This is a genomic window from Micromonospora sp. WMMD729 (assembly GCF_049315225.1).
In the GTDB taxonomy this organism is placed as follows: domain Bacteria; phylum Actinomycetota; class Actinomycetes; order Mycobacteriales; family Micromonosporaceae; genus Micromonospora.
On the sequence record NZ_CP186059.1, the window covers coordinates 3371900 to 3427928 of the forward strand.

Sequence of the window (56029 nt, forward strand, 5' to 3'; positions counted from 1 at the left end):
GGCCGGGCGTCGGCCACCGGCCAGCAGGTCCGGTCCGGTGACGATGAAACCGCGCCCGTCCCGTACGAGCACCCCGTCCAGCCAGTCGGTGCGCGGCTCGGCGCCGATGAAGATGAACAGCCAGGAGGTGTCCACCGTGCGGCTCTGCCCGGTGCGGGTGTCGCAGAGGGTGAGCCGTTCCAGGTGGTCGTCACCGGCCGCACCGACCACGGCGGTGTGCGGGTGCACGGTGATCCGGTCGATGCGCGCCAACTGGTCGATCAGGTACCGCGACATCGACGCCGTCAGGTCCGCGCCCCGGATGAGCAGGTGGACCCGGGCGGCGTACCGGGAGAAGTGCACGGCCGCCTGCCCGGCCGAGTTGGCCCCGCCCACGATGTAGACGTCCTGGTCGACGCAGCTCGGGGCCTCGGTGGCGGCCGCGCCGTAGAACACCCCCCGGCCGGTGAAGTCGGCCAGTCCCGGGGCGTCGAGCACCCGGTAGGACACGCCCGTCGCCAGCACCACCGTGTGCGCGGCGATCTCACTGCCGTCGCCGAAACGCAGCAGCCGTGCGCCACCGGCCTCGCTCAGGCCGACCACCTCGCGGGCGCTGAGCAACTCCGCGCCGAACTTGACCGCCTGCCGGCGGGCCCGGTCGGTCAACTGCGCGCCGGAGACGCCGTCCGGGAAGCCCAGGTAGTTCTCGATCCGGCTGCTCTGCCCGGCCTGCCCACCGGTCGCCCGCCGCTCGACGAGCACCGTCCGCAGCCCCTCGGACGCGCCGTAGACGGCCGAGCCAAGTCCGGCCGGACCGCCGCCGATCACCACGAGGTCGTAGAAGTCGGACGCCGGCACCACGGTCAGCCCGGCCAGCGCGGCCAACTCGGCCTCGCTGGGGGCCACCAGCGCCTTGCCCTCGGCGGTCACCACCAGCGGTACGTCCGCCTCGGTGGCACCGGCCGCGTCGAGCAGCCGCGCCCCCTCCGGGTCGTCGGACAACAACCAGCGGTACGGCACGAGATTGCGGGCCAGGAAGTCACGGACCTTGAACGACGGCGCCGACCAGCGGTGCCCGACCACGCGGATCTCCGTGCTCGCGGCGTCCGGGGTGACCGACCACGCCTCCAGCAGCCCGTCGACGACCGGGTACAGCTTCTCCTCCGGCGGGTGCCACGGCTTGAGCAGGTAGTGGTCCAGGTCGACCACGTTGATCGCCTCGATCGCCGCGTCGGTGTCCGCGTACGCGGTGAGCAGCACCCGGCGGGCCGCCGGGAAGATGTCCATGGCGGCCTCGAGGAACTCGACGCCGGTCATCTCCGGCATCCGGTGGTCGGCCAGCAGCAGTGCCACCTGCTCACCGCGCAGCTTGACCTCCCGTAGCGCGTCCAGCGCCTCCGGCCCGGAGGCGGCGCGCAGCACCCGGTAGCGGTCGCCGTAGCGGCGCCGGATGTCCCGGGCGACCGCCCGGGAGACCGCGGGGTCGTCGTCGACGGTCAGGATCACCGGGTTTGCCATGGCGCCAATAGAACCACCTCGCGGGGCCGGGCCGCACCATCGGTGGCAGCGCTGCGAGGCGTGACCCGGTTCGGGACGGGTAAGCGGCAGCGCCGCGGGCGGCCGGCGCCGTCGACCGCTGGCTGTCACACACCTGCGGGGGGCCCATGGCGGACGCGTCGCCGACCGAACCGACGAGGGGTCGGATCGTGGAGCTGCGGGTGCACGGCGTCTCGGGGGCGGGCGCCGACCGGGTGCTCAACCGGCCGTTCGTGTACCAGGTGGCCGGCGACCGCAGCGGTGGCTTCTACCGTCCCCGCCCGGGTTACCCGGACTCGACCGGCACGGACGGGGTGACGCTGGAGGCGTACCGCTGGAACGACCTGCCCTCCGGCACCGCCGTACGGACGCTGTCGCTGGTGTTCCTGTTGCCGTTCATGCTCTGCAACGTGGCGCTCTGGATGCGGCCGGGGAACAAGCCGGCGAAACACGGCATCGTCGCGCTGTGCCGGCTGCTCGCGCTGACCCTCACGATGCTCTACGTGCTCTCCATCGTGGGGATGGCGGTGGACCTCATCGCCTGGCGCTGCATGGGCGACCCCGGTTGCGTGGCCGGACGGAGTTGGCTGTCCTGGCTCGGCGGACGGCCGCCCGGCGTACGCCTGGGTGTGCTGGCGCTGGTGCCGGTGGCCGCCATCGGGATCGTGTGGTGGCTGGGCGCGCGGCCGAGCCACTCGTTCGACGCCTTTCGCACCGGCGCCGTGCAGGAGACCTCGGTGCACCAGTTGAGCGCCGTCGGCCAGTGGGACGGCACCCCGGTGGTGGGGCGCCTGCGCTCGCTGCACGTCGCGGCCGCGTTCGCCACGCTGGACGGCAGCCTGCTGGCCGCCTGGGACAGCGACAACTCCTCCTGGGTCCGGGCGGCGCTGGCGGTGGCGACGCTCGCCGTGCTGCTCGCCTGCCTGTTCCTGCTGACCCAGGTGAGCGGCATGGATCGGACCAGCACCGTACCCCCACTCGAGCATGTCACCCGGGGACTCCGCACGATCGCCTTCGGTCTCACGATCCTGGTCATCGCGTACACCATGGCCAGCGGTGAGCCGTGGCCGCAGAGCAGGATGCTGCCTGGGTACAGCGCGACCGTGGCGTGGTTGTTCGTCAGCCAGACCGTCCTGCTGGTGCTCCTCGCGGCTCTGGTGGTCGGGGCCCGCGGTCGCGGGCGACGCGCGCACGGCCGACGGCTGCCGCGGCTGCGGGCGCTGGGCGCGCCGGTCTTCGTCACCATCGCCGCCGGGCTCGCGGTGGCGTTCTCCGCCGAGTTGGTCTACCGGGTGGCGGACGTGTTGGACCGCGACGGTGGGCACGCGCAGAAACTGGCGTTCGAACCGCCGCTGGCGTACAAGTGGGCGATCTGCGGGTTCTTCCTGGCGGTGCTGGCGGCGGTGCTGGTGGGCGTGCTGGTCACGGTCGTGACCCGCCCCAGCCGGTGGCGGGCCGCGCGGGCCATCGTGGCCGCCGACTTCCCGGACGCCCCGCCGGAGGCGGCGGGGCGTCTGCGCCAGGTCCAGCAGGCGGTGGCCCGGGCCCGGTTCACCGAACGACTCGAACCGCTGACCGTGGCCTACGCCGGGTTCGCCGCGCTCGGCCTGGCCACCAGCATGCTCGGCCTGTTGCAGATCTATCCCGGCGACGTGTTCGAGCAGTACCTCGGCGTGCCCGACAGCTTCGTCAACTTCCTCATCGGGGCCGGCAGCTACGCGATCGGCGTGATCCTGGTCGGGCTCGTGATCGGCGGCATCTTCGCCTATCGCACGGCCGGCTTCCGCCGGTACGTGGGCGTCCTGTGGGATCTGGGCACCTACTGGCCCCGGGGAGCGCATCCCTTCGCGCCGCCCTGCTACGCCGAGCGGGCGGTGCCCGAGCTGGCCAAGCGGATCACCTACCTGGCGGACCAGGGCGAGGGGGTGCTGCTGGCCGGGCACAGTCACGGTTCGGTGCTGCTCGCGGCCACGCTGCTGCAACTGCCGCGGCGGGTCACCGACCGGGTCGCCCTGCTCACCTACGGGTCGCCGCTGAGTCGGCTGTACTCACGGCTGTTCCCGGCCTACGTCGACAGGTCGGCGCTGCGGGAGATCGGCGACCGGGTCGGTTGGCGCTGGGTGAACCTGTGGCGCGACACCGACCCGATCGGCGGGTGGATCTTCGCCCCGCATCGGCCCGAGGACGCCGCGCCGCCGGCCGGGCCGGAGGCGGCGGTGGACCGCCGGTTGACCGACCCGCAGGGGCTCGTGCCACCGCCCAGCGACAGCGTGCCGCCACCGATCCTCGGTCACTGGCCGTGCGAGTCGCAGGAGGAGTTCGCGCAGGCGGTGCGGGACCTGGCCGCGCGGCTGCGCACCGAGCGCCGGACGGGAGGCTGAGGCGGCGGCCCGATATCGTCGCCGGGTGAGCCCGTCCCGCAAGCCCGAGCGCCGGCTGATCGCGTCGAACAAGAAGGCGCGGCACGAGTACACCGTGCTGCGCACGTACGAGGCGGGCATCGTGCTGATGGGCACCGAGGTGAAGTCGCTGCGCGAGGGGCGGGCGTCGCTGGTCGACGCGTTCGCGCACGAGCGCGACGGCGAGATCATGTTGTACGGGCTGCACATCGCCGAGTACCGCTACGGTACGTGGACCAACCACGCGCCGCGCCGGAACCGCAAGCTGCTGCTGCACCGCGCCGAGATCGGCAAGATCCTGGAGAAGGTCCGCGAGGGTGGGGTGACCCTGGTGCCGCTGTCGATGTACTTCGACAACGGGTGGGCCAAGGTCGAACTGGCCGTGGCCAAGGGCAAGCGCACGTACGACAAGCGGCAGACCCTCGCCGAGCGCGACGCCAACCGCGAGATCGCCCGGGAGCTGGGCCGACACCTCAAGGGCCATCCCCGCCGCGCCTGACCCGGGGTTTTTCGGCGCGGCACGCCGCGCCGACCGTTGACGACATCCGCACGGAGTGATGTGCTCACGTCGACACCGTTAATGAAAACGGTAGTCGTTTCTAGATGCGGAGGAGAATCATGTCGCTCACCGTCCCGCCCGCCCTGCTCGATGCCGCCGAACGCGGACCCGTCGACGACGAGGCGTTCGTCGCCTGCGTCCGCGACTCCCTGCCGTACGCCTGGGCCACCGTCAGCCGGGTCGTCGCCGATCTCGAGGCCGGCGACGCCGACCTCGCGGACAACGTCGTCCCGCCGCCCACCGACGCCGACCGGGGGCAACTGCTCCGGGCGCTGGCGAGCGACGCGATCCGCGCCGGCCTGGAACGCCACTTCGGCGTACGACTGGCCTTCCAGAACTGCCACCGGGTGGCCGCGTTCCACCCGTCGGCGGTCGACGGGGAGCACTACCGCCGCTTCGTCTCGCCCCGGGGGCAACTCCTGAACCAGTCCCCTGAGCTGCGCAACTGCTGACGGACCGGCTGGTGGGGGTGCCGCCGCCGCGCGACACCCCCACCGCACCGGGCCCGCGATCGTGCGGGTCGAGGCGCGCTCAGCGCCCGATCGTGTCCAACTCGACGAGGTCGTCGTCGGCGAGGGCGAGTCCCGCGCCGGCGATGTTCTCGCGCAGGTGCGCCACGGACGACGTGCCAGGGATCAGCAGGATGTTCGGCGACCGCCGCAGCAGCCAGGCGAGGGCGACGGACATCGGTGTCGACCGCAGCCGCGTGGCGACGGCCGAGAGGACCGCGGACTGCAACGGGCTGAAGCCGCCCAACGGGAAGAACGGCACGTAGGCGACGCCCTGGTCGGCCAGCGCGTCGATCATCTCGTCGTCCTGCCGGTGCGCGAGGTTGTACCTGTTCTGCACGCACACGATCGACGTGATCGACTGCGCCTCGGCGACCTGCTCCGGCGTCGCGTTGCTCACCCCGAGGTGCCGGATCAGGCCCTGCCGCTGGAGGTCGACGAGCGCCTCCAGCGCCTCCGCCACCGGCCCGGGTTCGGGTCCCTCGGCGTTGCCGAGCCGCAGGTTGACCACGTCGAGCGCGTCGAGGCCGAGGGTCTGAAGGTTCTCGTGGACGGCCCGACGCAGCCTCTGCGGGTCGCGGGCCGGCGGCCACCCGCCCTGCTGGTCGCGGACCGCGCCGACCTTGGTCACCAGGTGCAGTGACTCGGGGTACGGGTGCAGCGCCTCCCGGATCAGCTCGTTGGTGATGTGCGGCCCGTACGCCTCGGCGGTGTCGATGTGGGTGACACCGAGTTCGACGGCCTCGCGGAGGACGGCGAGTGCGCCGTCCCGGTCGGCCGGCGGCCCCATGACCCAGGGGCCGGCGAGCTGCATGGCACCGTAGCCGAACCGGGTGACGTCCAGGTCACCCAGCGTCCAGGTGCCGCCGGGAAGGGAGGGGGAAGCCATGTTCGTACCTCTGACTCTCGCATCGCACCGGGCGGTTCCGGTGCCCCGCTGTTACCGGAACCAACTGTCAGGGGGTAGCTTCCTTTCGGGAAGTAGGCACCTGAAAGTGCGTAACTCACCCCCGTGGAGGAGCAGGGCGATGGCGACGACGACGGCGGCCCAGAGGAGGGCGCAGGCCAAGTCGGACTACGACGCGTTCCTGGCGCAGTGTCCGAGCCGCAAGCTGCTCGACCGGATCGCGGACAAGTGGGTCACACTGGTGCTGGCCGCGCTCCGTGGCGCAGGCTCGCCGCAGTCCGGTGCCGACTGTTCCGGCGAGCCCCGGCCGATGCGCTACTCGGAGCTGTCCCGCCTGCTCGCCGGTGTCAGTCAGAAGATGCTCACGCAGACGTTGCGGTCGCTGGAGCGGGACGGTCTGATCACGCGCACCGTGGAGCCGACCGTGCCCGTCACGGTCACCTACGCGCTCACCGACCTGGGCCTCTCCCTGCACGAGGTGGTGCGTGGCCTGAAGAGCTGGGCCGAGACGCACATGGACGACGTGTTCGCCAACCGCGCGACGTACGACGGTCGCGCGAGCTGAGCATCCCTCGCACCTACCTACCGAAAACACCGCAAGGACACGCAGGAACCATCTCATCCGGTAGTTCCTCCTCGCAGATGCGGCCGCTAGGGTGGTCCCGTGACGACCTTCCGGATCGGCGCGGCGGCCGACCTGCTCGGCGTCAGCGCCGACACCATCCGCCGCTGGGTGGACGCCGGGCGACTGCCCGCCGGGCGCGACGAGCACGGCCACCGGATCATCGACGGGGTCGACCTCGCGGCGTTCGCCCGGGCGCAGGCCGCCGACCCGGACGCGGGCGCCGAGTTCTCCTCGGCGCGCAACCGGTTGCGCGGCATCGTCGTCGACGTCCGCAAGGACACGGTGATGGCCCAGGTCGACATCCAGGCCGGCCCGTTCCGGGTGGTGTCGCTGATGAGCCGGGAGGCGGTCGACGACCTCGACCTGCGGGTCGGCTCGGTCGCCGTCGCCGTGATCAAGTCGACCACCGTGGTGGTGGAGCGCGCTGCTCCCGCCGCCTCGGCCGGAGCGCGGGGGAACGGATGAGGCGTCGGGCCCGACTCATCGCGGCGGCACTGGCGGTGGCCGTGCTGGCGACGGCCGGCTGCGACCGTACGGGCGACCCGGCGACCGGGGGCGACACCCGGGACGGTCGGGTCAGCGGCACGATCACCGTGTTCGCCGCCGCCTCGCTGACCGAGTCGTTCACCCGCATCGCCCGGGACTTCGAGGCCGCCAACCCCGGCGTCACCGTCACCCTCAACCTGGCCGGCAGCTCGGCCCTGGCCAACCAGATCACCCAGGGCGCACCGGCGGACGTCTTCGCCTCGGCCGCGCCGAAGAACATGGCGACCGTGACCGAGGCCGGCGACGCCGACGGCACGCCGTTCGTCTTCGCCCGCAACCAACTGGTGATCGCGGTGCCCGCCGGCAATCCGAGGGGCGTGACCGGCCTCGCCGACCTGGCCCGTCCGGGAGTGAAGGTGGCGCTCTGCGCCGACCAGGTGCCGTGCGGCGCGGCGGCGCGTACCGCCCTGACCGCGGCCGGCGTCGCGCTGACGCCGGTCACCCTCGAACAGGACGTCAAGGGCGCGCTGGCGAAGGTCAAGCTCGGCGAGGTCGACGCGGCCCTGGTCTACCGCACCGACGCCCGCGTCGCGCGCACCGACGTGACAGGTGTCGAGTTCCCCGAGTCGGCGCGGGCGATCAACGACTATCCGATCGTCGCGCTGACGAACGCGCCGAATCGGGCCGGGGCGCGGGCTTTCGTCGCGTACGTCCGCTCGACGCCGGCGCAGGCGGTCCTCGCCGAGGCGGGCTTCCAGGCGGCCCGGTGAGCCTGCTCCACGCGCCCAGCACGTTCCGGCGGCGGCGGGGTCGGGTGCCGGCGGCGCTGCTGATCCCGGCCGGGCTGGGCCTGCTCTTCCTGGTCCTGCCGCTGGCCGGGCTGGTGGTCCGGGCACCGTGGACGACGCTGCCACAGCGGCTCACCGCGCCGGGGGCGCTGACCGCGCTGCGGCTGTCGGTGCAGACCGCGACCCTGGCCACGCTGCTCTGCCTGCTGCTCGGGGTGCCCCTGGCGTGGCTGCTGGCCCGGGTCGAGTTTCCCGGCCGTCGGCTGGTCCGCGCCCTGGTCACCGTGCCGCTGGTGCTGCCGCCGGTGGTCGGCGGCGTGGCGCTGCTGTTGGTCTTCGGCCGGCGCGGGCTGCTCGGCGGCTGGCTCGACGCCACGTTCGGCGTCACCCTGCCGTTCACCACCGCGGGCGTGGTGCTGGCCGAAGCGTTCGTCGCCATGCCGTTCCTGGTCATCGCCGTGGAAGGTGCGCTCCGCGCCGCCGACCACCGCTACGAGGAGGCCGCCGCGACACTGGGCGCCAGCCGGTGGACCACCTTCACCCACGTCACGGTGCCGCTGGTGGCGCCCGGGCTGGCCGCCGGCGCGGTGCTGTGCTGGGCGCGGGCGCTCGGCGAGTTCGGCGCCACCATCACCTTCGCCGGCAACTATCCCGGGCGTACGCAGACCATGCCGTTGGCCGTCTACCTGGCGTTGGAGACCGACCTGGAGTCCGCGATCGTGCTCAGCCTGGTGCTGCTGATCGTCTCGGTGGGCATCCTGGCCGCGCTGCGCGACCGCTGGCTGGCCGGCCCGTGACCGCGCCGACACCGGACGACCGGCTCGGGACCGCGCCGCCGCCGGCGGATCCGCCGGCGATCGCGCCGCTGCTGGATGCCCGACTGGTCGTCGACCGGGGGGCCTTCCGGCTGGACGTGCCGCTGCGGGTCGCGCCCGGCGAGGTCGTCGCGCTGCTCGGACCGAACGGGGCCGGCAAGACCACCGCGCTGCGCGCCCTGGCCGGACTGCACCCGCTCACCGCCGGGCACATCACCCTCGACGGTGTCGACCTGGACCGGCCGGCCAGCCGGGGCTGGGTGCCCACCGAGCGCCGACCGATCGGCGTGGTCTTCCAGGACTACCTGCTGTTCCCGCACCTCGACGCGTTGGACAACGTGGCGTTCGGGCCGCGCCGGCACGGTGTCGACCGGCGGGCGGCACGGGTCACCGCGCGGAACTGGCTCGACCGGGTGGGCCTCGCCGACCAGGCGCACCGCAAACCCCGCCAGCTCTCCGGCGGGCAGGCGCAGCGGGTGGCGCTGGCCCGCGCGCTGGCCGTCGGGCCGTCGCTGCTGCTGCTCGACGAGCCGTTGGCCGCGCTGGACGCGCGTACCCGTCTGGAGACCCGCGCCCAACTGCACGGCCACCTGGCCGCGCACCCGGGCGCGACGGTGCTGGTCACCCACGATCCGCTGGACGCGTTGGCGCTCGCCGACCGCCTGGTCATCGTCGAGGGTGGGCGCGTCGTCCAGGAGGGCGACGGCCCGAGCGTGACGGCCCGGCCGCGCACCGACTACGTGGCGCGGCTGGTCGGGCTGAACCTCTACCGGGGTCGGGCCGACGGCCACGGGGTACGCGTCGCGCCGGATTTGACGCTCAGCGTGGCCGACCGGCTTGACGGCGACGCGTTCGTGGCGTTCCGCCCGGCGGCGGTGGCCCTGCATCCGGCGCAGCCCGACGGCAGCCCTCGCAACACCTGGGCGGGCACGGTGACCGGCGTGCAGCGCCACGGCGACAACGTGCGGGTGCAGGTGGACGGGCCGATCGGCGTGGCCGCCGACGTCACGCCGGCCGCGGCGGCGCAGCTCCGGCTGATACCCGGACAACGGATCTGGGTGGCGGTCAAGGCGACCGAGACCCACGCGTACCCGACGACGACCTGACGCCGCCGTCGCGCGAGGAGCGGGCGCGCGGCCGTCGCTGTCGGGCTCGGTGCGCAGGCCGATGCCGGACGGGACGCGGCCCCTGCTGCACGATGCGCAGCCGGCCGCCCGTCCGGTGAGCGGAGGTCAGTCGGCGAGCAGGTCGGCGTGCGCGGCGCGCAGCCGGGCCAGGGTCGGGTCGCTGCCCGGGACGACCCGGCGGTCCAGCTCGGCCCACACCTCGGCCAGCGCCGCGCGGACCGCGCCCAGCTCGGCGGCGTGCCGCTGGCTGCTGCGGCGGTGCTGCTCGTCGAGGCGGCGGGCCCACCCGGCGGTGACCGCGGCGAGCCGGTCGGCGTCGGCGCGGGCCTGGGCGGCGCTGCGGGCCGCGACGGCGGGAACGATCGCGGCGACCGGGCGGGAGTCGCCGTCGCGGGTGACGACGGTGACCGCGTCGGTCAGCTCGGCCAACGCGACGAGCTGGCTGAACCGGGTGCGCGCCTCACGCAGCGGCACGGAACGCGGCGGGTCGGAATGTGGGGTGAGCGCGGGGATGGCCATGAATGCATGCTGCCGCCCGGGTACGACAGAAATCCGTCGTCGTCAGTGGACGGTGGGTGGCGGTACGGCGGCCGCCCGCCACTCGTCGGCCAGCACCGACCAGATCTCCAGGTCGATGCGGCCGTGCGGGCCCGGGTAGACCTGGCGCAGGGTGCCGTCGTGACGCAGGCCGAGCCGGCGGGCCAGGGCGATGCTGCGGACGTTGGCGGCGTTGGTGCGCCACTCGACGCGCTGGATGCCACGCTCGTGCACCGCCCAGTCGACGATCCGCCGCACCGCGGGGGCGACGATGCCCCGACCCTGCGCCGCCGGCTCCAGCCAGCAGCCGACCTCGCACAGGCCGAGCGTGACGTCGAACGACACGAACATCACCCCGCCGACCAGCGTGCCGCGCCACCACAGCCCCCAGATGCCGCCGGTGTCGGCCGCCCAGCGGTCGGCGTAGCGCTGCAACACGGCGCGGGCCGACGGCAGGTCGGTGGCGACGAAGGACGGCGACACCCAGGGCCGGATGTGCTCCCGCGCCCGGTCCAGGTGGGCGAGGAACTCCTCGGCCTGCCAGGGGTGCAACGCGCGCAGCTCGACGTCCTGGGTCAGCGGCAGGGCGAACACCGGGCCTCCATTCGGGCGCGCTCGGGTATCGCACCATCCTGCCTGGCCGACGCCCGGCCCATCAAATGATCATGTGGGTCCAGTAGCTGAGCCAGAGCATGAACAGCGCGCCCTGCACGAGGGCGAGCGCCGCCGTGAGCCACACGTCGACACCCGCCCGGCGGGCCCAGCGAGCCAGCACCAGGGCCACCGGGAACGCGGCCAGCAGGTAGCGCAGCAGGCTCTTGTAGACGGCGGGGCCCAGCGACAGCGGCACCAGCACCATGAGCACGCCGTAGACCAGGTAGGGCACCTCCCGGCGGCGGAATCCGGCGACCAGGACGGCCAGCACGACCAGGGCGAACAGCACCCGGGCGGCGTCGCGCGGCTCGCCGGTGAGCGCATCCAGCACCACCGGAACGGGGTTCTGCGCCTCGATCCCCCAGCCGGCCTTCTGCGCGTGCTGGTAGGCGAACCAGTCGCCGCCCCGCCACCGGCAGAACGCCATGAAGGTGAACCATCCGGCGGGCAGCAGCAGCAACGGCCAGCCGGTCCGCAGGTAGCCCAGCAGGGCACGCGGACCGAGCCGCCAGTCGTGCTGGCGCAGCAGCACCAGCGCCAACGGCAGGGCGACGAGCAGTCCGAGCGACCGGCTCATCGCCAGGAAGTAGCCGACCACGCCGACCAGCAGCCACCGGCGGCGCTCGGCGTAGTAGAAGGCGGCCAGCGCGAGGCAGACGAACAGCGACTCGGTCAGCGCGGCCTGGAACAGGAAGGCCGTCGGCAGGAGCACGAGGTAGCGGGTGAACCGCCGGGCCGCGTCGGCCTCACCGAGCAGCACCTCGGCCAGCCGGTAGCCGTACCCGAGGGCGCCCAGGAACGCGACGTTGCTGATCACCAGCAGGGCGAGGGCGTTGTCGCCGCCGAGCAGCGCGCCGACCGGTCGGGCGAGAAAGGGGTAGAGCAGCGGGAAGCCGAAGTCCCCCCACGGTCGCCCGGTCAGCGGCAGTTCGCTCAGCCGCAGGTAGAGCAGCGCGTCCCAGGCGAACCAGAAGGAGATCCACCGGTGCTCGGAAATCTCCCGCTGCTGCGCCCACATCAGCGCCTCGTCCGGCGGCGGCGCGCCGGGTATGCCGTCCCAGGCGTGCAGGACCAGCAGGCCGAGCAGGGTCAGCAGCAGCTTCGCGCCGAGAAAGAGCCCGATCAGGTACGGCCAGGGCGCCGGCACCCGGTGGACCAGTCGCGCGCCCGCCCCGGCCAGCGCCGCCGCACGCCGCCGGCCGTCTCGCCACCGGTGCATCCGCCCCGCTCCCCCGGTCCGCCGAACCGCCCGCCGCCCTCCCCGTTGTACGCCCCGGCGGCGCTCGCCGGAGGAGAAACCCACCAGGACCGGGAGGTGACATCCCGGGCATAAGGGGTACGCGGGCCGCCTCGACCGGCAACAGGGAGTACGGCGGCATGAGCGAGCAACACGGCACGGTGGTCATCGGCGCGGGGCCGGCGGGGCTCACTGCGGCGTACGAACTGCTCCGCCACGGCCGGCCGGTCCGGGTCTTCGAGGCCGACGAGGTGGTCGGCGGGATCAGCCGAACCGTGGAGCGCGACGGCTGGCGCTTCGACATCGGCGGGCACCGGTTCTTCACCAAGGTCCCCCGGGTGGAGGCGTTCTGGCACGAGATCCTGCCCGACGAGGACTTCCTGACCCGACCCCGGATGAGCCGGATCTTCTACCGGGGCGCCCTGTTCAACTATCCGCTGAGCGCGACGAACGCGCTGCGCAACCTGGGTCTGCCGGAGGCGGTACGCTGCCTCGGCTCGTACGCCCGGGCGCGGCTGCGCCCACCGCGCGACCAGTCGCACTTCGAGGGCTGGGTGTCGGCCCGGTTCGGTTGGCGGCTGTACTCGATCTTCTTCAAGACGTACACCGAGAAGGTCTGGGGTATGCCGGCGGACCGGCTGCGGGCCGACTGGGCCGCGCAGCGGATCAAGAACCTGTCGCTGGCCACGGCGATCCGCAACGCGCTGCTGCCCCACCGCCGCCGCACCGACGTGACCAGCCTGATCGAGGAGTTCCAGTACCCGAAGTACGGTCCCGGGATGATGTGGGAGCGCTGCGCCGAGCAGGTACGCCAGCGCGGCGGCGAGGTGTCGACCGGTACCTGGGTGACCGCCGTGCACCGCGACCCGAAACGACGTCGGGCGATCAGCGTGACGCTCAACGGCGCGGGCGGGCAGCGTACCGAGCCGGCCGACGATGTGATCTCGTCGATGCCGATCTCGGAGCTGGTCGCCGCGCTGCGCCCGCCCGCGCCCCCGGAGGTGCTGGCCTGCGCCGCCGACCTGCGCTACCGGGACTTCCTGACCGTCGCCCTGGTGGTGCCGGCGGAGTTCTCGTTCCCCGACAACTGGATCTACGTGCACGATCCGGCGGTGCGGGTGGGCCGGATCCAGAACTTCGGCTCCTGGTCGCCGTACCTGGTCAAGGACGGGCGCACCTGCCTGGGCCTGGAGTACTTCGTGTTCGAGGACGACGAGATGTGGCGTACTCCGGATGCCGACCTGGTGGCCCTGGCCACCGCGGAGCTGGAGCGGCTCGGCCTGGTCCGCCCTGGGGTGGTCGAGGCCGGGCACGTCGTGCGGATGCCGAAGGCCTATCCGGTGTACGACGAGCGCTACCAGCACAACGTGGACGTGATCCGGGCGTGGCTGGCCGAGGCCGTGCCGAACGTGCACCCGGTGGGACGCAACGGCATGCACCGCTACAACAACCAGGACCACTCCATGCTCACCGCGATGCTGACCGTCGACAACATCGTCACCGGCAGCGCCCACGACATCTGGTCGGTCAACGTCGAGCAGGACTACCACGAACAGTCGACCGACGGCGACGTGCGGCGGGGCACCGGCCGTGACGCGCCGCTGCTGCCCAGCCGGATCATCACCGCTCCGGAGGGCGTCCGCGCGGCCGGCGACGGCGACCGGGCCGCGCAGGCGCCGCTGGTGTGACCGGACCGTGAACTCCGACGCTGCGGTTCGTCCCGCTGCCAGGGCCAGAGGCGCCGAGGTCGATCTGCCGGTCAGCGGTTCACGTCTGCGCCGTCCGACCGTACGCCATCCTGTGCGAGCCATCGGCGGATGGCTGAGAAATCCGCGTCGGTCAGGCCCCGGTACGGGTCAACGCGGTGCAGCAGCGCCGGCGCCGGATGATGAGTCTCGACCCATCGCCGGTCGGCATCGGTCGTCTCGTCGTCGATCCAGACGAACGGACGACCGGCCGCCCACTGTGTCAGGAACACCGTTTTCCAGTGCAGGCGGGGCGTCGGAGCCTCGTCGTCGTCCGGCCAGTCGACGACCGGCAGGTCCGGCAGTCCGAGCCGTGGCGAGACCACCTCGTTCGCCTCGGCCATCCACGTCGTCGCCCAGACCAGCTGGCACCTCAAGGCCAGCAGTCGACGACCGTCATCCGGGTCCAGCCGATCGACCAGCGGATTGCCGGTGCCCTCCTTCGGCTGCGCGGCAGCACTGTCCAGGGAGCGTCTCCGGCCGATCCGCCGGGCCTTGAACGGGATGAGCGGTCCGTCCACGTCGAGGAAGACCAAGGGGCGGTCGGCGAGGTCGGGCGGCACGCCCCGGACGGTACCCCGGGCTGACCGAGGGAAGGGGCACCAGCACGGGTCGAGACAACCTCCGCGTTCGACTCAGAACCACGTCCACGGGCGGATTGCCCGCCACACACGTCCGCGCATCCGTGCCCGCCGTGGGTGGAGGAAGGCTTCGATGTCCTCAAGTGCGTTGCCAGCGGTACCGGCGACATGTGGGAGCGCCCGGGCCCGGCGCAGAGCGGCGACCACGCGGCGTTCATCAAGTTGACGGTAGACCCTTGCGAGATGCCCCAGGCACGTCGCGGCGAGCGCACTGACCTGGCGATCGTCGTGTTCGAGCAACCGGAGGTGCAGTTCCTGCAGCTCTCGCCAATCCCCGTCGCCGTACAGGGCGGTGCCGACCATGGCGTTCAGCGCGGCCGGCAGATCGCCGCGGTCAAGCGCGGCGCGGACCTCATCCGGTGTCGACGGCGGCGGGTTGTGGAAGACATGATGCTCGTGGCGCACCGGCGCATCCTCCCGCATCGCGCGCTGCGGTGCGTGGCCCGCGTCGTTCCAGCAGTCGTCAGCTGACGACGATGTGGGGCGGAAGTTGCCAGTAGGGTGTCGGGACAGCCCGGCGGCCGGGAGGGTCCATGACGCCTACACAGGTCTCCATCCACACGGGAATGACCACGGGTCAGCGGATGGTCCGCAAGCTCTGCAAATGGCTCTTCTTCGGCCTACTCCTCGGCGTGCTGCCCATCGTGTGCCAGACCGGTGTCCTGTGGTTGCAGGGAAACACGTCCGAGGCGATCGACGTCTTCGGCGACGGCGAGTTGTTCTTCCTGGCCGTGGCCCTGTCCACGGCGGCCGTGGGCGATCTCGTGTTCGACCGCAGGATCGACGGGCACGCGGACATCGCCCACGGTCTCGCCATCGCCGCGGCGCTCATCATCATCACGCTCGCGGCGGTCGGTTACGGGGCGGCCAAGACCGTGGACGAGATGTCCGGTTCGGCCGTGGCGCTCGCCGCGTCACCGAGCGCCACGCCTCTGCCGAAGTCGGTCGGCGTCTCCGCTCCGGACGTGCCCGACTCGATCGGCGTCGCGCCGACGGTCCTCGGTGGCGCGCCGGCCACGATGGGCGCAGCGCCGGAGTCGCCGCGAGCACAATCGACAGCCGCCGCCCAGACGGCCGAGGACCGCCGCAACCGCATCACCCAGGTCTCCGTGTGGGTGCTGCTCTTCGCGATCGTGACCAGCGTGGCCAACGTGGTGCTCTCGGAGAGGTGGTGACCGTGTTCGAGGCGCTGCTGATCGCGGTCGGCGGGTTGACCGCTGTCGGTGCGGTCACCAACACCGTCTGGGCCGTGCTGCGGGGTCGTCGTGATCGACCGGCCACGAACACCGTCGAGGTGACGGTGGACGGCCGGACACTGCGGGTCGAGGGCGCCGACGAGGCCGACATCGCAGAGATCGTGCAGGCATTCGTGAAGCGCCAGGAGGAGCGCCGGGAGGCGGACGAGCGGGGCACCGGCGAGCGCGACAAGGCGTGATGCGGTGGCGGCACGGGCCGCGACGCGCCGGCGCGGCCGGGTCATCCGGGGTACGGCGGGGCCACTCCCCAGCCCCAGCGCGGTACCGGCGCCTGCCGAACCGGGTCCGCGTCGGGCTGCGAATTGCGGACCGCCAACCGGGTGCCCCACTCCAGATAGCTCGCGAGGGCGGCGCGGAACTCCGGATCATCGGGTAGGTCGACCTCGTCGGCGGCGTCCATCATCAGGTTGACCCACCGCCGACGCTGCGACTCGCTGATCGCCCTGCCCAGGTGCTTGCCGACCATGTGGCCGTAGCCGCCGTGCTCGGCGGTGTAGGTGGCTGGCCCGCCGAAGACCTCGGCGAGCCACACCGCCACATGCCGGGCGTGATCGGGGTCCATGTGCGCGAACATCGGCGCGAGGAGGTCGTCGGAGCGGACCAGGCGGTAGAAGGCGTCGCAGAGCCTGCTGAACGCGTCGCTGCCACCGGCCCAGTCGTACAGACTCGGCGGTGCGGCGCCACCGGAGCCCGCGACCGGCGTCGGGGCGTAGTGGCGCATCTCCTCAATGTCCTCGACGTACGGCCCGACCGCGGCGAAGAACTGCCCGAACACCGGTCCACCACGAAACCCGTTCAGGTGCTCGTCCACCGAGGTCCAGGTAATCCGCAGGAGGTGACAGGACGGCTCGTCCAGACAGCGGCTCAACTCGTAGTCCACACACTCCGGCGCGGCGCGCAGCGCGTCGGAAGCTCGTTCGTAGGCTGCCTCGAAGCCGTCCAGCCGCTCGGGTGGCACGCGGTATCTGATGTACTCGATGACCATAGGCACAGCCCAGCACCCGCAGCGACGACGATCAAGTACGCACTGTCTGGTGCGTACCCGGGGAGGCCACGATGCCCAAGCGCTACCACTGTCCGGTGGAGGTCGCCGTCGACGTGATCGGCGGCAAGTGGCGGCCGGTGATCCTGGCGCATCTCAAGGAGGGCGTGCACCGCTATGGCGAGCTGCGCCGCCGGATGCCCGGGGTCAGCGAGAAGATGCTGACCCAACGCCTGCGGGAGTTGGAGGCCGACGGTCTGATCCTGCGACACGACCACGAGACCACGCCGCCGCACGTCGAGTACCGGCTCACCGAGGAGGGACTCAGCCTGGCCCCGGTGTTGCAGGCCCTCTACGACTGGGGCGCCGCTCGGGCGGCCCGGACCGGCACGCCCGTCGACTGACGACTCGGACCTCCCTCGACCGGCGTGGCTACCATCCTCTGGTGATCGAGGAATTGATGAGACGCGCCGCCACCGAGGACGACGACGCGATCGAGGAGTTGAGCGCCATCGCGGACGCCGACCCTCGCCGGCTGACCCCGCACCTGGGTCTCCTGCTCGACCTCGACGTGCTGTACCCAGGGAAGTTGTACCGCGCGGCGGACGCCGACCTGGTCCGTCGGATCATCGAGCAGGTCGACAGCGGCCGAACGCCCGACCGGCTCAACCACCTGCTCATGGTCCTGGCGCACACTGCTCACCCGTCCGCCGAGAGCGCGTTGCGTCGCTGGACGGCGCAGCCTCCCGCGGGTTCGGACAAGCTGCATGTCGATGCGCTCAGCTACGCGCACGAGGGCGGCTGGGCGGTCGGTGCGGACGGTCGGCGACGGGACCTGTGCGGGGACACCGCGTACCGGTGGGTCATGCGGGCAAACGCGCCGGGCGTCGATCGGCCCGGCTGCCCCTGGTGCGCCTCGCCGCTGTGGGTCGCCGCGGACCTCGACACCACGGACGCCGACATCGCCGCGGCGCTGGCCCACACGGGGTGGTCCGGGCGATTGGTGATCGAGACCTGCCACTTCTGCGCCTGCTACACGACGCTGTACAGCCACGTCACGCCGGCCGGTGACGTCACCTGGTGGGCCGGCAACTCCCGCCCGAGCTACCTCCCGGACGCCACCCAACCGGAGGATCCCCCGACGCTGTCACCGGTCCTCGGGCCGGCCTTGACGAGCCCGTACCAGGTCAGCGCCTGGAACCAGGATGGATCGACACTGGGCGGCCGGCCCGAGTGGATCCAGGACGCCGAGCACGCCGACTGCCCCGGTTGCGGCGAACTGATGGACTACGTGGGTCTGATCGCCGGCGCCGACCTGGACGAGTACGGCGAGGGCGCGTTCTACCTGCACCTGCACCAGCCGTGCGGCTTCGCCGCAGTGAACTACCAGCAGAGTTGACCGCGTGAGAGGGTCGCGGCACGGCGATCGCCGTGAGTGGTTGACGTGCTGTCGACAGCAGACCCGAGCCGAAGGATTCACCCGTGGCACTTGACAGCGAGCAGCGTCGCGCAGAACGCAGGCGGCGCGTCGAAGGGCTGTTCGCCGGTGGGCAGGTTGACGCCGCGCTCGACCTCCTGCACCTCATGGACATGGCCTGGCATGACTGCTACGGTCCGCAGGAACTGGAGGTTCCACCTCCGGTGCTCGACGACGTCCTGCTGCTGGCAGACGGTGACCTGGCCGTCCTGATCACCGTTGCTCGCGAGGCGGTCATCGACTTCCGGGACGTCCGGATCGCTGCCGACGAAAGACGTACACAGAGCCGGTAGCTGCGCACTCCGTCAAGGGGCGGTGTCACCTCAGGTACGCGGCGAGCGGGATGTTCTGTGCCCGCAGGGCGGTGGCGACCAGGCCGGCGATCTGTCGGGCTCCGGCCGCCTCGAAGTGGGTGTGGTCGTTGCAGAAGAACGCGCCGACCGCGCCCGTCGAGTAGTCACCGTTGTTCGGGCACAACCTGAGCGTGTTGTAGAGCGCCACGCTCTTCGCGTGCAGGTCGATGACGGGTACGCCGTTGGCGGCGGCCGCTGCCGTCGTCTCGGTGACGAAACCGCGATTGCCGACGGCGGTGCCGCCGCTACAAGTGATGGCCGCGACCGGGGTGACGAAGATCGGCTTCACGCCCCTGGCCTTGGCGGCCGTCGCCATGACGCCGAGCAGTTCCTTGAAACGGTTGCCACCGACGTGTCGCGGGCAGGCCGAGTCGCCGTCGTTGATGCCGAACTGGATGATCAGGTAGTCACCGCCGGTGAAGCCGCTGCCGGCATCCAGCATCGCCGCCCACCGCGCGCTGTAGGCGGTCGAGCTGAGCACGCACTCGCCGGCCGAGTTCTTGGTGGTGGTCACGTTGCCCTCGTACAGCCACGTCTGGATGCTACGCCCGCCGACGGCGCTGTTCCGCACGGTGACGTTCGAGGTGAGGTAGGACGCGAACTGGCTGCCCCACCCGATCGGACAGGAACTGGCGTTCATCATCGTGGAGTCGCCGGCCATCCACACCGTGATCGGCGCGGGTGTCGGTGACGTGGACGGGCTGACCGGCGGCGTGCTCGGACCGGTGCAGGGTGTCGGCTCGGGCGACGGCGTCGATGTCGGCGACGGCGCGGTGGGTGACGGCGTGGGGGCGGTGGGGGTCGCCCCCGGTGGTCCGACACAGGTGGTGCCGTTGAACGTGAAGGACGAGGGCACCGGGTTGCTGCCGCTCCACGAGCCGGTGAAGCCGAAGCTGACCAACGCGCCAGTGCCGACGGCACCGTTGTAGCTCATGTTGGTGGCGGTGACCGCCGTACCGGTGACCGTGACGGTGGCGTTCCACGCCTGGGTCACGCCCTGTCCGGAGGCGAGGCGCCAACCGACGGTCCAACCGGTCACCGCGTCCCCGAAATTGGTGACGACGACATCCGCGCCGAACCCGCCGCTCCACTGGCTGGTGATCCGGTAGTCGACGCCGCACGCCGGGGCGGCGGCCTGCGCGGTGGCGACGCCGAGCCCGCCGGCCGCGACGGTCAGGACCGCCGCGGCCAGGGCCAGGAGTCGCGATCGGCGAACCTTCATCGGTTACTCCTGCCTCGATCGGGGACGCCCACCGTCAGGTGGCGGCGGCGCACGGGGAGCCGTTGAGGGCGAAACCGGTGGCTCCGGTGAGCGGGCTGTCGGTGATGATTCCGAAGCTCGCCGAGTCGGCGGCCGGGATCACCGCGTTCCAGGCGACGTTCGCCGCCGTGGCCGCGGCGCCGGACTGGGTGACGGTGGCATTCCAGGACTGCGTGATCCGCTGACTGCCCGGCAGGGACCAGGTCAGGGTCCACCCGTTGACGCCGACGGTGGAGGTGTTGTGGAGCGTCACGTCGAACTGGGCGCCCGTACCCCAGTCACCGGTCTTGCGGTAGGCGACCGCGCAGCCCGCACCCGCCGGAGGCGTCGGTGCAGCAGTGGTCGGCGCGGGGGTCGTCGGTGGCGGGGTGGTCGGGGGTGGGGTCGTGGGGGGCGGGGTGGTCGGGGGCGGGGTGGTGGTCAGGCGGGCGCTGAGGATCGGGGCGAGCCGGTCGGTGATGGCCTGGTGGCCCGCGTCGTTCGGGTGCACCGAGTCGCTGAGGCCGCCGGCCGGCAGCCAGCCGGTGGTGTCCACGTAGACGACGTTGGCGTCACCGGCGGCGTTACGGGCCCGCACCGCCGCCTCCGTCTCCGCCGCGTAGCGACCGATGAACGTCCGCAGGGCGAAGATCGTGGCGTTCGGGAACTTGGCCCGGATCCTGCTCAGGAAGGTGGTGTACGCCGCCTGGAAGGCCGTGGCGCTCACGCCGTGACTCTTGTCGTTGGTCCCCAGGTTGATCACGACGCCGTCGGCGGTGTAGCGGGAGAAGTCCCACGGGTCGGTGCCGGCCTGACCACCGGAGGACATCCAGTAGCGGGTCGACTGGGCCCAGCAGCCATCGGTCGTCTCGGCCAGACACATGCCGCCGATCGCGATCTGGGTGTGGTCGTACCCGAGCCGCTCACCGGCCTTGAAGGCGTAGTCCGTCACGGCGAGTTGACTGCTGGTGGCGCCTGCGGTGATCGAGTCACCGACGAACTCGACCAGCTTGGGGCGGACCGGTGGCCGGTACGTGCCCGCGCCGGAGTCGAGGACCAGCCCCTGGAAGACCGCGTCCCCGGTGTAGGAGCCGGCCACCTGCCGGTAACTGACGATCAACGTGTGGCTGCCGGCAGCGAGGGCGGTCGGCGTGAGGTTGATCGTGCCGGAGCCGGTGAAGGACGTGAACGCCCCGCCGTCGATGCTGGCCCACAACTGGATGGTGTTGCGCTGTCGGAGCTTCACCGTCCGACCGGTGAACCCGACCCGCAGGTACGCGCCGGCCCAGTAGGGCACGTAGGCCGAGGGATTCGTCCTGTTCCACCGGCCGACGAAGCTGATGTTCGAGTCCGTCGGTGTGCCGTCGCCGGCGGCGGCCTCGGCGCTGAGCACCGGTAGACCCGCGGCGAGCAAGCCGGCGGCGACCGCGATGCCGGCCGCGGTACGCAGCGAACGGATCCTCGTCATCGGATGGGGTTCCAGCCGTCGGTACCTGCCAGGTAGGCGGTGGGTGTGTACTGGGCGGCGGTGGAGGCGCTCATCTGGGGCCGGTTGGCGTTGACGCCGGCGCCCGCCCCGGTGCTGCCGTACTCGGCGAACCGGGCGTCCCGCCACGAGAAGCCGGACATGTCGGTCCAGGGGTCGGTGCGGATGTGCGCGCCCATCGTGACGCCCCGGTAGAGGACCTGACCCCGGGCGTTGACGTCGCCGCTGGGGTGCCAGGGCCGGCCCAGGTAGACGGTCCGGGCGGGGGCGTTGCTGGTCAGGGTGGTGCCCCAGAACAGGAAGCCGAACTTGTTGTTGATGTCGGTGGCTGCGGCGGTGAGGTAACCGTTGTTCGACGACGAGCCGCGGGTGAGCGAGTGGATGGTGCCGCTCTGGAAGACCATGGTGCCCCGGCCGAAGATGAAGTCGACGTCACCCTGCACGTAGGAGTTGCGGACGTAGAGACGCCGGACCGCGCTGACACTTGGCGCGTTGACCAGCAGGGTGTCCTGGTTGCCGAGGATGCGGACGTTGTCGAACTGCACCCGGTCGCCGGACGTGTTGACCGCGACGGCCTGTTCGGCGTCGAGGGTGTGGGCGGCCTCGTCGAAGTCGTTCGACATGGTCAGGTTCCTGATGGTGGTGTCGTTGGCGTTGACGAAGACCGAGGCGCTGCCGGATGTGCCGTACGTGCCGCCACCGGGCTTGGTCTGGCCGGAGGCGTGCCCTTCGACGATCACCACCTGGCTGGCGGAGCTGCCGGCGCCGACCAGGGTGAGGTAGGGCTTGTTGGCGGGAATGGTGACCACGCCCCGGTAGGTGCCGGGTTTGATGGAGATGGTGACCGGAACACCGTTGTTCGCCGCGACGCTGTCGATCGCCCCCTGCACGGTCAGGTAGGTGCCACTGCCGTCGGCGGCCACCGTGATGGTCGTGGCCGCCGACGCGGCAGTGGGCGGTGCGACCGCGGCGGCGAGCGCGCACACCGTCAGCACCGCCATCGAGCGCACCTGACGAGCCCTGCCGGATGTGGTCATGAGCGTTCTCCGATCCCGGGCCGCTGCCGAAGCTGATGTCGACCGGCAGACGACGACGTTACGTGAACGTTAACATCGACATTCGGGAATATAAAGCGTCGGCCGGGCAGCAGGAGCGGGGTGGCGAGCAGGAGCACGCCGGAGACCGTGATCGCCGTGAGCGGGCTGGTGAGGGTCGCGAGCACGCCCCAGATCACCACCAGCGCCGCCTGGACGAGCCGGCTGACGGCACTCCACGTGCTCAGGACGCGAGCGGTGTGGCTCAGCGGAATGCGACGCAGCCGCTCGGTCGCGGAGATCGGGTTGAAGACGCCCATGCAGGTGATGAGCAACCCCTCGACGACGATCACGGTGAGCAGCCCGGGGACGCCCGGCTGGACGAGGGCGAGACCGAGGGGGAAGACCGAACGCAGCCACCCCGAGAGGATCATGACCTGGTGCCGGCCGTGGCGGGCCACCAGGCGGGCGGAGAGGCGGGCGCCCACCAGGCCGCCGAGCGCCGGGACGCCGAAGGCGAGACCGTACTGCCACGCCGGGAGGTGGTACTGACCGAGCAGGAGGACCGCCAGCAGCGGCGCGGTGGCCATGATGAGGCCGCCGACCAGGACCGCGTTGAGGAACAGGCCCCGCAGGACGGCGTCACCGACGATGATCCGCCACCCGTACCGCAGGTCGGCGGGTCGCGGTCCGGGCGCCCGGTCGCGGGGTGACGCGACGTCGCCGCCGCGCACCCGCCGGACCGCGAGCGCCGACAGCAGGTAACTGAGGGCGTCGACGCCGACGGTGACGACCGGGCCGAGCAGTCCGACGAGCGCGCCACCGAGCGGCGGCCCGGCCGCCGTCGCCGCCCAGGCCGTGCCCTCGAACCGGCCGTTGGCGACCAGCAGGTCGTCGCCACGAAGGAGATGCTTGAGGTACGCGCCGGACGCCGCGGCGAACGCGATGCCCGCGGTCCCGCAGACCACCGAGACGACCAGCAACTGACCGTACGACAGCAGACCGAGGGCGTACGCGACCGGAACGCTCGCCATCGCCGCGGCCCGGATCAGGTCCATGGCGATCAGCACCGGACGCTTCGGTCGGTGCTCGACCCAGGGCCCGAGGGAGAACGCCAGCACCGCCGCGACCGCCGGACCGACCGCCTCCAGCAGCGAGACCGCGAACGGCGACGAGTCCAGTACGCGGACCGCGATCAGCCCGAACGCGCCGAAGGCGAGCCAGGTGCCGTACGTGCTCACGGCGTAGGCCGACCACAGCCAGCCGAAGTCGGGCCCCAACCGCGCGCGCATCTGACTCCCTCGGGACAACCGGTGTTCGGATCCGGGGCAGCAGATCGCAGCCTTCTACCTGGAAGCAAACAACCGGATTGGGCCGCGTCACAACCATCGGTTGTGCGGGTCCATAATCAGCCGGTGGATACCGAGGCGGTACGGTCGTTCGTGCGGGCAGCCGAGTTCGGGCAGTTGCAGCACGCGGCCGACGAGCTGGGGGTGACGCAGCAGGCCGTGTCGAAGCGGATCGCGGCCCTCGAACGCGCGCTCGACGTGCGGTTGTTCACGCGTACCCCTAGAGGGGTCGACCTGACGCCCGACGGCCAGGCGTTCCTGCCGCACGCCCGGAACATCGTCGCCGGGGTGGACCGCGCGGTCGCCGCGATCAGACCGGGCTCACGGGCCCTGCGGATCGACGTTCTCGGCCTGCGCTCGGCGCAGGCCGTGGTCCTGCACGACTACTGGCGCTCGCATCCGGAGGTCGACCTCGACGTCGTGACGCTGCGGGTCAGCGACCCGCACGAGGCGGTCGCCGCGGTGCGGGCGGGGGACGTGGACGCCTCGTTCCGGTCGGTCACCGACCCGGCGACGCTGCCGCGCGAGGTACGGATGGTGCACGCCTTCGACTCGGCGCTGGAGCTGCTCGTCGGCCCACGGCACCCGCTCGCGTCCGCGCGCACCCTGACGCCGGACCACCTGCGGGGGCACCGGATCTGGGTGCCGGGCATCGCCCCGCGCAGCGAGTGGGCGGACTTCTACCAGCAGCTCGCCACCGCCTTCGACCTGCGGATCGACGCCGCCGGCCCGCACTTCGGCGACGAGGTGCTGCTCGACATCCTCGCGGAGTCCGCCGACGTGGCCACCCTCGTCGGCGCGCGCGACCGGTACCTCTGGCCGACCGGCCATGACCTGCGCCGCATCCCGATCGCGCGCCCGACGCTGGCGTACCCACTCTCGCTCGTCCTGCGCCGCGCGAACCCGCACCCGGGCCTGCGCGCGGTGCTCGACCACTGTGCGGCCCTGACGCCGTTACCGGCGACGACCTGGCGTCCGAGCTGGGCCGGGGCTTCGAGACACGCCCTAGCAGGAGGTCCGGATGTCGAGGACGACCGGGACGCTCTGCGTGACGCTGCCGTCGGTGGCCCGAAGCTGCGGGACGTAGCGGCCGGACGCGACACCGCTGAGCCGGAACGCGGCCAGGACCTGGACGACGTGCCCGTCCCCGGAGCCGGGTAGGGCGGTCAGCGGGTGGTACACCTCGACGCCGGCCGGCATGCCGGTGTAGTCGACGGCGATCGACGTCGACCAGGTTCCGACGCCCGCGGTCCGCGCCTGTCAACCCGCTGGCGTACGCCGTCGGGTGCGGCAGTCTGGTGGGGTGGACGGTGACGACCTACGCGCACCCCGGGCCCAGGTCGGGTCCAGCCCGCAGCACCTGTTGGCGACCGTGCTCGGCGAGTATCTCGACTCGGCGGACGCCGATCTGCCGTCGGCGGCGGTCATCGCGATCCTGCGCGAGTTCGACGTCAGCGAGTCCAGCGCCCGCGCCGCCCTGTCCCGGCTGGTCAAGCGGGGTCTGATCGCCACGCGGGCGGACCGACGGCCGCCGGTCTACCACCTGACGCCCGGGGCGATCGCCCGACACCGGGCGCGGATGCGGCAGTTCCTGACCTTCGGCGCCCACCCCACCCCGTGGACCGGCGACTGGGTGCTGGCCACCTTCTCGATCCCGACTTCCGGGCAGGCGTCCCGGCACGCGGTGCGCCGGGCGTTGGGCGCGTTGCGCTTCGCGGGCCTGTACGACAGCGCGTGGATCCGCCCGGGCTCCGACACCGCCACCGTCAACGGCGTACTGGGTGAGCTGCTGCGCCACGTCGAGGGCGCCCGGTGGTCGGTGATGCACGTCCGGTTCGACGAGGAGTCCGGACCACACGGGCCGGCCGCCGCGTACGACCTGACCGCGCTCGCGTCCGCGTACTCGGCCTTCATCCAGCGGTACGCGCCCCTGCGGACGGCCGTGCGCAGGAACGAGGTGGGCCCGGCCCGGGCGCTGGTGGCCCGGACCTCGGCCATGGACTCCTGGCGCAGGTTCGCCGACATCGACCCGGATCTGCCCGATCATCTGCTGCCGGCGCCCTGGCCTCGACAGGAAGCCCGGGACACCTTCCTGGAGATCCATCGCGCGCTCGGCGTGCTCGCCCAGGAGCGGCTGGTCGAGGTCGCGACGCCGCACTGGCCGGACGCCGCCGCGTGGATCACCCACTTCGAGGCGGCGGACGACGTCCCGGCGGCCGGGTCGCCCGGCGGCCGGCAGGCCGGCTGACGGCGGCGGAACTCTCCAGACATTGACACTTTTCGTTGCGGCGGTGATAGTAACTGCACACCGCTCCCATCGGATCGCCTGTGGGGACCCCGCCGGGTGGTCGACGCGTACCCATCGACCTGGCCCGTGGCCAGCGCCGACCCACCGGTCGCCGCGCGAACGTACAGCCGCCACCGCCGCCGCGGGGAGCCCCACGTGACATCCGTTGGAGGGGTGCATGAGAAGAAGATCGAAGATCTACGCCGGGTTGGCGGCCGCCGTCGTCCCGATCGCCTCGATGATCATCACGCTCGGCGCGACACCTGCCAATGCCGCCATCGGCGGATCCGGCCCCTATCCCGCCGACTACGAGACCTCGGCCAGCCTGGCCAACCACACCATCTTCCGACCGCAGACGCTGCCGTCCGAGCGGCTGCCCATCTTCGTCTGGGGCAACGGCGGGTGCTCGGCCAACGGCCTCTCCCAGGGCAACTTCATGCGCGAGATCGCCTCACACGGCTTCCTCGCCATCGCCAACGGCGCGCCGAACGGTTCCGGCTCCACCAACTCCCAGATGCTCACCCAGTCCATCGACTGGGCCATCGCGGAGAACTCCCGGCAGGGCAGCAAGTACTTCAACAAGATCGACACGACGAAGGTCGCGGTCGCCGGCTTCTCCTGCGGCGGGCTCGAGGCGTACGCCGTCTCCAACGACCCGCGCGTCACCACCACGGGCATCTTCAGCAGCGGCCTGTTGAACGACGCCGACGACTACCAACTCCGCAGGCTCACCAAGCCGATCGCCTACTTCGTCGGCGGGCCCAGCGACATCGCCTACCCGAACGCCATGGACGACTGGGGCAAGCTGCCGTCCACACTGCCCGCCTTCATGGGCAACCTCAACGTCGGGCACGGTGGCACCTACGACCAGACCAACGGCGGTGAGTTCGGCCGTGTCGCGGTGCTCTACCTGAAGTGGCGACTCAAGGGCGACACCACCGCCGGCGCCAACTTCGTCGGACCCAACTGCGGCCTCTGCCGTACCCAGTGGACGGTTCAGCAGAAGAACCTGACGCTGGACCCCGGCACGCCGCCGACCACTCCCCCGCCCACCACTCCCCCGCCGACCACGCCACCGCCCACGACTCCCCCGCCCACCACCCCGCCACCGACCACGCCCCCACCCACGGGCGCGTCCTGCACCGCGACCTACGCCGTGCAGGACCAGTGGAACGGCGGATTCGTCGCCAACGTCACCGTCACCGCCGGAGGTACCGCCATCAGCGGCTGGCGGGTCACCCTCAACCTGCCCAGCGGCGCCTCGGTCACCTCGCTGTGGAACGGCGTCGCGACGGGCAGCAGCGGCACCGTCACCGTCGTCAACCAGAGCTACAATGGACGGCTGAACGCGGGCCAGAGCACCATTTTTGGCTTCCAGGGCACCGGAAACGGTGGCGGCGCCACCACCACCTGCACCGGAAGCTGACATCGGAGCACCCCGGCGGCCGGCGCGTCACGCGCCGGCCGCCGGCGCTTACTCCACCGAGCCGAGGAGACCACGATCGCCGGCAGCACCCTGGCCGACATCCTGCGCGCGGCCGCGATCGGGCACTTCCCGCCGGCGGACGGCGGGACCACCGTCGTACCGCAGCCGTGCCACCGCGACGCCGGCGTCATCGCGTTCACCGCGCACTCCGTGGTGTTCACCGACGAGGACCCCGAATGGGTACGTCGCACGCTGGCGGCACTCGACTGCGACGGTCTGGCGGCCACGATGAATCCGCGTTTCCTCGGCGCCCTGCTCGACCGCACCGGACGATCCACCGACACCATCGACCTGCTGACGGTCGCGAACCCTCTGCCCGGCCCGCCCCCGCTGCGGCTGACCGAGGTTCCGGACGCCGGGCACGCCCGCGCGGGCCGCGCGCGTCGGCGTCGTGACGACGTCCGGGTCTGGGCCGCCGACGGCGGGGTGGTCGTCCTGGGCCGAGGCGTGGCGGGGCGCTGGGAGACGGCCATCGAGGTCGACGAGGGATGCCGCCACCGGGGCCTGGGACGGGCGCTGGCGACGGCCGCCCGACACCTCGTACCCGATGGGCAACCGGTCTGGGCACAGCAGGCCGCCGGCAACGCCCGCAGCGTGCGCGCCTTCCAGGCCGCCGGGTTCCGTCCGGTCGGCGCGGAGGCGCTGCTCCTGCCGGCGGCCGAGGCGTAGCTCTCCGGCCGCCGCTCAGCAGCCCCGGAAGACGCGCCATCGGCCGTCGTCGGTGAAGTCCGCACGGGTGACCGGTACGGCCCGGGTCTCGGGCAGGTGCACCGGCCCAGGATTCGCTGGCTGCGTCAGGACGACCTCCACACCTGGAACCTCTGCTGGAGCCGCCACCCGCCGTCGGGCTGGCGCGCCTCGTTGCGCCAGCGGAACGCGTCGGCCTCGATCTCAGAGAAGGTCCACCGCAGGTCGCCGCCGTCGAGCACGATCTCGTCGCCGACGCGCGACGCCAGGAACGTGTGCGTCCGCCGCCGGGCCGGGCCCACCCACGTCGAGCGCCACACCCCGGCACCCGCCGACGGGTCGGGGAACCGCACGCTGACACCGTGTTCGACGCCCGGCAGGATCCAGACGTCGGTGGTCGCCCGCCCGCCGAGCGCGTAGCCGAAGTGCCACTCGCCCCGGCGCACCGTCGAGGACCCGTCCGGGTCGTACTCGGTGCAGTCCAGCGCCCAGGAGCCCGCGAACTGCCCGAACAGGCTGAGGTCGACACCGTCGGCGGGGCCGTCCGCGAGGAAGGCCGCGCCCACGACGCCGGAGATATCGATCGCCATGCCGGAGACGATAGCCAAGCGCCGAGTTCGCGTGCGGCACGTTGTGGTCACGCACGCGAGAGGACCTCGTGCTAGCCTCCTCATGCGCCCCAGATGGGCCTACCCCCGGAGGTTCTGGCTTCTTCAGCCGCCATGCCGAGATCGACGCGTACGCGTCTCCCGCATGGGTCCGGGGCGTTCCCGCCTTCGGGGTCAGTCACATCAGTGCGGCTGCTGGACGCCGTGTGCTTCCGGTCGGGTCTTCGGATCGACCGAAAGACGGGTACTCGTGACGGTCACGTTCAACCACACCATCATCGCCGCGACGGACAAGCACGCGTCGGCGGCCTTCTACCGGGACCTGTTCGGGCTCCCGGAGGCGCCCTCGTGGGGGCCGTTCGTCAATGTCCTGCTGGACGAGGGTGTGCTGCTCCAGTTCGCCGAGCCACCGGTGGACATCCAGATGCAGCACTACGCGTTCCTCGTTGACGACGAGCTCTTCGCGCGTGGCCTGGCGTACCTCCAGGAACGAGGCATCACGTACTGGGCCGACCCGCAGATGAAGCGGCAGGGTGAGACCAACACCGAGCACGGTGGCCGAGGGGTCTACTTCAAGGACCCGGCCGGACACGCGATCGAACTGATCACGCGCCCGTACCTCTAGCAGCTGCCCCTGGTCGGACGCTGTCGCTCAGCGTCCGACCAGGGCCGCTGGGTGAGCCGCGCTACCGCGGCCGGACGGCGAGGTGGATGTGCACGACGTCGTCGAGGGCGATGCCCTCCTTGTTGCGCACCGAGTCCCGCAGCGGAAGGACATAGCCCTCGTCCTTGGGGAACAGGGAGGTGCGCCACCGGCTGCGCCCAAGGCGGACCTCCACCGGGATCATGCCCCAGCCGTAGGTGACCGCCGACGCCACCTGGCGCACCAGGTCGACGCCGTCGGGTGGGATCGTCACGAAGTGGTACGGCGACGGCCCTCGCCACTCCCACACGGAACCCTCGAACTCGTACTCCATCACGGCATCAGACGGTAATGGGCCACGGTGGCATCGTCCGGAACCAGAGCGTCGGTGCCGCCGCTCGCCTCCGCCTCGAACGCACGGACGCGACGGATGACGCCGGACGGACCGTCGGCGGCGAGCAGGTCCCGCACCCCCGGCCAGTCGGTCAGGCCGTACGGGCTGACGATCCGGCTGGCACCGTTGCTGAGCACCGCGAAGCCGTTGAGCCCGTCGAGGGCGACGCTGCCGGTCACCGCCTCCCACGCCGCGCGCGGATCGTCCTTGGCGATCCAGTAGCCGCCGGGCTGGTTCCGGCGGGCGCGCAGGGCCGTAGCGCACAAGGCGCGGACGCGGTCGTACTCCTCGGTTGCGGGTGCGACGCCGGCCAGCGGCGCCGAGCATTCCCGCCTGGCGACCACCTCGCGCTCGTCGGTGAGCACCCGCACGTCGCCGCCGACCTGGTCGAGCATGAGGTACGAGTCCGCGAGCAGGAGATGGTCCAGCCGTCCCCGGTGGACGCGGACCATCAGGACGGTGGCCTGCGGACTGCTCGGGTCGACGATGTCGCAGGTGGTGCGGTGGGCGGAGGCTGTCGCGGCGATGGCGTCGGCGAGGATGGCCGCGAGGTCACGCCCGTCGGCGCGCGACAGGCCGCCGAGCAGCGCCCCACCGAGCCGGCGGGTGTACCAGGCGACCCCGTGCGCGCAGAGTCGCTCGGCGCCGGGGATGCCGGCGCCGTCCAGCAGGACGATCGCGTCGGGAACCGCACCGACGAAGTCCTCGTTCGGCCGGTCGGCCCTGCCGGCGCTGGTCGCCATGGTGACGTGCACCCGTCGACTCCTCTCGGCTCCGCGCAACGACGACGAGGCTCGGGTGGGGTCCGCGCCCAGGAAACCGCTTACCTCAGCTCTATTGACGTTCGTAACTGGGCGTCAGTACCGTGATGCGGGCAGCGAGAAAGCGCTTTCCGACCCTCACCGTCCGACAGGGAGCGCCCCCATGCCCAAACACCTGCGCGCGTTCTGCCTCATCCTGCTCGCCGTCGCCACCGTACTGACCACCACCACCGCCCTACCCGCTGAGGCGGCCCCCCGCTTCCGGGTGCTGGTCTTCTCGAAGATCACCAACTTCTACCACGACTCGATCCCGGCCGGCGTCGCCGCGATCCAGCAGCTCGGGGCCACGCACAACTTCGAGGTGGTCGCCACCACCGACGCGGGCGCCTTCACCGACGCCAGCCTCGCCACCTTCGACGCCCTCGTCTTCAACAACACCAACTCCACCCCCACCTCGGGTGACCTGCTCAACGCCGGCCAGCGCACGGCGTTGCAGACGTTCATCCGCAACGGGGGCGGCTGGGCCGGCCTGCACGCCGCCTCGGCCAGTGAACGCGACTGGCCCTGGTACGAGGGTCTGGTCGGCACAATCTTCGACTACCACCCCGACTTCTCGGCCACCGGCGGGACGTACCCCGGGCGGGTGAAGGTCCTCGACCGCGCCCACCCCTCCACCCGCAACCTGCCGGAACTGTGGGAACAGAGCGAGGAGTGGTACAACTGGCGGACCAACCCGACCGGCAACGTGCACACCCTCGCGCAGATCAAGGTGCGCGACGGGATCAGCGGCCTCGACGAGGGCGTCGACCACGCGTACTCCTGGTGCCAACGCTACGACGGCGGCCGGTCCTGGTTCACCGCCGGTGGGCACGCCAGCGCCCAGTTCAGCAGCGCCACGTTCCTGGAGCACCTGCGCTACGGCATCGAGTGGGCCGCGGGCGCGGTCGCGGGCGACTGCTCGGCGACCAAGACCGGCACCTTCGAGCGGGTGGGTCTGGTCACCGAGAACCTGGCCGACCCGTTCGAGCTGGCCGTCGCACCCGATCGCAAGGTCTACTACATCCAGCGCACCGGTGCGCTCAAGGTGGTCGACTCGGACACGCTCCAGGTCACCACGCTGCTCGACTTCGCTTACACCTCGGCGATGACCGACCAGTCCGACGGGCTGCTCGGGATGACCCTGGACCGCAACTTCGCCAGCAACGGCTGGGTCTATCTGCTCTGGTCGGACAAGACCCTGAAACAGCTCAACCTCTCCCGGTTCACGGTGGCCAACAACAGTGTCGCGCTCTCCTCGGAGAAGCGGCTGCTGACCGTCCCGACGTACCGGGGCGTGGGTCGGGCCAACTCGCACATGGGCGGTTCGCTGGCCATGGACGCGGCCGGCCGCCTGTACGCCGCGATCGGCGACAACACCGACCCGTTCGCGTCCAGCGGCTACACCCCGATCGACGAGCAGTCCGGCCGGGCCGCCTGGGACGCCCAGGGCACCGCCGGCAACACCAACGACCTGCGCGGCAAGATCCTGCGGATCACCCCGCAGGCCGACGGTACGTACACCGTGCCCAGCGGCAACCTCTTCCCGGCCGGCACCGCGCGGACCCGACCGGAGATCTACGCGATGGGCATGCGCAACCCGTTCCGGATCACCATCGAGCCGGGAACGAACGCGGTGCTCGTCGGTGACTACGGCCCGGACGCCCGCGCCGCGGATCCGAACCGTGGACCGGAGGGGACCGTCGAGTTCAACCGAATCACCACCGCCGGCAACTACGGCTGGCCGTACTGCGTGGGCAACAACATCCCGTTCAACGACTACAACTTCGCCACCAGCACCTCCGGGGCGAAGTTCACCTGCGCGGCGCCGGTGAACAACTCCCCCAACAACACCGGCCTGACCACCCTGCCGGCGGCGAAGCCGGCGTTGGTCTGGTACGCGTACTCCGCCTCCACCCAGTTCCCCGAGGTGGGCACCGGCGGTGGCGGCCCGATGAGCGGCCCGGTCTACGACTTCGACCCGGCGAACACCCGTACCACCAAGTTCCCGGAGTACTTCGAGGGCAAGTGGATCACGTACGAGTTCACCCGCAAGTGGTTCAAGACGCTCTCGATCCACAGGACGGCGCAGACGTTCAGCAACTCGCGCTTCGCGCCCACCGCCGTCGGCGACCTCCAGTCGATCAACGGGATCTTCGAGAACATGAGCTGGATCCAGCCCTTCGAGGCGGAGTTCGGCCCGGACGGCTCGCTCTACGTCATCGACTTCGGCGAGGGCACCGGCAGCGGTCGCGGCGGCAGCAACGCCGGCGCCGGCATCTACCGGATCGACTACGTGGCCAACGGACGGCCACCGACCGCGAAGATCACCGCCGCTCCGGACAGCGGACGTACGCCGCTGACGGTCGGCTTCTCCTCGGCCGGCACGACGGCCGGTGACGGCACCGCGCTCAGCTACGCCTGGGACTTCACCAACGACGGCAGCACCGACTCCACCGCCGCCAACCCGAGCTTCACGTACGCGGCGGCCGGCACGTTCACCGCCCGGCTGACCGTCCGCAACAGCGGCAACGGGCTGACCGCCACCGCCGTCACCGACGTGGTGGTCGGCAACACCCGGCCGACGGTCACCATCACCGTGCCGGACGGCGGGTTCTTCGACTTCGGCGACAAGATCCCGTACACGGTGACGGTCACCGACCCGGAGGACACCACCGTCGACTGCGCCAAGGTGACCGTACAGACGCAGCTCGGTCACGACACGCACGCTCACCCGCTGGACGTCTACACCGGCTGCTCCGGGCTGTTGGCCACCGAGGCCGACGCCGGTGACGGGCACGGGCCGGGGCAGAACCTCTACACCCTGATCACCGCCCAGTACACCGACGGTGGCGCGGCCGGCGGCGTACCCGCGCTGACCGGCTCGACCCGGGTCCAGCTGCAACCCAAGAGCAAGGAGGCCGAGCACTTCAGCGCCCAGTCCGGCCTCGTCGTCAACGACCGGACCACCGCCCGCGCCGGCAAGCGGCTCGGCGACGTCGACCACAACGACTGGGCGGCGTACGGACCGGTGGACCTGCGCAACATCGGCTCGGTGACGCTCGGGGTGACCAACGGCGGCCTCGGCGGCACCATCGAGCTGCGCACCGGCTCGCCCACCGGCACCCTGATCGGTACGGCCACCATCGGCTCGACCGGCGGGTGGGACAACCTGGTGTCCCCCACCGTCACACTGACCAACAAGCCGACCGGCAGCACCGTCCTGTACGCCAGGTTCGTCAACGCCGCCCAGGTCGGCGGCACACCCGACCTGATGTCACTGGACTGGATGCGGTTCAACGGCGCCGGCGTCAAGCAGGAACCGGGCGGAACCCTCTCGATCACGGCCAACCCGACCGGCGGCGCCGCGCCGCTGACCACCACGTTGACCGCGACCGCGACGGCGCCGTCCGGGCAGAGCATCACCAACTACGCGTGGGACTTCGGCGACAACAGCGCGGTGGCGCACGGCGCGACGCTGCGGTCGACGAGTCACAGCTACCCGCGCAAGGGCACCTACACCGCACGGGTGACGATCACCTACACCGGTGGCGAGACCCGCTCGCTCAACCTGACCGTCACGGTCACCTGAGGTGAATCGGTGGCGGGCGGGTCGCGCCGCCCCGCCCGCCACCGCCCACCGTGGCGGCCCGCCGCGTCGATGTGCTGGTGAGCGGTATACCGCAGAGGTATCAATATGACGCTGAGGTATACCGTCACGACCGCATCCGCCTCCCGCAAAGGTCAGGGATTGCTCGTTTAGAGGTCTTGCCGGACCTTCGCGATGTGAAGATCCAGCAATGGGCCGAAGAACCTGGCGAAGTCGTCCAGGGAGTCCGATCGGAAGATCTCCCTCGCACCATCCAGGATGGCCACCGCACCCGAGGGAAGGTCGAAGAGGTAGCCGACAGTCTTCTCGTCCCTGATGAGGACGAAAACCTGCGGCACTTCTGCCACGACAACCGTCGGCCTCTCCGGCCTCGTTGGACTGCTCACGGGCAACGCTTCTGACTCGCCACAATTTCCCGTCATGGACATCTCCCTCCTGAGGGCTCCCCACGTGCCGGTCTCGAGGGCTGACTGACTCCGGACCTCGTAGGCACCAGATTGTCTTGGGACAATCTTCAGAGATAGTGTGGGGACAATCTGCCTCAGCGTCAAGGCTTGTCTATGGACAACCGGGAAGGGCGTGGACGTGCCGGTGCACTCGCGCTACCTGAACATCGCGTCCATGATCCGCGAGCGGATCGAAGCCGGAGAATGGGAGCCGGGTGCGCGGCTGCCGACCCTCAACGACCTCGCAGCCGAGTACGACGCCAACCGCGACACCGTCGGCCGGGCCATCGCCCTGCTGGAGACCGAGGGCTACGTGTGGGCCGTCCAGGGGCGGGGCATCGCCGTTCGATACGGCACGATACGCCCACGCCGGCCCCGCGGTGATCTCGTCAAGCGCAACGCGCAGGCAACGGGGTACTCGTTCCCTTCGGCAAGCAGCCAGGAAGTGTGGGTTAGCCACGGCAAGGCCATCAACGCGCCAGCCCGACTGGACGATCCCCGCGTCGCCAAACTTCTGGGGGTAGAGCCCGGCACCGAAGTGCTTCGCCGATTTCGGGTTACCGGGCCAGCATCCGAGGCCCCGTTCCAGATCAATATCTCGTGGATTCACCCACGCGTCGCGCACATCGTCGCCGACCTGGACGCGAGCCCGGCGGCAGGCGAGTGGCTGCACCACATCGAGAACGCCGGCCACTGGCCGATCAGCTGGATAGAGATCCACCGCGCCCGGATGCCCAGCAAGGACGAAGCCGGTCTTTTGGAGATCTCCACCAACCTGCCCGTACTGGAGATCGTACGGGTCGGCACCTCGGGAGGCGACCAGAAGCCGGTCGAGGTGACCGAGTACGTCGTGGCGAGCGACCGGGTCGAAACAGTCCACGTCCTGCACCGCGACGCGAGCGCGAACGAGCCGTGGCCCGACGGCGGACCGAGTAGGAGGTCATGACCGTGACCCTCTGTCTCGTGGCGGCCAGCCGGACGCACCAGGGCCTCGTCCGCAGACGGAACGAGGACTCCCACAGCCAGGGACAGTGGCTGTACGTGGTCGCCGACGGTCTTGGCGGCCACGTCGCCGGTGACGTCGCGAGCAGCACAGTCGTCGCTGCCGTTCAGGCGTACGACCGCGCGGTGGATCCGGAAGATCTTGCTGACTTCTTGGGACGGGCCATCAACGACGCGAGCGACGAGTTACGGAGAAAGGTCCGCGAGAACCCGGATCTGGCGGGGATGGGCACGACGTTCGTCGCTCTGCTGCATTCGGGCGGTCATGCGATCGTGGCAAATGTCGGGGATTCCCGGGCCTATCTGGTCCGACGCCACGGCTCCCGCGACAACGCCCTGGTTCAGATCAGCGAGGACCACACCTACGAACACCTCGTCGCCGACGCCGAGGAGGTGCCCCATCTTTCCGGGAGGCTGGCCCGCTTCCTCGACGGACGGGCCGACGGCCGGTCGGCCGACCTGAGGCCGCTCCTGCTTCAGCCCGGCGACCGAGTCCTGTTGTGCTCTGACGGACTGAGTTCGTACGTGCCGCACGAGCAGATCCGAGCTGCGCTCGATTCCGACGACAACCCAGGAAGCATCGCCGACCAACTCGTGGGCATGGCGATCGACCAGGGTGGACACGACAACGTCACGGTAATCGTCATCGACGTGACCCGGCCGTAGCCGGCGCGCCGAGGCCGGTGCCGATCGTTTCCGGTCGACCATGGCAGGGAACTGTGCTGGTCGAGGTGAGGGGGAAACATGAGCCGGTACGCGCTGTCGCCGACCACCCGAGCGCTGATCCTGCCGTTGCTGGGCACCGTCGCGTTGAGCACCGCCTGCACGGCTGGCGAAGGAGGGTCCGACCCGACGCCGTCGGCCGCGTCGACGGCATCGACACCCACAGCCGCGCCCAGCCCGACCGACCAGCCGTCCGCGAGCGCCGGCGCGCCGACGACCATCCCGACGTCGGCCTTCGTGGAGCTACCGTCCGAGCTGCGGAAGTCTCCGCGCCGTCCGACGCGGGTCGCCGAGGCGCTGCCCACGCTGTGCGGCAACGAGTTCGGCACCGGGGGTCGACAGGTCACCGCGAGCGCGGCCATGACACTGACCTACAAGAAGGCCGGCGAGCCCGACAGCAACACGCCGCAGGGAATGATCCACCAGACCATCTTCACCTTCGAGGGGGACGGCGCCTCGGACTACCTGCGACGTCTCCGCGCCGCGGTGAAGGCGTGCCCGTCGTACGACCAGGGCGGCACCAAGGTCACGGTCGGGAGCAAGACGGTGACCGGCGTCGGGGACGAGGCGTTGCTGGTGACCCGGACGTGGCCCGCCACGAGTCTGAACGGCGAGCGTACCGGCGGCGAGGGCGCCGCCCAGATCGCCGTGGCCCGGGTCGACGGTGTGGTGACGGTCCTCGACGACCAGGGCTGGGAGGGCAGCAGCGGCAACCCGGCCACCCTGGACCGGACCCTGCGCGACGGGGTCACCGCGATCGACGCCTGGCAGCGGTAGCGAAAGCTGGTGGGGCGGCCCCGCGACGGCACCGCCCCACCAGCCGGTACGACTACTCCTGCCAGGCGCTCTGCTGGGTGGAGACGAGGTTGCCGGGGATGACCGCGCCGTTGGTGCGGTACTCGGTGTATGCCCAGAAGTCGCCCTCGGGCAGCGGCCGGTTGGGCTTCAACGTGAAGTTGAGGCTCTGACCGCGCTCGGTCGTCGACGGCATCGTCAGCGTGGCCGGCGCGTACGTGGCGTTACGGCCGATGATGGCGTGACCCAACTGGAAGTCCACCACCGGGCCGCCGGGTACCTGCGCGAACACGTACGCCGTGTAGCGCCCCGGCTCGGGCAGGAACTTGTACGCCTGCTCCGCGCTGGTCCAGTACCTGTCACTGCTGTAGACAAGGGTGTCGCCCTTGTACAGGTACAGGTCGAGGTTGGTGTTCGGATCCTCGGTGTTGGCCTCGACGATGATGGCGGCGGAGTTCGCCGGCACCGTGAAGTCGACCTTCTTCACCCCGGACGCCTTCGGGTCGAACACGCCGCCGTACACGCCGGCCGGCATCGAGTACGACTCCCGACGCATCGGCGTGTAGCCGGTGCTGCGACCGGTGATCGGCCCGCTGAAGCCCGGCTGGGCGTAGCCGTAGGACCCGCTGGTCATCCGGCCGAACTCCTCGCCGTCGTCAGCGTACGGCCGGGGGGTGATGCCCCATGGGCGGGCGGCGACCGGAATCCGGGCGCTGTGCACCTTGCCGCGCCAGGTGATCGACCCGGTGACGTACCGGTCCCAGGGGGCGCTGCCCCGGCGCAGCGTGATGGTCACCGTCGCGGACTTGCCGGGCGCGAGCGTCACCGACGCGGGCGACACCGTGACCGTCATGCCGGGCAGGCCGGACACCGAGGACCGGTAGGTCTCCCGGGTCGTGCCCACGTTGGTCAGCGTGCGCTTGATGGTCACCGGGTGGGTGCCGTCGTACTCGCGCAGCGAGATGGCCGGCAGGTTGAGCTCCTTGCCGTCCGGCTGGGCCGTCTGGCTGAACTCGACCAAATCGGCGGCGGCCGGCTCGATGACCAGGCCCGGGTCCTTGGCTCCGGCCAGGTTGATGAAGCCGCTGCCCTGGTCCAGCGGGTTGGTGGTGCCCCGGGTGTCGGTGGCGGTGGTCCGCAGGGCCGAGGCGACCGTTCCCGGCGACCAGGTGGGGTGCGTGGCACGCAGGATCGCCGCCGCGCCGGCCACGTACGGCGACGCCATCGAGGTTCCGGAGTACGCGTCGTAGGCCCGACCGAAGTTTCCGGCCGGCGAGACCGCGGCGATGATGTCCGTGCCGGGCGCGACCAGGTCCGGCTTGAAGACGCCGAAGGTGGTCTTGTCCGGGCCGGTCGAGGAGTAGTCTGCCACGCTGGGGATCCCCGGGACGCTGGAGCCGTCGCCGCCGGTGCGCAGCGACACCTTGGCGTCGGACGGGTGGCGCATCAGGTAGTTGAAGAGCGTGCCGGCCTGCTTCTCGGTGTTCAGGTAGACCACCGGGAAGTTGTAGATGGAGTTGATCCGGTAGTTGCCGACCGGGTCGAACACCACCATCGCCGTACCGCCCTTCTCCTTCACCTCCTGTGCGGAGCTGAAGGGGGTCGACAGCGCGCAGGCGACCACCTTGCCCTTGATCTTCGCCGGGTCGAGGCTGCCCGGCTCGCAGTACGCCGAGCCCTGCTCCAGCGAGCCGGCCTGGTCACCGAAGACCATCTGCCGGGAGGTGCCGCCGGGCAGCGCGTCGAGCGAGCCGCCGACCAGCTTCGTGCCGTCGCCCAGGGTGACCGTGGCCGCGTTGGTGTTGGTCACCGCCGCGCCCACCGTGGTCACCCAGGGCGCCGCGTTGCTGATGGCGCCGCTCACGATGCCGGTGTTTCCGGCCGACGCCGCCACGAAGACCCCGGAGAGCGTGGCGTTGAGGAAGGCGACGCCGATGGGGGTGTTGGCCTCCCAGTCGCCGAGCTGGCTGCCGATGGAGAAGTTCAGCACCTGCACGCCGTCGGCGACGGCCGCGTCGATGCCGGCGATGATGTCGGCGTCGAAGCCCATCCCGCCCCAGAGCACCTTGTAGACGGCGATCTGGGCGTCCGGCGCCACGCCGGAGACCGCACCGTACGACCGACCGTCGATCGTGACGTCCCGCACCGGCAGACCGGCGGCCGTGGACGCGGTGTGGGTGCCGTGCCCGGACATGTCGCGGGGGGACAGCACCTCGCCCTCGGGCACCGAGCCACCACCGGCGAGCCAGGTGTCGGCGAAGTACCGGGCACCGACGATCTTGCCGTTGCAGTGCTCCGCCACGAAGGCCACGCCGGTCTGGCAGGTGCCGTGCCACGTCTTCGGGGCGGGCATCTTCTTGGCGAACGACGCGCTCTCCGGCCAGATGCCGGTGTCCAGGACACCGACCACCATGCCCGCCCCGGTGGCCGGACCGGGCTTGGTCGGCGTGGCCGGCTTGGCCGCGGCGTCCACTGCGGACGGAGTGACGGCCGTGGAGTTCGGCGTGCCGGCGGGGGTTCCGCTCGGGGCGGCCGTGCGCGGCGTCGCCGCGCGGGTGCCCAGCGCCCGCGCGGCGGTGACGGCGCGTACCCGCTTGTCGGCCCGCAGCGCGGTCGCCTGCTTGGCGGTCAGTGTCGCCGAGAACCCGTTGAAGGCGGCGGTGTAGGCGGCCTTGACCTGGACGCCGGCCGCGGCGGCGACGGCGGACCGCTGCGCGTCGAGGTGCCGGCGGTACGCCTGCGACGGCGCCGACGTGACGTCCAGCCGGGCGCCGGGCGTGGGGCGGGTCCGCGCCAGTCCGGAAACCCCGCCGACGTACGTGGTCAGCGGCGCCTCGGCCAGCTCGACGACGTAGACCCCCGAGCCGGTGACGTCCACGGCGGACTTCGGGCTGGTCGCCTCGGCGTCGGCGCGACGGTCGGCGCCGTCGGTCAGGGTGGTGCGCTGGTCCGACCCCTTCGTGAAGTAGCCGGGGCCGCCGTTGGCCGAGGTGTCTCCGGGCGCTGCCGACGCCGTTCCCGCGACGCCGGTCGTGCCGGCGAACATCGCGACGACCAGCGTCGGTATCGCCAGTCTTCGCAGGTTTTTCCCGCTCGTGCGTGTGGACACGAGACTCCCTTCCATCGCCCCGGTGTGGGGCTTGCTCATCTGCTGCGACCCGCTTGGGAGCGCTCCCCCACCTAAGCCGTCGACGATTAATCGAGGGTTCGAGCGGTGTTACGGATCATGACGCACATAAGATCATGATGTTTCAGCCGTGCCTAGATCATGTTTTTCCGGCGCGGTTGAGGCAGAATGCCGGCCACGGCCGGCGTCACATCCCGACCACGCAAGGCGATCCGCACCCACGGCAGCCCTGGTGGGTCCGCGAAACGGGTCGGCGCACGCCGCACTGCCACTCAACCCGGAGCGCGAATCGTCGGATCTTTTTACCGGCCACCGGTCGGCGGCCCGGCCGACGAGCCTGGCCCTGGCGTTACCAGGACAACCGGGAACCCGGCTGACGGCGACCAACCGGGTGACAGTGTTCTCGTCAGTGTGACGCGAGAGGAGACGACAACCATGACAGAGCAGATCAGCCTCGATGGTCACCCAGGCGGGCGTCAGATGATGGCCGTCGGTTTCATCGGGCTGGGCGACCAGGGCGCCCCGATGGCCCGCGCGGTGGGTGAGAGCGCCCACGACCTGCACGTCTGGGCCCGTCGTCCGGAATCGCTGGCAGCGCTTGAGGGGACGCCGTACACCGTGGCAGCTACGGTCGCGGAGCTGGCTGGAAGGGTCGACGTCCTGCTGCTGTGCCTGCGCGACGACAACGACATCGCCGACCTGCTGGACCATCGTCAACTCCTGGACGGCCTGCGTCCCGGCACCGTGGTGGTCAATCACGGCACCGGCGACCCCACCGAGAACGTGGCGTTCGGGGATCGCTTCGCCGCGCACGGTGTGGCGTACCTGGACGCTCCGGTCAGCGGCGGCGGACCTGGCGCCCGGTCGCGGACCCTGACCACCTTCGTGGGCGGTGACCAAGCGGCCTACGACCGCTGTACGCCGATCTTCGACACGTTCTCCCGCCTGGTGGTGCACATGGGTCCGGTCGGCACCGGCCAGCTCACCAAGCTGCTGAACAACTCCATGACGATGAGCAACCTCAAGAACGCCGCCGACATGCTGCGCATCGCCGAGAAGTTGGACATGGACATCCCGGCGCTGATCACGGCACTCTCGGTGAGCAGCGGGGCCAGCTTCATGCTCGGCGCGCTGAACACCGAGATCACCCCCGACCTCGCGCCCCACCTGCAGACGCTCATGCGTAAGGACATCGAGCACTTCGCCGATGCGGTCCGGGCGCGCGGGCTCGACCCGAGCGAGCTGCGCGACCGCGGGCTGGCCGGCGCGGACAGCCTCGTCGAGGCCGTCGCCATCGTCGCCGGCCGCTAGCGGGCCACCTCCGGTGCGGGCGCGTCGATCGGGAAGCGACCCTGCCGCCACTGCCAGTGCCGGCCGGCCGACAGGTGGTCGACGATCGCGCGTTGCAGGGCGGTGCGGCGCGGCAACTCGTCCAGCGGCGTGGTCAGCGTCCGGAACACGAACCGCAGCACCTCGACGTCCGCGTCCAGCCCTTCCGGCTCCTCGTAGGGCGCCAGCTCGAACCGTCGCTGGAAGCGGATGATGTTGGAGTCCTCGGGCAGGTACTCGCGCAACTGGGGATCGAGCAGCCACGAGCCGCAGGAGAACGCCGCGTACCGCTCGTCGGGGAAGTGCCGCGCGAAGAAGGCGCGGCCCTCGTCGAGTGACGCCGTGACCGCCGCCGGGGTCAACGGCCCCGCGTCCGGGATGTGCAGGCCGATGGCACCGTCGCCGCGATGGTGCTGCAACCGGCCCAACTCGTAGACGGCGCCGCGGACGTGCAGCGTCAGCCAGCTCTGCATGACCGGCCAGCCCTCGCCGCGCATCCGCCGGTCGACGGCGAGGTTACGGCCCAGGTCGGCGAGGGTCGCCCAGGACACCGCGTCGGGAACGCCGTGGTCGCGGTGGTAGCCCCGGACGACGTCGACCAGGGCGAGGTACGCGTAGACGTAGAGGTGCCGCCAGGCGAGGCCACGGTCGCGCGGCAGCTCCGGGCCGGGCGGCAGCCAGACGTACCCGCCGAGATCGGCGCGGACCAGCGCAATCGAGCGGTCCAGCAGCCAGCGCAGCTCCGACGTCCACAGTGGCGAGTCGTCGTCCGGCCAACCCGCGATGATCTCGGCGGCGTCGTCCGGCGGCACCGCGAGCCGGTCGAGGATCGCCGGCGCGTCCGCCTTGGCGGGCAGCGGGGCCGAGGGCCGGTCACCGGCGAGCTGGTGCACCCGCTCGACGGCGTCGACGGGCACCCCGAGCAGCCCCGCGGTCCCGTTCAGATCCATGCGCCCGACCCTACCGCCGACCGGCGTACCCCTGTGCCCCACGCCGATCAGACGACATGGCGCAGGTAGCCGGCGATCGCGGCGTCGAGCACCTGCGCGCCCGGCCGCGCCCAGACCTCGGCGGAGAAGACCTCCACCTCGATCGGGCCTCGGTAGCCGGCCGCGTCCACCGCCTCACGCAGCCGCCGCAGCTCGATGCACCCGTCGCCGGGCAACGCCCGGCCGAGCAGCACCCCCTCCGGTAGAGGTGTCACCCAGTCGCAGACCTGGAAGGCGGCGATCCGCGCGCCGGCCCGGGCGATCTGCGCGTACACGGTGTCGTCCCACCAGACGTGGTACGCGTCGACGACCACCCCGACCACCGCCGGATCGAACCGCTCGGCGATGTCGAGCGCCTGGCCGAGGGTGGCGATCACGCAGCGGTCGGCGGCGAACATCGGGTGCAGCGGTTCGATCGCCAGCCGTACCCCGGCCGCCGCCGCGTGCGGGGCCAGGTCGGCGATCGCGTCGGCGACCTGACGGCGGGCGCCGTCGACATCCCGGCTACCCGTGGGCAGTCCGCCGGAGACGAGCACCAGTTCCGGTGCGCCCAGCGCGGCCGCCTCCTCGATGGCCCGCAGGTTCTCCGCGCGCCAGCCGTCGGCGGTGAAGAAGCCGCCCCGGCACAGCGACGTGACGCTGAGACCGGCGTCGCGGACCAGCTTCGCCGAGCGGGCCAACCCGTACTCGGCCACCGGCTCCCGCCACAGCCCGATGCCCGGTACGCCGGCCGCCACACAGCCGGCGACCACGTCGGGCAGCGGCCAGCGCTGGGCGGTGGCCTGGTTGAACGAGAACCGCGCGAGACTCATTGAGCAACTCCCGCCACGGTGAAGAACGCCCGGGCGCGGGCGGCGGCCAGTTCCGCGTCGGGCAGCAGCCCGGCCTCGTCGGCGAGGGTGAGCAGGGTCGCCAGGTGCGCCGACGAGCGGCCGGACTGCGCGCCGCCGACCATCGTGAAGTGGTCCTGGTGCCCGGCCAGCCACGCCAGGAACACGATGCCCGTCTTGTAGTGCCAGGTCGGCGCCGCGAACAGGTGCCGGGCCAGCGGCACGGTCGGCGCGAAGATCTCGTCGTACGACGACAGGTCCCCCCGATCCAGAGCGGCCAGCGCGGCGGCGGCGGCCGGGGCGATGGCCGCGAACACCCCCAGCAGCGCGTCGGAGTGACCCACCTCGTCCCCCCGGATCAGCTCCGGGTAGTGGAAGTCGTCGCCGGTGTAAAGGCGCACCCCGGCCGGTAGCCGACGCCGCAGCGCCACCTCCCGGTCGGCGTCGAGCAGCGACACCTTGACGCCGTTCACGGTGGACTGGTGCGCCTTGATCAGCTCGACCACCGTGTCGGCGGCCAGGTCCAGGTCGACGGACCCCCAGTAGCCGGTGAGCGCCGGATCGAACATCGGACCCAACCAGTGCAGCACCACCGGCTCACCGGCGGCGGTCAGCAGCTCGTCGTACACCCGCAGGTAGTCCTCGGCGTCGCGGGCGGCGGCGGCCAGGTGCCGGCTGCACATCAGCACCGGCCGGGCGCCGGCGGCGCGGACGTCGTCGAGCTGTTCACGGTAGGCGGCGGTGACCTCGGCCAGGGTGACCGGGCCGGGCGGGAGCTGGTCGGTGCCGACCCCGGCGACGATCCGCCCGTGCACGGCGCGGGCCTCGGCGGCGCTGCGCCGGATCAGCTCCCGGGTCGCCGGATAGTCCAGCCCCATTCCCCGCTGGGCGGTGTCCATCGCCTCGGCGACCCCCAGCCCGTACGACCACAGGTGCCGCCGGAAGGCGAGGGTGGCGTCCCAGTCCACCGCCGCCGGGGCGCCCGGCACGTTCTCCGCGCCCGGGTCGGCGACCACGTGCGCGGCGGCGTACCCGATCCGGCCGGTCGCCGGCGCGGCCGGGCGGGCGAATCCGCCGGTCCCGGTGAGTCGGTGTCGCCGCCCGCCCGGCAACGCCACCTCGACGGCCCTCACGGGTGCAGCTCCGGGACCTCGACCCGGACGCCCTCGCGGGCGGCGCGGAGCCCCAGCTCGGCGAGCTGCACGCCACGCGCGCCGGCCAGGAAGTCCCACCGGAACGGCTCACCGGCCACGACGTGCCGCAGGAAGGCCTCCCACTGCACCTTGAAGCCGTTGTCGAACTCCTCGTTGTCAGGCACCTCGGACCACTGCGCGCGAAAGTCCTCGGTGACCGGCAGGTCCGGGTTCCACACCGGTTTCGGGGTCACCGCCCGGTGCTGCACCCGGCAGCCGCGCAACCCCGCGACGGCGCTGCCCTCGGTGCCGTCGACCTGGAACTCGACCAGCTCGTCGCGGTACACCCGCACACCCCACGACGAGTTGATCTGCGCGATCACGCCGCCGTCGAGTTCGAAGATGGCGTACGCGGCGTCGTCCGCGGTGGCCGCGTAGGTACGGCCGTCCTCGTCGACCCGCTCGGGCACGTGGGTGGCGGTCACGCAGGTGACGGCGGTGACCCGGCCGAACAGCTCCTGGAGCACGTAGTGCCAGTGCGGGAACATGTCGGAGGTGATGCCGCCGCCGGACTCGGCGCGGTAGTTCCAGGAGGGGCGCTGGGCCGGCTGCCAGTCGCCCTCGAAGACCCAGTAGCCGAACTCGCCGCGCACCGAGAGGATCCGGCCGAAGAAGCCGCCGTCGACGAGCCGCTTGAGTTTGCGCAGCCCGGGCAGGAACAGCTTGTCCTGCACCACGCCGGTACGGACACCGGCCGCGTCGGCGGCGCGGGCCAGGTCGAGCGCGGCAGCGGTGTCCTCGGCGAGCGGCTTCTCGGTGTAGATGTGCTTGCCGGCCTCGATGGCCTGGCGGATCGCCTTCTCCCGCTGCTGGGTGACCAGGGCGTCGAAGTAGATCTCGACGTCGTCGCGGGCCAGCGCGGAGGTCAGATCGGTGGTCCAGTCGGTGAGGCCGTGCCGCTCGGCGAGTTCGCGGAGCTTGGTCTCGTTGCGTCCCACCAGGACCGGTTCCGGCCAGATTCTCGTGCCGTCGGCCAACGTCACGCCGCCGGCCTCGCGGATGGCCAGCAGGGACCGGACGAGGTGCTGGCGGTAGCCCATCCGTCCGGTCACGCCGTTGACGATGATGCCGATCGACCTGCGGGTCATGATGTTCCCTCTCGTCGTGCCGGTCGTTCAGTGGTTGGCGGCCGCGCTGCCGAGCAACCCGCGCAGTTCGGTGGCGAGCCGGTCGAACCGCGAGTCCGACATCACCTGCGCGTAGTCGCGGTGCGCCGGCAGTTCGACGTCGAAGGTGCGGATGATCCGCCCGGGCCGGGCGCTCATCACCACGACCCGGGTGCCGAGGAAGACCGCCTCGGCGATGGAGTGGGTGACCAGCACCACGGTGGTGCCGGTCTCCCGCCAGATGCGGTGCAGTTCGGCGTTCATCTGCTCACGGGTCAGCGCGTCCAGGGCGCCGAACGGCTCGTCCATGAGCAGCACGGGTGGGGCGTGCAGCAGCGCGCGGCAGAGCGCCACCCGCTGCTGCATGCCGCCGGACAGCTCGTGCGGCAGGGCCTTCTCGAAGCCGGTCAGTCCGGTCATCTCGATCAGCTCGTCGGCCCGGCGGGCGGCCCGGGTCCGGTCCATGCCGCGCATCTCGGCCTGGAGCAGGATGTTGGCCCGCGCGCCCCGCCACTCCAGCAGGGCGGCCTTCTGGAAGACGAAGCCGATCTCCTTCTGCGGACCGCGTACCGGCTGTCGCAGCAGCGCGACCTCACCGCTGGTGGGCTGCACCAGGCCGGCGACGATCTTCAGCAGGGTGGACTTGCCGCAGCCGGACGGGCCGACGATGGTGACGAACTCCCCCGGCTCGATGTGCAGGGACACGTCGTCGAGGGCGGTGGTCCGCGAGCGTCGGGTGGTGAACCGGACGGTCACCCCGGACAGAGCGATGGCGGTGCCGGCGGTGGCCGGCGCGGCGCTCACCTCGTCACCCCTTGGCCGCGTACGACGAGTCCCAGTACGCGTTCGGCGCCCCCGGGTCCTTCAGCTCCGCGTAGCGGGCCATCAGGTCGATGGTCTCGGACCACTGGGCGTCGGTGTTCACCCCGGCCGGGCCGTCGGCGCCGAGCAGCGGCAGGTTGAGGGTGAGCTGCTTGGTGAGCACCTCGGGGGCGGGCTCGTTCTCGGCGAGCGCGACCATGGCACTCACCGCGCCGGCCGGGTCGCGTGCCGCGTCGGCCCAGGACTTCTGGGTGGCCCGGACGAACTTGCGGGCCAACTCCGGGTCCTTCTGCAGGGTCTGGGTGTTGGCGATCAGACCGGTGCCGAGCAGGTTCATCCCGTAGTCGGCGAAGAGCAGCACGTCGACCTTCTTGCCGGTCTTACTCTCGATGGTGGGCGCCTGGTCGTGGAAGAAGCCCATGATGGCGTCGACCTTGCCCTCGGCCAGGGCGGCGATCTTGCCGGCGGCGTCCACGTTGACCACCTTGACGTCGTCCTTCTTGAGGCCGTTCTTCTCCAGCCAGGCCGGGAAGGTCGCGTAGAGGGCGTCGCCGGGGGTGCCGCCGACGGTCTTGCCCTTCAGGTCGGCCGGGGTCTTGATGTTCTTCTCGGTGAAGAACTCCACCGAGGAGGGGCCCTTCTCCAGGTACGCCCCGAGGCTGCGCACCGGCATCCCGCTGGCCACCGACTTGAGCAGGACGGGACTGTCGGCCCAGCCGAAGTCGGTCTGCTTCTGGGCGACCTGCTTGACCGTGTTGCCGGAGCCGTTGCCGGGCAGGATCTTCAGGTCGATGCCCTCGGCGGAGTAGTAGCCCTTCTGCAGGCCGTAGTAGAAGGGCGCGTGCTCGCCGTACGGCACCCAGTTGAGGGTGAGGGTGACCTGCTTCCTGCCGTCGGCGCCGGTCTTGCCGGCGGAGTCCGAGCCGCCGCAGCCGGCGGCGGCGAGGAGCAGGGCGGCGGTGGCCAGGATGGTGGTGGCGGTGCGTTTCATCGGTGCCTCCGTGATGGGGTCGGTCAGGAGGTGGTGAGGGACACGCCGGCGCGGCGGCTGGCGTGCCACGGGATGAGCAGCGCCTCGGCGATCTCGACCAGGACGAACAGGACGATGCCGATGGCGGACATCAGGATCAGGTCGGCGAACAGCAGCGGGGCGTCGAGATTGCCGTTGGCCAGCAGCAGGACGTAGCCGAGCCCTTCGCTGGCGCCGACGAACTCGCCGACCACGGCGCCGACCACCGCGAGGGTGACCGCCACCTTCAGGCCGGCCATCAGGTGCGGCAACGCGTTCGGAAAGCGGATCTTGCGGAAAGTGCGCCAGGGCCCGGCGCCCATCGTGGCGGAGAGGTCGAGCAGTTCCGGGTCGGTCGAGCGCAGGCCGGCGACGCCGGAGATGACCACCGGGAAGAACGCGATGAGCACCGCCAGGATGATCTTCGGGGTGAGGCCGAGGCCGAACCAGACGACCAGCAGCGGCGCGATGGCGATCTTCGGGATGACCTGTGCGAACAGGACGATCGGGTAGAGCGCCTTGTCCAGGGTGCGCGAGTAGGCGATGGCGACCGCGGTGGCCAGCCCGAGCGCGGCGGCCAGGACGAAGCCGAGCACGGTCTCGTAGAGCGTGACCAGGGTGTGTCGGGCCAACTCGGACCACTGGTCGGTCATCGTGGTCCAGACCTGACCGGGGGTGGGCACGAGGTAGTTCGGCACGTACTCCCGGGCCGCCACGAACCACCAGGCGAGGAAGAGGGCGGCCAGCACGAGCGCCGGCCGCCACAGCGAGTCGGCGACCGCCGCCGCACGACGGCCGAGGGTGGATCGGGGTGAACGGCCGTCGTTGTCCGACGACCGATCGGCCACTCCGGATCCCGGTTCACGGTCGGCGCGGACCGGAGCGTCCGTCGAGCGGGGCGACGGCTCGGCCGTGGCGGCTGAATCGCCTTCCCGCTCACCGCTTACCGGGTCAGCGGCGGTGCGCCGGCCTGTGGTGTCCAAAGAGTTCTCGGTCACGCGAACCTCCTCGGGGCCCGACGCGACACCCGGGAGTCGGGCCGGTCGGCAGGTCAGGCAAACGCTTTCCTGGGAGCGTAGGCGGCCTCCAGACAGCAGGCAAGGCCTTTCCTCGATCTGTTCGACGCCAACCGGGCCGCGCGCTGAACGCGTCGCCCAAGGTCGACTCGGCTTACCGGAAGCCGGGCCTTCCCTGCCCCTCGGACACCGCGACTTCCCTGAACCCGAGTGGATCACCATAGGTGTCGAGCAGGCCGCACATCCCCAACCGGCCGCGCTCGACCGGCGCGTCCACCGCGTACACGCCGGCCCCGCCCAGATATCCGGAGTCGCCCCGCTCCAGGGCGTCCAACTGCGCGCCGGTGTCGGCCGCCGCCCGACCCGCACCGTCCGCCCACCGCCGCCGCCAGGCCGTCAGCAGCGGCCGACGCAGCGCCACCGCCGCCGCGTGGAAGGCGGCCAGCGCCGCCGGACCGCCGGACCGCAGCGCCTGGAAGCCGGTCACGGCAAGGTCCCTCCGCCGGTACGCGCTCCGCACGTCCGCCCCCGGCGCTCCCCCGTCCGGCAGCGCCGCCGCCTCGGCGTACGCCTCGGGGTCGGCCAGCACCTCGGGTGGGAAGGTGAGGACCGCGTCCCCGGCCTCGGGCAGACCGCTGTTCTGCATGAGCACCACGATGGACAGACCACCGCCGTTCACCAGGCGGTGCACGGTGCCCGGCTCGAACCAGAGCACGGTGCCCGGCCGCAGCGGGGTCTCCCGGAATCCCGCGCCGTTCAGGGTCTGCACCGCGCCCTCGCCGCCGGTCACCACGTACCCCTCGGTGCAGCACAGGTGCACGTGCGGGGTGCCGCCGACCAGGCCGTCCGGCGCCGCCGTGTCGTAGACGCGCAGCCGGGACACGCCGATGCCGCCGGGCAGTGCCGCGAAGCGATCCGACATGGCCGGGCCTCCCTGCGGGAAAGGGCTTTCTCTGCGGTACGGTGACGCTAGCCGGCACGGCGAAACGCCGTCAACAGACCGAGGGGGCGGGACATGGCGACCCTGTCCGACGTGGCGCGGCGCGCGGGCGTCTCACCCGCCACGGCCTCACGCGTCATCAACGGCAGCAGCAAACCGGTCACCGACGAGCTGCGCGAGCGGGTGCTCGCGGCCGTCGCCGAGTTGCAGTACGTGCCGAACGCGCACGCCCAACTGCTGGCCCGCTCGCACCGCAGCGCGGTCGGCGTGATCGTGCACGACGTCTCCGACCCGTACTTCGCCGAGATCACCCGTGGGCTGCAACGGGTCGCCACCGACCAGGGCCGGCTGCTGATGATCTGCAACAGCTACCGCGACCCGGACCGCGAGCTGGAGTACGTGGAGCTGCTGCGGGGCCACCAGGTGGCGGCGCTGATCCTGGCCGGGTCCGGTTACCACGACGACGCCTTCACCCGGCAGCTCAACGAGAAGCTCGCCGCGTACGAGGCGACCGGCGGACGGGTCGCGGTCATCGGCCGCCACGAGCACTCCGGCGACGCCGTCATGCCGGACAACCGGACCGGCGGTCACCTCGCCGGCCGGGAACTCTGCGCGCTCGGGCACCGGGCGATCGGCGTGGTCGCCGGTCCGCGCATCCTCACCACCACCACCGATCGGCTGGCCGGGCTCCGGCAGGCCCTCGCCGAGCACGGCCTCGACCTGCCTGAGCGGCGTATCCGGTACGCCGAGTTCGACCGGGACGGCGGCGCGGAGGCCGCCGGCCGACTGCTCGACGCCGACCCCGAGCTGACCGCGATCGTGGCGCTCAACGACTCGATGGCCATCGGCGCCCTGGCCACGCTGCGGGCCCGCTCGCTCGCCGTACCGGGGCGGATCTCCGTGGTCGGCTTCGACGACATGCCGGTCGCCCGGGACGTCACGCCGGCGTTGACCACCGTACGGCTTCCCCTGGTCGACATGGGCGTACGGGCGATGTCGCTGGTGCTCGGCGCGGCCGCGCCGACACCCCGGGTCGAGGTGCTGCCCGCCGAGCTGGTCCGCCGGGACACCACCGGGCCGGCGTCCGACCGACCGCGCGACACCTCGACGCCCCGCGCCCGGCGGGCCCGTGCCACCTCGTGAGGGGCCCGCAAACCCCGTTGTCCCCGCCGGCCTGCCCTGCGTAGCCTGCGCCCGTGTTGATCCGTACGTTCGCCGACCAGGACTGGTCGCAGGTGTGGCCGATCATCGAGGACGTGATCCGGGCACAGGAGACCTTCGCCTACGACCCGGAGATGACCGCCGACGAGGCGTACGCCGTCTGGGTGGAGGCCCCGCCCGGGCGGACCGTGGTCGCGGCCGACGGTGACCGGGTGCTGGGCAGCGCGAAGATGGGACCCAACCGCCCCGGACCGGGAGCGCACGTCAGCACCGCCAGCTTCCTGGTCGCCGCCGACGCCCGTGGCCGGGGTGTGGGCACCGCGCTCTGCCGCGACGCCCTGACCTGGGCCCGCCGTGCGGGATACGCCGGTATGCAGTTCAACGCCGTGGTGCAGACGAACCGGACGGCGGTCGAGCTGTACCGGCGGGAGGGGTTCGAGGTGGTCGGCACCGTGCCGGGCGCGTTCCGCCACCGCACCCTCGGCCGGGTCGGCCTGCACGTCATGTACCGGGAGTTCTGACCCGCGCCTCAGCCGCCGGTCGTGCCGACGGCCGGGGCCGGCCCGAGTCCCGGCGGGTCGGCGGCCGGTTCGCCGCCCGCGCGGCGGATCGGGGTGAACAGACCGCCGACCGCGACCAGCAGGCAGCCGACTCCGGCGACGAACGCCACCGCCGGTACGCCGTACCGGCCGGCGGCCCAGGTCAGGATGGCGGCGCCGGCCGGACCGAGGGCGTAGTGCGTGCTCCAGAACGCCGAGGTGACCCGGCCGAGCAGGTGGTCGGGCGTGATCTCCTGGCGCAGTGACATCGAGCAGATCCCGCCGACGCTGACGCAGCAGAGGTACACGGCGGTCAGCGCGGTGACCGCCGGCACGGACGTCGCCGCGCCGACGCCCGCCACCGCGAACCCGCAGATCAGGTGCGCGCCGATCCAGGTGGTGCCGAAACCGCGTCGCCGCCGCAGCGGGGCCACCAGCAGCGCCCCGGCGACCGTGCCCAGCGCCGCCAGGCCGAGCACCGTGCCGACGGTGCCCTCGGTGCCGCCGAGGTCGTGCGTGACGTGGTAGATCAGCACGTCGGTGAAGCCGTAGGTCAGGAAGATGAAGACCGACAGCAGGACGGTCAGCGCGCGGAGCACGGGCTGCCGCCAGAGGAACCGCGCCCCGGCCAGGAACTCGACAAGCGGACGACCCCGGACGGTCGGCGGGGCGTCGGTGGGCCGGGCGGCGCGCAGGCGGACCAGGCGCAGGCCGGCGGCCGAGAGCGCGAAGCTCGCCGCGTTGACGGCGATGGCGACCGCCGGGCCGAAGCGGGCCGACACCACCCCGGCGAGCAGCGGCCCGAGCACGGCGGTCGCCGCGAACGTGGCCTGGAGCCGACCGTTGGCCTCGGTGATCCGGTCGGCGTCGACCAGGTTGCGCACGGCGGTCACCGCCGCGACCTGGAACAGCATGCCGGCCGCCTCGCAGATCGGCAGCACGACGAAGAGCAGCCAGACCTGTGGGCCGGCGAGCCAGACGAGGGGCACCAGACCGTAGAGGACCAGCCGGACCAGGTCCGCGACGATCATCAACGTACGGCGGTCGTACCTGTCGACGAGCACCCCGCCGAAGACGCCGGCCGTCACGGACGCCGCACCCGCGACGGCGGTGAGCAGTCCCATCTGCGCCACCGACCCGGTGGCCTGGAGCACCAGCAGCGGCACCGCCAGGTAGGCGAAGGCGTCACCGGCCGCGGAGAGGGACTGGGCGATCCAGTAGGTGCCGAAGGCGCGGTCCCGCCACAGTGGGGTCCGGCCCGGCCGGGGCGTTGCGCTCATCCCGCCGAGGCTATCGCCCCGCGCCGCCGGCCGTGGGTACGCGGACGGCCGCGGGAGTGACTCCCGCGGCCGTCCGAGGCGTACTCGAAGAAGGTCAGCTCTTGCGCAGCGGCGCGAGCGCGGCGCTCCAGGCCACGACCTGGTCGAGCGTGGTGGTCAGTGCCGGCAGGTGCTGGTCGCCGGGCTTGAAGGTGCTGAAGTTCTCGAAGTCGGTGAAGAGCGAGAGCGCGACCTGCGAGCGCACGTCGGCCATCTGCAGCTCACCGGCGATCAGGCGCAGGTGCTCGACGGCACGGGCGCCACCGACGGAGCCGTAGCTGACGAACCCGACGGCCTTGTTGTTCCACTCGTTGTAGAGGAAGTCGATGGCGTTCTTCAGGGCGCCGGAGGTCGAGTGGTTGTACTCGGGGGTGACCATGATGAAGCCGTCGAACGACGCGATGGTCTCGGCCCAGCGCAGCGTGTGCGGCTGGCTGTACTGGCCCATCGCCGGCGGCATCGCCTCGTCGAGGTGCGGGAGGTTGTAGTCGAGCAGGTCGATCAGCTCGAACTGCGCGTCGGTGCGCTGCTGGGCGTTCTCGAGGACCCAGCGGGCAACGGCTTCACCGTTGCGCCCCGGGCGGGTGCTGCCGAGGATGATCCCGATCTTGGTCATGACTGCGCCTTTCACTAGTCCGAACCTGGCCGCCGGAACGCTAACCGCTCCTTGCTTCGTCAAGCAAATGACCGCGCCATGACCATGCTCACACGCTGGGTAAGCAATTGCTCAATCAAGCAACTATGCTAGGAGGATGGCCGATTCCCGCGCAGAGGTGCCGCGCCCCCTCGATCCCGACGAGGAGGCGCTGGTCCGTGCCCTGGGTCAGGTGATGTACGTGGTGCCGCGCACCATCGACGCCGACATGGTCGGCGACCGACAGCTCCCCCTGACCGAGTACACCGCCCTGATGAACCTCTCCGAGGCACCGGAGCGGCGGATGCGGATGCACGAACTGGCCGCGGCCTGCTACCTCTCGCTCAGCGGCATGACCCGGACGATCATCCGGCTGGAGGGCCAGGGGCTGGTCAAGCGGGAGCGGTGCGAGGAGGACGCCCGGGGCTGGAACGCGGTGCTCACCGACGCGGGCTTCGCCCGCCTCCAGGAGTCCTGGCCCAGCCACCTGGCGGCCGTCCGCCGCCGGTTCCTGCGCCACTTCGAGGGTCTCGACCTGGCCGAGCTGGCCCGCGCCTTCCGGCGCGCGGGAACGGCCGACTAGGCCGAGACCTCGACGTGGCTGTCTAGGCGTTGGCCACCAGCCGCCAGCGGTTGTCCGCAGTGCCGTTGTCCGAATCCTGCACGGCCTGGGCGCCTCGGGCGGTGGAGTTGTTCAGGATGCCGAGCAACTTGCCGCTGTTGACGTTGCGGATCTTGTAGGTGCCGTCCCCGTTGTTGACCAGGGTCCACCGGTGGTCGGCGGTGCCGTTGTCCGACCATTGCAGGACGCGGGCGCCGTCGGCGGTGGACATGTTCTCCACGCCGAGGACCTTGCCGCTGTTGACGTTGCGGAACCGGACCGCGCTGCCGTCGGTGATCATGACCCAGTTGTGGTCGGCGGTGCCGCTGTCGTCCCACTGCAGGGCCAGTCCGCCGTCGGCGGTGGACATGTTCTGGATGCCCAGGACCATCCCGCTGCCCACGTTGACCAGCCGGTAGCTGCCGCCACCGCTGCTGGTGCTGGTGTTCCAGTACACCGTGTAGTTGTAGCCGTGGGCGTCCTGGAACGGCGCGAGGTTGACGGTGGACCCGTTCGCGGTGGCGGTGAACGCGAGCGAACTGGTGCTGGTCCGCGCGATCGACGAGACCACCAGCGACGGCAACGAGTTGAGCGTGGTGTTGCCGTAGTTGCCGCAGAGCACGCTCGGGCCGTACGTGACGGCGGCGACGTTGGGGTTGTCATTGGCGGCCCGCATGACCACCCGCATCGGCAACCGTACGGTGATGGTGTCGCCGGCGGCCCAGGTGCGGGTGACGGTGGCGTAGCTGCCCGGCGTGGTGCTGACCGACTCGGCCACCCCGTTGACGCTGATGGTCGCGCCGCTCGTCCACGACGGGATACGCACCCGAATGCTCCACGAGCCACTCATCGTGCCGGAGAGCGTGAGCGTGGTGGTGTCGCTCACCGGGTACGTGGTGTTCTGGGTGACCGTGATCCCCCGCTGCGTCCAGTTCAGCTCGGACGGCACGAAGAGGTTCACCGTGAGCGTCGTGCCGCTGTAGAAGTAGACGGAGTCCATCAACTTCGTGTTGATCTCCAGGCCGGTGCCCTGGCAGCACCAGAACGAGTTGTAGTCGGTGCTCCAGGTGCCGCCGCCCCACGCCGGACCCACACCCCGCCGTCCACCGGGCTTGAGCGGGGTGAAGTAGGTGATGTGACCGCGACTGTCGGCCGGGTTCTGCGCGCCGATCAGGTGGTTGATCATGGCGCGCTCGTAGAAGTCGAAGTAGTCGGTCCGGTTCGGGTCGAGCAGCCACAGCTCGCGCGTCAACTTGAGCATGTTGTAGGTGTTGCACTGCTCGCAGGTGTCGTTGCTCAGGTAACCGGCGATCGCGTTCGGCGCCCGGAAGTGCTCGGCCTGGCTGTTGCCGCCGATGACGTACGAGTGCGCGTTCACGGTGATGTTCCACGCGTTGCTGGCGATGTCCCGGTAACGGGTGGTCCCGGTGGCCTTGAACTCGCGGGCCGCGCCGATCCACTTGGGCACCTGCGTGTTGGCGTGCAGGCCGTTGAGCTGGTCCTGGTTGCTGGCGAGGGGGTTGAACACCGCGGCGTGGTCGAACCGCTGGGCGGTGGTGAGCCACCGGCTGTCACCGGTCATCTGGTAGATGTCGGTGAGCACGTCGTTCATGCCGCCGAACTCGGTGCCCAGCATCGACTGCATCTGGCTGGAGCTGAGCCGGGACGTGCGGGTGTCGACCCAGCCGGCGAGGGCCAGCAGCACCGTACGGGCCTGGGTGTTGCCGGTGTAGCGCCAGACGTCGAGCAGGCCGGCGAGGGTCTTGTGGATGCAGTAGTAGGGCACGTTGCCGTTGGACAGCGTGCGTGCCTCGAGCGCGGTGAAGTCCGACTCCGGGAAGCCGGAGAGGTAGCCCGCGCCGAACCCGGCCGCGCCGTTGTTCGCCTGGCACTTGGCCATCTCGGCGACCATGTAGTTCGCCTTGTCCCGGCAGGTGGTGTCGCCCAGCACCGCGTAGGCGTGCGACCACGCGGTCAGGAAGTGCCCCTGCATGTGCGTACGGAAGGGGAAGTTCGGCGCGTCCCACCCACCGTTGGTGGCGGCGCCGTTCGTGGACAGCCGGTGGTTGGCGCGGAAGTTGTAGAGCATCCGGTCGACGTCGACGAAGCGCAGGTAGTTCAGGGTGCGGTTCTGGTTGTCCAGCCAACGGCCGCTGGTCAGTCGCACCTGACCGGGGTCGAAGGCATAGGCGCCGACGCCGATGTCCGCCCGTGC

At 71.4% G+C, this 56029-nt stretch carries 55 protein-coding genes and 1 pseudogene (2 of these 56 cut by a window edge); 28 read left to right on the top strand and 28 right to left on the bottom strand.

Annotated elements, in window-relative coordinates:
- Positions 1–1497, bottom strand: partial view of an FAD-dependent oxidoreductase gene (locus tag ACN263_RS15585; protein WP_422740537.1) — the 5' portion only. It extends 162 nt beyond the left edge of the window; 1497 of the gene's 1659 nt are visible here — the first part of the coding sequence; the start codon lies at positions 1495–1497; its stop codon lies off the left edge, out of view.
- A gap of 146 nt (positions 1498–1643) precedes the next feature.
- On the opposite strand from ACN263_RS15585, the gene ACN263_RS15590 reads away from it, so the two are divergent.
- The 3 genes from ACN263_RS15590 to ACN263_RS15600 all read left to right on the top strand — a co-directional run bounded on the left by ACN263_RS15590 (position 1644) and on the right by ACN263_RS15600 (position 4925).
- Positions 1644–3896, top strand: a complete 2253-nt coding sequence (locus ACN263_RS15590) for a hypothetical protein (protein WP_422740538.1) — start codon at positions 1644–1646, stop codon at positions 3894–3896.
- 25 nt (positions 3897–3921) lie between these two features.
- Positions 3922–4413, top strand: a complete 492-nt coding sequence (smpB, locus tag ACN263_RS15595; RefSeq protein ID WP_422740539.1) for an SsrA-binding protein SmpB — start codon at positions 3922–3924, stop codon at positions 4411–4413.
- Between the two features lie 119 nt (positions 4414–4532).
- Complete coding sequence (locus ACN263_RS15600; protein WP_422740540.1) at positions 4533–4925, top strand: SCO5389 family protein; 393 nt, start codon at positions 4533–4535, stop codon at positions 4923–4925.
- Between the two features lie 79 nt (positions 4926–5004).
- On the opposite strand, the gene ACN263_RS15605 is transcribed toward ACN263_RS15600, so the two are convergent.
- Positions 5005–5871 carry an aldo/keto reductase family oxidoreductase gene (locus tag ACN263_RS15605; RefSeq protein WP_422740541.1) on the bottom strand — a complete coding sequence of 289 codons (867 nt, stop codon included), beginning with the start codon at positions 5869–5871 and terminating at the stop codon, positions 5005–5007.
- A gap of 139 nt (positions 5872–6010) precedes the next feature.
- On the opposite strand from ACN263_RS15605, the gene ACN263_RS15610 reads away from it, so the two are divergent.
- From ACN263_RS15610 to ACN263_RS15630, 5 genes are all read left to right on the top strand, one after another.
- Positions 6011–6454 (top strand): winged helix-turn-helix transcriptional regulator, encoded by a 444-nt coding sequence (locus ACN263_RS15610; RefSeq protein WP_422740542.1) that lies wholly within the window; start codon positions 6011–6013, stop codon positions 6452–6454.
- A 99-nt stretch (positions 6455–6553) separates the two neighbouring features.
- On the top strand, positions 6554–6979 hold the full coding sequence (locus tag ACN263_RS15615; protein ID WP_422740543.1) for a TOBE domain-containing protein: 426 nt from the start codon (positions 6554–6556) through the stop codon (positions 6977–6979).
- The gene (modA, locus tag ACN263_RS15620) at positions 6976–7770 is read left to right on the top strand and encodes a molybdate ABC transporter substrate-binding protein (RefSeq protein WP_422740544.1); all 795 of its coding nucleotides are present in this window, start codon (positions 6976–6978) and stop codon (positions 7768–7770) included. The genes ACN263_RS15615 and modA overlap by 4 nt, the downstream gene beginning before the upstream one ends.
- On the top strand, positions 7767–8585 hold the full coding sequence (locus ACN263_RS15625; protein ID WP_422740545.1) for an ABC transporter permease: 819 nt from the start codon (positions 7767–7769) through the stop codon (positions 8583–8585). The genes modA and ACN263_RS15625 overlap by 4 nt, the downstream gene beginning before the upstream one ends.
- 59 nt (positions 8586–8644) lie before the next feature.
- Positions 8645–9709 carry an ABC transporter ATP-binding protein gene (locus tag ACN263_RS15630; RefSeq protein ID WP_422740719.1) on the top strand — a complete coding sequence of 355 codons (1065 nt, stop codon included), beginning with the start codon at positions 8645–8647 and terminating at the stop codon, positions 9707–9709.
- Between the two features lie 126 nt (positions 9710–9835).
- Here the strand turns inward: ACN263_RS15630 and ACN263_RS15635 are convergent, their stop codons facing one another.
- The 3 genes from ACN263_RS15635 to ACN263_RS15645 all read right to left on the bottom strand — a co-directional run bounded on the left by ACN263_RS15635 (position 9836) and on the right by ACN263_RS15645 (position 12140).
- Entirely contained in the window at positions 9836–10249 is a 414-nt protein-coding gene (locus ACN263_RS15635) for a type II toxin-antitoxin system Phd/YefM family antitoxin (protein WP_422740546.1), read from the bottom strand.
- Positions 10250–10291: 42 nt separating this feature from the next.
- Positions 10292–10861 (bottom strand): GNAT family N-acetyltransferase, encoded by a 570-nt coding sequence (locus tag ACN263_RS15640; protein ID WP_422740547.1) that lies wholly within the window; start codon positions 10859–10861, stop codon positions 10292–10294.
- A gap of 61 nt (positions 10862–10922) precedes the next feature.
- Positions 10923–12140, bottom strand: coding sequence for a hypothetical protein (locus ACN263_RS15645; RefSeq protein ID WP_422740549.1), 1218 nt, complete (start codon positions 12138–12140; stop codon positions 10923–10925).
- A gap of 158 nt (positions 12141–12298) precedes the next feature.
- Here ACN263_RS15645 and ACN263_RS15650 point away from each other — a divergent pair, with 158 nt between their 5' ends.
- Entirely contained in the window at positions 12299–13846 is a 1548-nt protein-coding gene (locus ACN263_RS15650; protein ID WP_422740550.1) for an NAD(P)/FAD-dependent oxidoreductase, read from the top strand.
- Positions 13847–13917: 71 nt separating this feature from the next.
- Here ACN263_RS15650 and ACN263_RS15655 read toward each other — a convergent pair whose 3' ends face one another.
- Positions 13918–14466: an HAD domain-containing protein gene (locus tag ACN263_RS15655; RefSeq protein WP_422740551.1), complete on the bottom strand. Its 549-nt coding sequence runs from the start codon at positions 14464–14466 to the stop codon at positions 13918–13920.
- Between the two features lie 135 nt (positions 14467–14601).
- Here ACN263_RS15655 and ACN263_RS15660 point away from each other — a divergent pair, with 135 nt between their 5' ends.
- From ACN263_RS15660 to ACN263_RS15670, 3 genes are all read left to right on the top strand, one after another.
- Positions 14602–15015, top strand: a complete 414-nt coding sequence (locus ACN263_RS15660) for a hypothetical protein (protein ID WP_422740552.1) — start codon at positions 14602–14604, stop codon at positions 15013–15015.
- Between the two features lie 62 nt (positions 15016–15077).
- A complete protein-coding gene (locus tag ACN263_RS15665) occupies positions 15078–15719 on the top strand; it encodes a hypothetical protein (RefSeq protein WP_422740553.1) in 642 nt (213 codons plus the stop codon).
- Complete coding sequence (locus ACN263_RS15670; protein WP_422740554.1) at positions 15716–15979, top strand: effector-associated constant component EACC1; 264 nt, start codon at positions 15716–15718, stop codon at positions 15977–15979. The genes ACN263_RS15665 and ACN263_RS15670 overlap by 4 nt, the downstream gene beginning before the upstream one ends.
- 41 nt (positions 15980–16020) lie before the next feature.
- Here the strand turns inward: ACN263_RS15670 and ACN263_RS15675 are convergent, their stop codons facing one another.
- Positions 16021–16785 carry a group II truncated hemoglobin gene (locus ACN263_RS15675; protein ID WP_422740555.1) on the bottom strand — a complete coding sequence of 255 codons (765 nt, stop codon included), beginning with the start codon at positions 16783–16785 and terminating at the stop codon, positions 16021–16023.
- Positions 16786–16856: 71 nt separating this feature from the next.
- On the opposite strand from ACN263_RS15675, the gene ACN263_RS15680 reads away from it, so the two are divergent.
- The 3 genes from ACN263_RS15680 to ACN263_RS15690 all read left to right on the top strand — a co-directional run bounded on the left by ACN263_RS15680 (position 16857) and on the right by ACN263_RS15690 (position 18552).
- On the top strand, positions 16857–17186 hold the full coding sequence (locus ACN263_RS15680; RefSeq protein WP_422740556.1) for a winged helix-turn-helix transcriptional regulator: 330 nt from the start codon (positions 16857–16859) through the stop codon (positions 17184–17186).
- A 41-nt stretch (positions 17187–17227) separates the two neighbouring features.
- Positions 17228–18181, top strand: a complete 954-nt coding sequence (locus ACN263_RS15685; RefSeq protein ID WP_422740557.1) for a hypothetical protein — start codon at positions 17228–17230, stop codon at positions 18179–18181.
- Positions 18182–18264: 83 nt separating this feature from the next.
- Positions 18265–18552 carry a hypothetical protein gene (locus ACN263_RS15690; RefSeq protein ID WP_422740558.1) on the top strand — a complete coding sequence of 96 codons (288 nt, stop codon included), beginning with the start codon at positions 18265–18267 and terminating at the stop codon, positions 18550–18552.
- Positions 18553–18577: 25 nt separating this feature from the next.
- Here the strand turns inward: ACN263_RS15690 and ACN263_RS15695 are convergent, their stop codons facing one another.
- The 4 genes from ACN263_RS15695 to ACN263_RS15710 are packed head-to-tail and all read right to left on the bottom strand — an operon-like array spanning position 18578 to position 23664.
- Positions 18578–19834, bottom strand: a complete 1257-nt coding sequence (locus ACN263_RS15695) for a cellulose binding domain-containing protein (RefSeq protein WP_422740559.1) — start codon at positions 19832–19834, stop codon at positions 18578–18580.
- Between the two features lie 34 nt (positions 19835–19868).
- The gene (locus ACN263_RS15700; protein ID WP_422740560.1) at positions 19869–21320 is read right to left on the bottom strand and encodes a cellulose binding domain-containing protein; all 1452 of its coding nucleotides are present in this window, start codon (positions 21318–21320) and stop codon (positions 19869–19871) included.
- Positions 21317–22339, bottom strand: coding sequence for a pectinesterase family protein (locus tag ACN263_RS15705; protein ID WP_422735036.1), 1023 nt, complete (start codon positions 22337–22339; stop codon positions 21317–21319). Before ACN263_RS15705 ends, ACN263_RS15700 begins: the two co-directional genes overlap by 4 nt.
- A 32-nt stretch (positions 22340–22371) precedes the next feature.
- The gene (locus ACN263_RS15710; RefSeq protein WP_422735037.1) at positions 22372–23664 is read right to left on the bottom strand and encodes an MFS transporter; all 1293 of its coding nucleotides are present in this window, start codon (positions 23662–23664) and stop codon (positions 22372–22374) included.
- A 123-nt stretch (positions 23665–23787) separates the two neighbouring features.
- Here ACN263_RS15710 and ACN263_RS15715 point away from each other — a divergent pair.
- A pseudogene (locus ACN263_RS15715) lies at positions 23788–24651 on the top strand (LysR family transcriptional regulator); the annotation flags it as partial.
- A 75-nt stretch (positions 24652–24726) separates the two neighbouring features.
- On the opposite strand, the gene ACN263_RS15720 reads toward ACN263_RS15715, so the two are convergent.
- Entirely contained in the window at positions 24727–24921 is a 195-nt protein-coding gene (locus ACN263_RS15720; protein WP_422735038.1) for a DUF5980 family protein, read from the bottom strand.
- 103 nt (positions 24922–25024) lie between these two features.
- On the opposite strand from ACN263_RS15720, the gene ACN263_RS15725 reads away from it, so the two are divergent.
- From ACN263_RS15725 to ACN263_RS15735, 3 genes are all read left to right on the top strand, one after another.
- Positions 25025–25969 carry a PaaX family transcriptional regulator C-terminal domain-containing protein gene (locus ACN263_RS15725; protein ID WP_422735039.1) on the top strand — a complete coding sequence of 315 codons (945 nt, stop codon included), beginning with the start codon at positions 25025–25027 and terminating at the stop codon, positions 25967–25969.
- A 217-nt stretch (positions 25970–26186) separates the two neighbouring features.
- Positions 26187–27434 carry a cellulose binding domain-containing protein gene (locus ACN263_RS15730; RefSeq protein WP_422735040.1) on the top strand — a complete coding sequence of 416 codons (1248 nt, stop codon included), beginning with the start codon at positions 26187–26189 and terminating at the stop codon, positions 27432–27434.
- 75 nt (positions 27435–27509) lie between these two features.
- The gene (locus ACN263_RS15735; RefSeq protein WP_422740720.1) at positions 27510–28163 is read left to right on the top strand and encodes a GNAT family N-acetyltransferase; all 654 of its coding nucleotides are present in this window, start codon (positions 27510–27512) and stop codon (positions 28161–28163) included.
- Positions 28164–28288: 125 nt separating this feature from the next.
- On the opposite strand, the gene ACN263_RS15740 is transcribed toward ACN263_RS15735, so the two are convergent.
- Positions 28289–28771: a hypothetical protein gene (locus ACN263_RS15740; protein ID WP_422735041.1), complete on the bottom strand. Its 483-nt coding sequence runs from the start codon at positions 28769–28771 to the stop codon at positions 28289–28291.
- A gap of 268 nt (positions 28772–29039) precedes the next feature.
- Here ACN263_RS15740 and ACN263_RS15745 point away from each other — a divergent pair, with 268 nt between their 5' ends.
- On the top strand, positions 29040–29414 hold the full coding sequence (locus ACN263_RS15745; protein ID WP_422735042.1) for a VOC family protein: 375 nt from the start codon (positions 29040–29042) through the stop codon (positions 29412–29414).
- Positions 29415–29475: 61 nt separating this feature from the next.
- On the opposite strand, the gene ACN263_RS15750 is transcribed toward ACN263_RS15745, so the two are convergent.
- Both ACN263_RS15750 and ACN263_RS15755 read right to left on the bottom strand, forming a co-directional pair.
- A complete protein-coding gene (locus tag ACN263_RS15750; RefSeq protein WP_422740721.1) occupies positions 29476–29766 on the bottom strand; it encodes a DUF1905 domain-containing protein in 291 nt (96 codons plus the stop codon).
- The gene (locus tag ACN263_RS15755) at positions 29766–30581 is read right to left on the bottom strand and encodes a hypothetical protein (protein ID WP_422735043.1); all 816 of its coding nucleotides are present in this window, start codon (positions 30579–30581) and stop codon (positions 29766–29768) included. Before ACN263_RS15755 ends, ACN263_RS15750 begins: the two co-directional genes overlap by 1 nt.
- Before the next feature lie 169 nt (positions 30582–30750).
- Between ACN263_RS15755 and ACN263_RS15760 the strand changes: the two genes are divergently transcribed.
- Positions 30751–34215 carry a ThuA domain-containing protein gene (locus tag ACN263_RS15760; protein ID WP_422735044.1) on the top strand — a complete coding sequence of 1155 codons (3465 nt, stop codon included), beginning with the start codon at positions 30751–30753 and terminating at the stop codon, positions 34213–34215.
- A 167-nt stretch (positions 34216–34382) separates the two neighbouring features.
- On the opposite strand, the gene ACN263_RS15765 is transcribed toward ACN263_RS15760, so the two are convergent.
- Complete coding sequence (locus tag ACN263_RS15765; protein WP_422735045.1) at positions 34383–34784, bottom strand: hypothetical protein; 402 nt, start codon at positions 34782–34784, stop codon at positions 34383–34385.
- A 40-nt stretch (positions 34785–34824) separates the two neighbouring features.
- Here ACN263_RS15765 and ACN263_RS15770 point away from each other — a divergent pair, with 40 nt between their 5' ends.
- From ACN263_RS15770 to ACN263_RS15780, 3 genes are all read left to right on the top strand, one after another.
- Entirely contained in the window at positions 34825–35625 is an 801-nt protein-coding gene (locus ACN263_RS15770; RefSeq protein ID WP_422740722.1) for a GntR family transcriptional regulator, read from the top strand.
- 2 nt (positions 35626–35627) lie between these two features.
- Positions 35628–36347 carry a PP2C family protein-serine/threonine phosphatase gene (locus tag ACN263_RS15775; RefSeq protein WP_422740723.1) on the top strand — a complete coding sequence of 240 codons (720 nt, stop codon included), beginning with the start codon at positions 35628–35630 and terminating at the stop codon, positions 36345–36347.
- Between the two features lie 78 nt (positions 36348–36425).
- On the top strand, positions 36426–37181 hold the full coding sequence (locus ACN263_RS15780; RefSeq protein WP_422735046.1) for a hypothetical protein: 756 nt from the start codon (positions 36426–36428) through the stop codon (positions 37179–37181).
- A gap of 52 nt (positions 37182–37233) precedes the next feature.
- Here the strand turns inward: ACN263_RS15780 and ACN263_RS15785 are convergent, their stop codons facing one another.
- On the bottom strand, positions 37234–40308 hold the full coding sequence (locus ACN263_RS15785; RefSeq protein WP_422735047.1) for a S8 family serine peptidase: 3075 nt from the start codon (positions 40306–40308) through the stop codon (positions 37234–37236).
- A gap of 453 nt (positions 40309–40761) precedes the next feature.
- On the opposite strand from ACN263_RS15785, the gene ACN263_RS15790 reads away from it, so the two are divergent.
- Positions 40762–41637, top strand: a complete 876-nt coding sequence (locus ACN263_RS15790) for an NAD(P)-dependent oxidoreductase (protein WP_422735048.1) — start codon at positions 40762–40764, stop codon at positions 41635–41637.
- Here the strand turns inward: ACN263_RS15790 and ACN263_RS15795 are convergent.
- The 8 genes from ACN263_RS15795 to ACN263_RS15830 form a co-directional block, all read right to left on the bottom strand.
- Positions 41634–42605 (bottom strand): acyltransferase domain-containing protein, encoded by a 972-nt coding sequence (locus tag ACN263_RS15795; protein WP_422735049.1) that lies wholly within the window; start codon positions 42603–42605, stop codon positions 41634–41636. The genes ACN263_RS15790 and ACN263_RS15795 overlap by 4 nt on opposite strands.
- 47 nt (positions 42606–42652) lie before the next feature.
- A complete protein-coding gene (locus ACN263_RS15800; RefSeq protein WP_422735050.1) occupies positions 42653–43456 on the bottom strand; it encodes a sugar phosphate isomerase/epimerase family protein in 804 nt (267 codons plus the stop codon).
- Positions 43453–44607, bottom strand: coding sequence for a dihydrodipicolinate synthase family protein (locus ACN263_RS15805; RefSeq protein WP_422735051.1), 1155 nt, complete (start codon positions 44605–44607; stop codon positions 43453–43455). The genes ACN263_RS15800 and ACN263_RS15805 overlap by 4 nt, the downstream gene beginning before the upstream one ends.
- Positions 44604–45755 carry a Gfo/Idh/MocA family protein gene (locus ACN263_RS15810; RefSeq protein ID WP_422735052.1) on the bottom strand — a complete coding sequence of 384 codons (1152 nt, stop codon included), beginning with the start codon at positions 45753–45755 and terminating at the stop codon, positions 44604–44606. Before ACN263_RS15810 ends, ACN263_RS15805 begins: the two co-directional genes overlap by 4 nt.
- 27 nt (positions 45756–45782) lie before the next feature.
- Positions 45783–46577 (bottom strand): ABC transporter ATP-binding protein, encoded by a 795-nt coding sequence (locus tag ACN263_RS15815; protein WP_422735053.1) that lies wholly within the window; start codon positions 46575–46577, stop codon positions 45783–45785.
- Positions 46578–46581: 4 nt separating this feature from the next.
- Complete coding sequence (locus ACN263_RS15820; RefSeq protein ID WP_422735054.1) at positions 46582–47586, bottom strand: ABC transporter substrate-binding protein; 1005 nt, start codon at positions 47584–47586, stop codon at positions 46582–46584.
- Positions 47587–47609: 23 nt separating this feature from the next.
- Complete coding sequence (locus ACN263_RS15825) at positions 47610–48452, bottom strand: ABC transporter permease (RefSeq protein ID WP_422735055.1); 843 nt, start codon at positions 48450–48452, stop codon at positions 47610–47612.
- Positions 48453–48774: 322 nt separating this feature from the next.
- Positions 48775–49542: a cupin domain-containing protein gene (locus ACN263_RS15830; RefSeq protein WP_422735056.1), complete on the bottom strand. Its 768-nt coding sequence runs from the start codon at positions 49540–49542 to the stop codon at positions 48775–48777.
- 93 nt (positions 49543–49635) lie between these two features.
- Here ACN263_RS15830 and ACN263_RS15835 point away from each other — a divergent pair, with 93 nt between their 5' ends.
- Both ACN263_RS15835 and ACN263_RS15840 read left to right on the top strand, forming a co-directional pair.
- Positions 49636–50703 carry a LacI family DNA-binding transcriptional regulator gene (locus ACN263_RS15835; protein ID WP_422735057.1) on the top strand — a complete coding sequence of 356 codons (1068 nt, stop codon included), beginning with the start codon at positions 49636–49638 and terminating at the stop codon, positions 50701–50703.
- A 53-nt stretch (positions 50704–50756) separates the two neighbouring features.
- On the top strand, positions 50757–51242 hold the full coding sequence (locus ACN263_RS15840; RefSeq protein WP_422735058.1) for a GNAT family N-acetyltransferase: 486 nt from the start codon (positions 50757–50759) through the stop codon (positions 51240–51242).
- An 8-nt stretch (positions 51243–51250) separates the two neighbouring features.
- On the opposite strand, the gene ACN263_RS15845 is transcribed toward ACN263_RS15840, so the two are convergent.
- Both ACN263_RS15845 and ACN263_RS15850 read right to left on the bottom strand, forming a co-directional pair.
- Entirely contained in the window at positions 51251–52540 is a 1290-nt protein-coding gene (locus ACN263_RS15845) for an MFS transporter (RefSeq protein ID WP_422735059.1), read from the bottom strand.
- 94 nt (positions 52541–52634) lie between these two features.
- Positions 52635–53195, bottom strand: coding sequence for an NADPH-dependent FMN reductase (locus ACN263_RS15850; protein WP_422735060.1), 561 nt, complete (start codon positions 53193–53195; stop codon positions 52635–52637).
- Between the two features lie 136 nt (positions 53196–53331).
- On the opposite strand from ACN263_RS15850, the gene ACN263_RS15855 reads away from it, so the two are divergent.
- Positions 53332–53796 (top strand): MarR family winged helix-turn-helix transcriptional regulator, encoded by a 465-nt coding sequence (locus ACN263_RS15855; RefSeq protein ID WP_422735061.1) that lies wholly within the window; start codon positions 53332–53334, stop codon positions 53794–53796.
- Between the two features lie 22 nt (positions 53797–53818).
- On the opposite strand, the gene ACN263_RS15860 is transcribed toward ACN263_RS15855, so the two are convergent.
- A protein-coding gene (locus ACN263_RS15860) for a beta-L-arabinofuranosidase domain-containing protein (protein ID WP_422735062.1) crosses the window boundary here: on the bottom strand, positions 53819–56029 show its 3' portion. The gene runs 123 nt beyond the window's last position; only the last 2211 of its 2334 coding nucleotides appear in the window; its start codon lies off the right edge, out of view; the stop codon is at positions 53819–53821.

Excerpts from the sequence above, each read along its gene's own strand:
- ACN263_RS15590 (WP_422740538.1), top strand. The coding sequence starts at position 1,644 with ATGGCGGACGCGTCGCCGACCGAACCGACGAGGGGTCGGATCGTGGAG.
- ACN263_RS15600 (WP_422740540.1), top strand. The coding sequence starts at position 4,533 with ATGTCGCTCACCGTCCCGCCCGCCCTGCTCGATGCCGCCGAACGCGGA.
- ACN263_RS15605 (WP_422740541.1), bottom strand. The coding sequence starts at position 5,871 with ATGGCTTCCCCCTCCCTTCCCGGCGGCACCTGGACGCTGGGTGACCTG.
- ACN263_RS15610 (WP_422740542.1), top strand. The coding sequence starts at position 6,011 with ATGGCGACGACGACGGCGGCCCAGAGGAGGGCGCAGGCCAAGTCGGAC.
- modA (WP_422740544.1), top strand. The coding sequence starts at position 6,976 with ATGAGGCGTCGGGCCCGACTCATCGCGGCGGCACTGGCGGTGGCCGTG.
- ACN263_RS15635 (WP_422740546.1), bottom strand. The coding sequence starts at position 10,249 with ATGGCCATCCCCGCGCTCACCCCACATTCCGACCCGCCGCGTTCCGTG.
- ACN263_RS15645 (WP_422740549.1), bottom strand. The coding sequence starts at position 12,140 with ATGCACCGGTGGCGAGACGGCCGGCGGCGTGCGGCGGCGCTGGCCGGG.
- ACN263_RS15650 (WP_422740550.1), top strand. The coding sequence starts at position 12,299 with ATGAGCGAGCAACACGGCACGGTGGTCATCGGCGCGGGGCCGGCGGGG.
- ACN263_RS15665 (WP_422740553.1), top strand. The coding sequence starts at position 15,078 with ATGACGCCTACACAGGTCTCCATCCACACGGGAATGACCACGGGTCAG.
- ACN263_RS15675 (WP_422740555.1), bottom strand. The coding sequence starts at position 16,785 with ATGGTCATCGAGTACATCAGATACCGCGTGCCACCCGAGCGGCTGGAC.
- ACN263_RS15680 (WP_422740556.1), top strand. The coding sequence starts at position 16,857 with ATGCCCAAGCGCTACCACTGTCCGGTGGAGGTCGCCGTCGACGTGATC.
- ACN263_RS15695 (WP_422740559.1), bottom strand. The coding sequence starts at position 19,834 with ATGAAGGTTCGCCGATCGCGACTCCTGGCCCTGGCCGCGGCGGTCCTG.
- ACN263_RS15700 (WP_422740560.1), bottom strand. The coding sequence starts at position 21,320 with ATGACGAGGATCCGTTCGCTGCGTACCGCGGCCGGCATCGCGGTCGCC.
- ACN263_RS15705 (WP_422735036.1), bottom strand. The coding sequence starts at position 22,339 with ATGGCGGTGCTGACGGTGTGCGCGCTCGCCGCCGCGGTCGCACCGCCC.
- ACN263_RS15710 (WP_422735037.1), bottom strand. The coding sequence starts at position 23,664 with ATGCGCGCGCGGTTGGGGCCCGACTTCGGCTGGCTGTGGTCGGCCTAC.
- ACN263_RS15720 (WP_422735038.1), bottom strand. The coding sequence starts at position 24,921 with ATGCCGGCCGGCGTCGAGGTGTACCACCCGCTGACCGCCCTACCCGGC.
- ACN263_RS15730 (WP_422735040.1), top strand. The coding sequence starts at position 26,187 with ATGAGAAGAAGATCGAAGATCTACGCCGGGTTGGCGGCCGCCGTCGTC.
- ACN263_RS15740 (WP_422735041.1), bottom strand. The coding sequence starts at position 28,771 with ATGGCGATCGATATCTCCGGCGTCGTGGGCGCGGCCTTCCTCGCGGAC.
- ACN263_RS15750 (WP_422740721.1), bottom strand. The coding sequence starts at position 29,766 with ATGGAGTACGAGTTCGAGGGTTCCGTGTGGGAGTGGCGAGGGCCGTCG.
- ACN263_RS15760 (WP_422735044.1), top strand. The coding sequence starts at position 30,751 with ATGCCCAAACACCTGCGCGCGTTCTGCCTCATCCTGCTCGCCGTCGCC.
- ACN263_RS15780 (WP_422735046.1), top strand. The coding sequence starts at position 36,426 with ATGAGCCGGTACGCGCTGTCGCCGACCACCCGAGCGCTGATCCTGCCG.
- ACN263_RS15790 (WP_422735048.1), top strand. The coding sequence starts at position 40,762 with ATGACAGAGCAGATCAGCCTCGATGGTCACCCAGGCGGGCGTCAGATG.
- ACN263_RS15795 (WP_422735049.1), bottom strand. The coding sequence starts at position 42,605 with ATGGATCTGAACGGGACCGCGGGGCTGCTCGGGGTGCCCGTCGACGCC.
- ACN263_RS15800 (WP_422735050.1), bottom strand. The coding sequence starts at position 43,456 with ATGAGTCTCGCGCGGTTCTCGTTCAACCAGGCCACCGCCCAGCGCTGG.
- ACN263_RS15810 (WP_422735052.1), bottom strand. The coding sequence starts at position 45,755 with ATGACCCGCAGGTCGATCGGCATCATCGTCAACGGCGTGACCGGACGG.
- ACN263_RS15820 (WP_422735054.1), bottom strand. The coding sequence starts at position 47,586 with ATGAAACGCACCGCCACCACCATCCTGGCCACCGCCGCCCTGCTCCTC.
- ACN263_RS15830 (WP_422735056.1), bottom strand. The coding sequence starts at position 49,542 with ATGTCGGATCGCTTCGCGGCACTGCCCGGCGGCATCGGCGTGTCCCGG.
- ACN263_RS15835 (WP_422735057.1), top strand. The coding sequence starts at position 49,636 with ATGGCGACCCTGTCCGACGTGGCGCGGCGCGCGGGCGTCTCACCCGCC.
- ACN263_RS15845 (WP_422735059.1), bottom strand. The coding sequence starts at position 52,540 with ATGAGCGCAACGCCCCGGCCGGGCCGGACCCCACTGTGGCGGGACCGC.
- ACN263_RS15850 (WP_422735060.1), bottom strand. The coding sequence starts at position 53,195 with ATGACCAAGATCGGGATCATCCTCGGCAGCACCCGCCCGGGGCGCAAC.
- ACN263_RS15855 (WP_422735061.1), top strand. The coding sequence starts at position 53,332 with ATGGCCGATTCCCGCGCAGAGGTGCCGCGCCCCCTCGATCCCGACGAG.